This window comes from Brevibacillus soli (assembly GCF_044759095.2).
Lineage (GTDB): Bacteria > Bacillota > Bacilli > Brevibacillales > Brevibacillaceae > JBIYSM02.
Genome location: NZ_JBIYSM020000007.1, coordinates 1 through 57671, shown reverse-complemented (window position 1 = coordinate 57671; position 57671 = coordinate 1). Strand labels below are relative to the sequence as shown.

Annotated in this window: 54 protein-coding genes, 1 other RNA gene and 1 pseudogene (1 of these 56 running past the window's edge); 43 read left to right on the top strand and 13 right to left on the bottom strand. The window is 51.9% G+C overall.

The genetic code is table 11. The annotated features are described in order from the left end of the window. Positions 1-32, top strand: partial view of a DUF421 domain-containing protein gene (locus tag ACE99V_RS04550; RefSeq protein ID WP_400489850.1) — the end only. 679 nt of this gene lie to the left of the window's left edge; only the last 32 of its 711 coding nucleotides appear in the window; its start codon lies off the left edge, out of view; its stop codon occupies positions 30-32. Here ACE99V_RS04550 and spoVB read toward each other — a convergent pair whose 3' ends face one another. Beyond that, positions 33-1613 carry a stage V sporulation protein B gene (spoVB, locus tag ACE99V_RS04545; RefSeq protein ID WP_400489849.1) on the bottom strand — a complete coding sequence of 527 codons (1581 nt, stop codon included), beginning with the start codon at positions 1611-1613 and terminating at the stop codon, positions 33-35. A gap of 165 nt (positions 1614-1778) precedes the next feature. Here spoVB and ACE99V_RS04540 point away from each other — a divergent pair, with 165 nt between their 5' ends. The 8 genes from ACE99V_RS04540 (at position 1779) to dtd (ending at position 11405) form a co-directional block, all read left to right on the top strand. Then, entirely contained in the window at positions 1779-2015 is a 237-nt protein-coding gene (locus ACE99V_RS04540; RefSeq protein ID WP_400489848.1) for a post-transcriptional regulator, read from the top strand. Positions 2016-2351: 336 nt separating this feature from the next. Beyond that, positions 2352-3590 (top strand): protein translocase subunit SecD, encoded by a 1239-nt coding sequence (secD, locus tag ACE99V_RS04535; protein WP_400489847.1) that lies wholly within the window; start codon positions 2352-2354, stop codon positions 3588-3590. Further along, entirely contained in the window at positions 3580-4515 is a 936-nt protein-coding gene (gene secF / locus ACE99V_RS04530; protein WP_400489846.1) for a protein translocase subunit SecF, read from the top strand. Before secD ends, secF begins: the two co-directional genes overlap by 11 nt. Before the next feature lie 64 nt (positions 4516-4579). Further along, positions 4580-5524: a cation diffusion facilitator family transporter gene (locus ACE99V_RS04525; RefSeq protein WP_400489904.1), complete on the top strand. Its 945-nt coding sequence runs from the start codon at positions 4580-4582 to the stop codon at positions 5522-5524. A gap of 84 nt (positions 5525-5608) precedes the next feature. Continuing rightward, complete coding sequence (gene recJ, locus ACE99V_RS04520; protein WP_400489845.1) at positions 5609-7981, top strand: single-stranded-DNA-specific exonuclease RecJ; 2373 nt, start codon at positions 5609-5611, stop codon at positions 7979-7981. 13 nt (positions 7982-7994) lie between these two features. Beyond that, positions 7995-8507: an adenine phosphoribosyltransferase gene (locus ACE99V_RS04515; RefSeq protein WP_400489844.1), complete on the top strand. Its 513-nt coding sequence runs from the start codon at positions 7995-7997 to the stop codon at positions 8505-8507. 240 nt (positions 8508-8747) lie between these two features. Further along, positions 8748-10916 carry a RelA/SpoT family protein gene (locus tag ACE99V_RS04510; RefSeq protein ID WP_400489843.1) on the top strand — a complete coding sequence of 723 codons (2169 nt, stop codon included), beginning with the start codon at positions 8748-8750 and terminating at the stop codon, positions 10914-10916. 51 nt (positions 10917-10967) lie between these two features. After that, the gene (gene dtd / locus ACE99V_RS04505; RefSeq protein WP_400489842.1) at positions 10968-11405 is read left to right on the top strand and encodes a D-aminoacyl-tRNA deacylase; all 438 of its coding nucleotides are present in this window, start codon (positions 10968-10970) and stop codon (positions 11403-11405) included. Between the two features lie 28 nt (positions 11406-11433). On the opposite strand, the gene ACE99V_RS04500 is transcribed toward dtd, so the two are convergent. After that, positions 11434-12657, bottom strand: a complete 1224-nt coding sequence (locus tag ACE99V_RS04500) for an MFS transporter (RefSeq protein WP_400489841.1) — start codon at positions 12655-12657, stop codon at positions 11434-11436. A gap of 129 nt (positions 12658-12786) precedes the next feature. Further along, complete coding sequence (locus ACE99V_RS04495) at positions 12787-14580, bottom strand: N-acetylmuramoyl-L-alanine amidase family protein (protein WP_400489840.1); 1794 nt, start codon at positions 14578-14580, stop codon at positions 12787-12789. Between the two features lie 406 nt (positions 14581-14986). Here ACE99V_RS04495 and ACE99V_RS04490 point away from each other — a divergent pair, with 406 nt between their 5' ends. The 7 genes from ACE99V_RS04490 to ACE99V_RS04460 all read left to right on the top strand — a co-directional run bounded on the left by ACE99V_RS04490 (position 14987) and on the right by ACE99V_RS04460 (position 23236). Further along, a complete protein-coding gene (locus ACE99V_RS04490) occupies positions 14987-15160 on the top strand; it encodes a hypothetical protein (RefSeq protein WP_400489839.1) in 174 nt (57 codons plus the stop codon). A gap of 95 nt (positions 15161-15255) precedes the next feature. Further along, on the top strand, positions 15256-16770 hold the full coding sequence (locus ACE99V_RS04485; RefSeq protein WP_400489838.1) for a coproporphyrinogen III oxidase: 1515 nt from the start codon (positions 15256-15258) through the stop codon (positions 16768-16770). 557 nt (positions 16771-17327) lie between these two features. Then, on the top strand, positions 17328-18602 hold the full coding sequence (gene hisS, locus ACE99V_RS04480) for a histidine--tRNA ligase (RefSeq protein WP_400489837.1): 1275 nt from the start codon (positions 17328-17330) through the stop codon (positions 18600-18602). Positions 18603-18624: 22 nt separating this feature from the next. Beyond that, positions 18625-20412, top strand: coding sequence for an aspartate--tRNA ligase (aspS, locus tag ACE99V_RS04475; protein ID WP_400489836.1), 1788 nt, complete (start codon positions 18625-18627; stop codon positions 20410-20412). A 48-nt stretch (positions 20413-20460) separates the two neighbouring features. Continuing rightward, a non-coding RNA gene (gene ssrS, locus ACE99V_RS04470) (6S RNA) lies at positions 20461-20640 on the top strand. A gap of 215 nt (positions 20641-20855) precedes the next feature. Beyond that, entirely contained in the window at positions 20856-21608 is a 753-nt protein-coding gene (locus ACE99V_RS04465) for a tRNA threonylcarbamoyladenosine dehydratase (protein ID WP_400489835.1), read from the top strand. 293 nt (positions 21609-21901) lie between these two features. Further along, positions 21902-23236: a replication-associated recombination protein A gene (locus ACE99V_RS04460; RefSeq protein WP_400489834.1), complete on the top strand. Its 1335-nt coding sequence runs from the start codon at positions 21902-21904 to the stop codon at positions 23234-23236. A 45-nt stretch (positions 23237-23281) separates the two neighbouring features. On the opposite strand, the gene ACE99V_RS04455 is transcribed toward ACE99V_RS04460, so the two are convergent. Then, positions 23282-23461, bottom strand: a complete 180-nt coding sequence (locus tag ACE99V_RS04455; protein WP_400489833.1) for a hypothetical protein — start codon at positions 23459-23461, stop codon at positions 23282-23284. Between the two features lie 102 nt (positions 23462-23563). On the opposite strand from ACE99V_RS04455, the gene cymR reads away from it, so the two are divergent. From cymR to ACE99V_RS04425, 6 genes are all read left to right on the top strand, one after another. Next, entirely contained in the window at positions 23564-23983 is a 420-nt protein-coding gene (cymR, locus tag ACE99V_RS04450; protein ID WP_400489832.1) for a cysteine metabolism transcriptional regulator CymR, read from the top strand. Positions 23984-23996: 13 nt separating this feature from the next. Then, a complete protein-coding gene (locus ACE99V_RS04445; RefSeq protein WP_400489831.1) occupies positions 23997-25145 on the top strand; it encodes a cysteine desulfurase family protein in 1149 nt (382 codons plus the stop codon). A gap of 145 nt (positions 25146-25290) precedes the next feature. Next, entirely contained in the window at positions 25291-27552 is a 2262-nt protein-coding gene (gene recD2, locus ACE99V_RS04440; protein WP_400489830.1) for an SF1B family DNA helicase RecD2, read from the top strand. A 74-nt stretch (positions 27553-27626) separates the two neighbouring features. Further along, on the top strand, positions 27627-28124 hold the full coding sequence (locus ACE99V_RS04435; protein ID WP_400489829.1) for a PRC-barrel domain-containing protein: 498 nt from the start codon (positions 27627-27629) through the stop codon (positions 28122-28124). 16 nt (positions 28125-28140) lie between these two features. Beyond that, positions 28141-28347 (top strand): YrzR-like zinc ribbon domain, encoded by a 207-nt coding sequence (locus tag ACE99V_RS04430; protein ID WP_400489828.1) that lies wholly within the window; start codon positions 28141-28143, stop codon positions 28345-28347. Positions 28348-28374: 27 nt separating this feature from the next. Continuing rightward, positions 28375-28560 carry a hypothetical protein gene (locus ACE99V_RS04425; protein WP_400489827.1) on the top strand — a complete coding sequence of 62 codons (186 nt, stop codon included), beginning with the start codon at positions 28375-28377 and terminating at the stop codon, positions 28558-28560. Positions 28561-28629: 69 nt separating this feature from the next. Here ACE99V_RS04425 and ACE99V_RS04420 read toward each other — a convergent pair whose 3' ends face one another. Continuing rightward, positions 28630-29322 carry a TerC family protein gene (locus ACE99V_RS04420; protein WP_400489826.1) on the bottom strand — a complete coding sequence of 231 codons (693 nt, stop codon included), beginning with the start codon at positions 29320-29322 and terminating at the stop codon, positions 28630-28632. 320 nt (positions 29323-29642) lie between these two features. On the opposite strand from ACE99V_RS04420, the gene ACE99V_RS04415 reads away from it, so the two are divergent. The 9 genes from ACE99V_RS04415 to ACE99V_RS04375 all read left to right on the top strand — a co-directional run bounded on the left by ACE99V_RS04415 (position 29643) and on the right by ACE99V_RS04375 (position 39420). Next, positions 29643-30707, top strand: coding sequence for an AI-2E family transporter (locus ACE99V_RS04415; protein WP_400489825.1), 1065 nt, complete (start codon positions 29643-29645; stop codon positions 30705-30707). A 320-nt stretch (positions 30708-31027) separates the two neighbouring features. Further along, on the top strand, positions 31028-33676 hold the full coding sequence (alaS, locus tag ACE99V_RS04410; protein WP_400489824.1) for an alanine--tRNA ligase: 2649 nt from the start codon (positions 31028-31030) through the stop codon (positions 33674-33676). 132 nt (positions 33677-33808) lie between these two features. After that, complete coding sequence (locus tag ACE99V_RS04405) at positions 33809-34072, top strand: IreB family regulatory phosphoprotein (protein WP_400489823.1); 264 nt, start codon at positions 33809-33811, stop codon at positions 34070-34072. 15 nt (positions 34073-34087) lie between these two features. Continuing rightward, positions 34088-34504, top strand: a complete 417-nt coding sequence (ruvX, locus tag ACE99V_RS04400; protein ID WP_400489822.1) for a Holliday junction resolvase RuvX — start codon at positions 34088-34090, stop codon at positions 34502-34504. 6 nt (positions 34505-34510) lie between these two features. Continuing rightward, entirely contained in the window at positions 34511-34804 is a 294-nt protein-coding gene (locus ACE99V_RS04395) for a DUF1292 domain-containing protein (protein ID WP_400489821.1), read from the top strand. A gap of 211 nt (positions 34805-35015) precedes the next feature. Beyond that, positions 35016-36047 (top strand): endolytic transglycosylase MltG, encoded by a 1032-nt coding sequence (mltG, locus tag ACE99V_RS04390; RefSeq protein ID WP_400489903.1) that lies wholly within the window; start codon positions 35016-35018, stop codon positions 36045-36047. A 71-nt stretch (positions 36048-36118) separates the two neighbouring features. Continuing rightward, a complete protein-coding gene (locus ACE99V_RS04385; RefSeq protein WP_400489820.1) occupies positions 36119-36778 on the top strand; it encodes an O-methyltransferase in 660 nt (219 codons plus the stop codon). A 52-nt stretch (positions 36779-36830) separates the two neighbouring features. Further along, positions 36831-37472, top strand: coding sequence for a uridine kinase (gene udk, locus ACE99V_RS04380; protein ID WP_400489819.1), 642 nt, complete (start codon positions 36831-36833; stop codon positions 37470-37472). Between the two features lie 118 nt (positions 37473-37590). Then, entirely contained in the window at positions 37591-39420 is a 1830-nt protein-coding gene (locus tag ACE99V_RS04375; RefSeq protein ID WP_400489818.1) for a peptidoglycan D,D-transpeptidase FtsI family protein, read from the top strand. Here the strand turns inward: ACE99V_RS04375 and ACE99V_RS04370 are convergent. Further along, entirely contained in the window at positions 39332-39823 is a 492-nt protein-coding gene (locus tag ACE99V_RS04370; RefSeq protein WP_400489817.1) for a Mov34/MPN/PAD-1 family protein, read from the bottom strand. The two genes, ACE99V_RS04375 and ACE99V_RS04370, sit on opposite strands and share 89 nt — an antisense overlap. A 325-nt stretch (positions 39824-40148) precedes the next feature. Between ACE99V_RS04370 and ACE99V_RS04365 the strand changes: the two genes are divergently transcribed. The 4 genes from ACE99V_RS04365 (at position 40149) to ACE99V_RS04350 (ending at position 44027) form a co-directional block, all read left to right on the top strand. After that, entirely contained in the window at positions 40149-41219 is a 1071-nt protein-coding gene (locus ACE99V_RS04365; protein ID WP_400489816.1) for an HD-GYP domain-containing protein, read from the top strand. Between the two features lie 153 nt (positions 41220-41372). Then, entirely contained in the window at positions 41373-42392 is a 1020-nt protein-coding gene (locus tag ACE99V_RS04360) for a hypothetical protein (protein WP_400489815.1), read from the top strand. Continuing rightward, positions 42364-43104, top strand: a complete 741-nt coding sequence (locus ACE99V_RS04355) for a PRC-barrel domain-containing protein (protein WP_400489814.1) — start codon at positions 42364-42366, stop codon at positions 43102-43104. Before ACE99V_RS04360 ends, ACE99V_RS04355 begins: the two co-directional genes overlap by 29 nt. A 227-nt stretch (positions 43105-43331) precedes the next feature. Next, the gene (locus ACE99V_RS04350; protein WP_400489812.1) at positions 43332-44027 is read left to right on the top strand and encodes a hypothetical protein; all 696 of its coding nucleotides are present in this window, start codon (positions 43332-43334) and stop codon (positions 44025-44027) included. Between the two features lie 79 nt (positions 44028-44106). Here the strand turns inward: ACE99V_RS04350 and ACE99V_RS04345 are convergent, their stop codons facing one another. The 3 genes from ACE99V_RS04345 to ACE99V_RS04335 all read right to left on the bottom strand — a co-directional run bounded on the left by ACE99V_RS04345 (position 44107) and on the right by ACE99V_RS04335 (position 46192). Next, complete coding sequence (locus tag ACE99V_RS04345; protein ID WP_400489811.1) at positions 44107-44250, bottom strand: DUF3973 domain-containing protein; 144 nt, start codon at positions 44248-44250, stop codon at positions 44107-44109. 145 nt (positions 44251-44395) lie between these two features. After that, complete coding sequence (locus ACE99V_RS04340) at positions 44396-45751, bottom strand: DJ-1/PfpI family protein (RefSeq protein WP_400489810.1); 1356 nt, start codon at positions 45749-45751, stop codon at positions 44396-44398. An 81-nt stretch (positions 45752-45832) separates the two neighbouring features. Next, positions 45833-46192: a hypothetical protein gene (locus tag ACE99V_RS04335; protein WP_400489809.1), complete on the bottom strand. Its 360-nt coding sequence runs from the start codon at positions 46190-46192 to the stop codon at positions 45833-45835. Between the two features lie 547 nt (positions 46193-46739). Between ACE99V_RS04335 and ACE99V_RS04330 the strand changes: the two genes are divergently transcribed. The 5 genes from ACE99V_RS04330 to sigK all read left to right on the top strand — a co-directional run bounded on the left by ACE99V_RS04330 (position 46740) and on the right by sigK (position 49908). Then, entirely contained in the window at positions 46740-47207 is a 468-nt protein-coding gene (locus ACE99V_RS04330) for a hypothetical protein (RefSeq protein WP_400489808.1), read from the top strand. Positions 47208-47333: 126 nt separating this feature from the next. Beyond that, entirely contained in the window at positions 47334-47603 is a 270-nt protein-coding gene (locus ACE99V_RS04325) for a hypothetical protein (RefSeq protein WP_400489807.1), read from the top strand. 432 nt (positions 47604-48035) lie between these two features. Next, positions 48036-48809 (top strand): hypothetical protein, encoded by a 774-nt coding sequence (locus ACE99V_RS04320; RefSeq protein ID WP_400489806.1) that lies wholly within the window; start codon positions 48036-48038, stop codon positions 48807-48809. Then, on the top strand, positions 48796-49098 hold the full coding sequence (locus ACE99V_RS04315; protein ID WP_400489805.1) for a hypothetical protein: 303 nt from the start codon (positions 48796-48798) through the stop codon (positions 49096-49098). Before ACE99V_RS04320 ends, ACE99V_RS04315 begins: the two co-directional genes overlap by 14 nt. A gap of 60 nt (positions 49099-49158) precedes the next feature. Beyond that, positions 49159-49908 carry an RNA polymerase sporulation sigma factor SigK gene (sigK, locus tag ACE99V_RS04310; protein ID WP_420998190.1) on the top strand — a complete coding sequence of 250 codons (750 nt, stop codon included), beginning with the start codon at positions 49159-49161 and terminating at the stop codon, positions 49906-49908. 68 nt (positions 49909-49976) lie between these two features. On the opposite strand, the gene ACE99V_RS04305 is transcribed toward sigK, so the two are convergent. Beyond that, on the bottom strand, positions 49977-51233 hold the full coding sequence (locus tag ACE99V_RS04305) for an MFS transporter (RefSeq protein ID WP_400489799.1): 1257 nt from the start codon (positions 51231-51233) through the stop codon (positions 49977-49979). Continuing rightward, positions 51233-51715, bottom strand: coding sequence for an ArsR/SmtB family transcription factor (locus ACE99V_RS04300; protein ID WP_400489798.1), 483 nt, complete (start codon positions 51713-51715; stop codon positions 51233-51235). Before ACE99V_RS04300 ends, ACE99V_RS04305 begins: the two co-directional genes overlap by 1 nt. Before the next feature lie 195 nt (positions 51716-51910). On the opposite strand from ACE99V_RS04300, the gene ACE99V_RS04295 reads away from it, so the two are divergent. Continuing rightward, complete coding sequence (locus tag ACE99V_RS04295) at positions 51911-52627, top strand: HoxN/HupN/NixA family nickel/cobalt transporter (protein WP_400489797.1); 717 nt, start codon at positions 51911-51913, stop codon at positions 52625-52627. Between the two features lie 44 nt (positions 52628-52671). On the opposite strand, the gene ACE99V_RS04290 is transcribed toward ACE99V_RS04295, so the two are convergent. Beyond that, complete coding sequence (locus ACE99V_RS04290) at positions 52672-53946, bottom strand: helix-turn-helix domain-containing protein (RefSeq protein ID WP_400489796.1); 1275 nt, start codon at positions 53944-53946, stop codon at positions 52672-52674. A gap of 332 nt (positions 53947-54278) precedes the next feature. Between ACE99V_RS04290 and ACE99V_RS04285 the strand changes: the two genes are divergently transcribed. Both ACE99V_RS04285 and ACE99V_RS04280 read left to right on the top strand, forming a co-directional pair. After that, entirely contained in the window at positions 54279-55967 is a 1689-nt protein-coding gene (locus ACE99V_RS04285) for a lantibiotic dehydratase (RefSeq protein WP_400489795.1), read from the top strand. 89 nt (positions 55968-56056) lie between these two features. After that, complete coding sequence (locus ACE99V_RS04280; protein WP_400489794.1) at positions 56057-57079, top strand: NADH:flavin oxidoreductase/NADH oxidase; 1023 nt, start codon at positions 56057-56059, stop codon at positions 57077-57079. Between the two features lie 391 nt (positions 57080-57470). Here the strand turns inward: ACE99V_RS04280 and ACE99V_RS04275 are convergent. Beyond that, a pseudogene (locus ACE99V_RS04275) lies at positions 57471-57671 on the bottom strand (IS110 family transposase); the annotation flags it as partial.

The window sequence follows — 57671 nt, the reverse complement described above, 5'->3', positions numbered from 1 at the left end:
ATTTGGACAAAAAAGACAGCCCCCGGGACTGATCAGCGGCGGGGGAAGAAAATGGCCAGTTGTTCTCCGATCCAGGGAATGCGTTTCACGTCCTGTTTCCCCAAAATACGCATGGACACCAGAAGCAGCAAGTACAGTAGGCTGCTGGCCAGTGAGCATACGAGTATCAGCTTGCCGGCCGGAGCGTCGGAAAACCATTGGTGTGCCATGTAGGAGCCGGCATAGCCCATGGCCATCATGGCAACCCCGATTTTCCCGAATTCTACCAGATCGATTGCAAATCCGATCTTTTTCACCAGACTGGCAAAATGCAGCAGCGTGACCAGCGTGATCCCCAGATTCAAGGAGATGACGGTCCCTTGGATGCCGAAGACGGATTGGGATGTGAGCAGGAACATGGCAACGGTTTTCACCACGGCTCCGATCAACGTATTGCGCAACACCACATTGGCGTAGTCAAGGCCCTGCAGGGCAGAAGCGAGCGGGGCCTGGAAAAACAGAAAGACAGAGAACGGGGCCAGTTCCTTTAACAGCACTCCCACTTCGCGGTTGTGGTACAGGACGACGCAAAGCGGTTCCGCAAAAATATACAGCAGGACGGTACAAGGTGCTCCGATGACGAGTGTGATCCGCATCGCTTGATAGATGCGGCGATGCACAAGAGGAGCATTTTTTTGATAGGCGGCCTCAGCGACGGCAGGAACGAGCGAAATGGACAGGGAATAGGTTAGGAAGGTGGGAAACAATAACAGCGGGACGGCCATGCCTGCAAATTGTCCGTACAAGGCGGTTGCCTCCCTGGGGAGATAGCCGGCCATCACGAGCGCGAACGGCACAACCATTGGCTCCAGCACGTAGGCAATGGAGCCGATCAGCCTGCTCATGGTCACTGGGAGAGAGACGCTGATCAGTTGGCGAATGCTCTCTTTGCTATTTTTTATGGAGGCCAGAAGCGGAATCTCCAACAGGCGCGATGCCGTTTTTTGGCTGCTTTTTCGGTACTGCCAAATGATGTAGAGCAGTCCGGCTGCCTCCCCGAAGATGATGCTGGCAACCGCGCCGGCTGCGGCGTATTCTACTCCCTGCTGCATAAAGGAGAGGGTCATCACCACCACGAGGGCCATGCGAACCGCCTGCTCTACCAACTGGGAGGCAGCTGTGGGAATCATGTTGTGCTTGCCTTGAAAATACCCGCGCAGCACCGCCGATATGCTGGCAATCGGGATGACGGGAATGGTGGCGAGCAGTACAATATAGGCGCGCTCGTCGGCAAACATCCAGGCGGCAATGGTTTTGGCCGTTAGGACCAGAAGGGCGCAAATCACCAGACTGATGACGCCGCTGATGGACAGGGCGATGAAAAGAAAACGGCGTGATTTCCTCGCATCCTGCTCTGCTTCCGTTTCGGCTACCTGCTTGGCGATGGCCACGGGTAAGCCAAAGGTTGTCAGCGTGATGAGGAAATACAGCATGGGGACGACCATTTGGTACAGTCCCATTCCCTCCGCCCCAATCATGCGCGACAGCACGATTCGGTTTGCGAAACCCAAAATCTTGGTCACGGCACCCGCCAGTATCAAAATGACTGTCCCGTAAAAAAATGATTGTCTCATGGAAGGCTCCTTTTTGAAGAATCCATACAGAATGGTTTTGGGGTTTGTATTAAGATATGGACGTGCCCATGCAGGCATGACTATTTTGCCTCTGCGGGGACCAGGATGCAGTTTCGCGGGGGAAAATCGACACAGAATCGCCACGTAGATGGAGGGAGTTTGGGGATGGACGAGCGGCACAAGCAGGAGTTGTTTGAAGAGGTGCGCAGTTTGTGCGAGAGCAAGGCAGAGGAATTTGCCATGCTGGGCTACGATAATGTAAAGGCAGAAGACGTTTGGGAGTGCGTAAGTTCAGCTTATAAGCAGGTTCCCGCCATGCACCAGCTGGTGAACGATATTTTGTCGCTGAAAGTTACCAAATACATGAATTGGCTGATGATTCAGATGTACAAAAACTCGTAAAAAACGACAAGATGAAACTTTACAGCCCCTCGTTCGTAAGCAGATGAGACGTACGGGTAAGGGGTTGATTGTCATGGTTCTCATCAAGCGTTTTCCATAGAAAGAGTTTCCTCGTCAAATTGACACACTTTTTTTCGTGTAGGAAAGTTTAACTGCTTCATAGTGCGAAAGCATCCTGGATGAAACTTTCCGGAACGCATAAAAGACTTCCTCTAATGAAGAACCAGCTTCTTCGAGAGGGCTTCAATTGAAGTTTTTTTTATCCTTCGCTATAATGGGCATATTGGTTTTCGGCGCTGTGACGAAAACCCTTGAGGGAAAGGGGTACTACACTACATGATCAAATGGGGCAGATTCCTCCTGTTCCTGGTTGTCGTGGGCGCGCTTGCTGCGTTGATGTTCACCACGACCGGGCAGGTGGCCAACAAGATTACACTTGGATTGGATTTGAAGGGCGGCTTCGAAATTTTGTACGAGGTAGAGCCGTTGGAGGCAGGCAAAAAGGTAGATACAGAACTGCTGAAAGCAACCGCCCAAATGGTGGAAAAGCGGATTAACATCGGCGGCGTAGCCGAGCCGGAAGTAAACATTGAGCTTCCGAACCGCATTCGTGTGAAAATTGCATCACAGAATGCGGACCAGAGCAAGCTTCGTGAACTGATCGGCAAACCGGCTGTCCTTACTTTCCGCGATGAGCAGGGGAAAGTAATCCTGCGCGGCAGCGACCTGGCGCCCGGCGGTGCAGCAGTCGGCTTTGACGAATTGAAACAGCCGCTCGTTACCCTGAAATTTTCCGATGCAAAAAAACTGGAAGATGTGACACGTGCAAACCTGCACAAACATATGGCCATTTACCTTGATGAAAACATGCTGACCAATCCGGTGATTCAGTCCGTTATTACCGGAGGGAGCGCGCAGATCACCGGTAACTATACCGTTGAATCCGCACAGGAGTTGGCCGACATCCTGAATTCAGGCGCACTGCCAGCCAAGCTGATTGAGAAGCAGGTTACTTCCGTAGGCGCTACGCTTGGGGCAATGGCCCTGCAGAAAACCATTTACGCCGGTTACGTGGGCGGAGCGCTCATTTTCCTGTTTATGATTTTGGTATACCGGATGCCTGGAATGATTGCCAATATTACGCTGGCCGGCTTCATCTACTTCTGTTTGGTCGTTCTTGACTGGATGGATGCGACGCTTACCTTGCCGGGTATTGCCGGATTCATTCTCGCTGTAGGGATGGCGGTGGATGCGAACATTATTACCTACGAACGCATTCAGGAGGAAATCCGCTCCGGCAAAACGATTCTGTCCGCGTTCCGCGCTGGTGAACGCCGCTCCTTGGTTACCATTCTCGACGCGCACGTGACGACCCTGATTGCCACAGCGGTTCTGTTCTACTTCGGGACAAGCTCCATTCAGGGATTTGCTGTCGTGTTGGCGATGACGATCATTGTCAGCATCATCACCAACGTGTTTGGATCTCGCCTTTTGCTCGGGCTGCTGATTCGAGCCAACATGTTCAAGAAGCCGTTCTGGTTCGGGGTAAAGGAGAGTGAAATCGGTGAGCTCTAAACAACAACATGACGACATCATCAAGTTTGACATTGTGAAGAACCGGAGAAAGTTCTTTTTCCTGTCCAGCGTTATTCTTGTCCTGGGCCTGATCACGATGCTGATTATGGGCCTGAACCTGGGTGTCGACTTCAAGGCGGGTACCCGTCTGGATATGCTGATCGGCAAGCCGTTCCAAACAGCGGATGTGGAAGCGATCATAAAACAGAACGTACCGAACGTACACTTCACCAAGGTAACGGAGTATGGAAACCATCAAGCGGCCACCCGCTTTGATCAGACCATTCCGGCCGATAAACTGAATGCGATTGAGCAGGCGCTGAAGGCAAAGTACGGGCCGCAGGTAACCAAACAAGAATCCACGGTTGATCCGGCTATCGCGCGCGAACTGGCGCAAAAGGCAGGGATCGCCCTGTTGATCGCATCATTGGGTATCGTCATCTACATCGCGATTCGCTTCCAATTCCTGTTCGGAATTGCCTGCGTCATTGCGCTCATCCACGATGCCTTCATTCCGATTGCGTTGTTCTCCCTGTTCCGACTGGAAGTGGATTTGACCTTTATCGCCGCCATTTTGACGATCGTTGGGTACTCTATTAACGATACCATCGTAATTTTTGACCGAATTCGGGAAAACCTAAGAACCATGAAGGTGAAAACCGTGGAAGATCTGGAGCATATGGTAAACGTCAGTCTGTGGCAGACGATGCGCCGCTCCATCTATACGGTAGCGACTGTGTTCTTCACGGCGCTGGCGATTGCCTTGTTGGGCAGCGAAGGGATTCGCAACTTCTCGCTCGCATTGATCTTTGGTCTCGTCAGCGGGACTTACTCATCCATCTTTATCGCAGCGCAGGTATGGGTTTCCTTGAAAAAACGCGAAATGGCAAAACAACGATTCTCATCGACCCCGAACGAGGGTTGATGAAGGAAAGCCGCGGGGAGAGTTCCCGCGGTTTTTGTATCTTGCGACGGGGAGGAATCGGGTGATGGATAACCGCCTGGCCAAGGCGCAGTTTGCTGCGTGGGTGGGAATTGTGGGAAATGTGGCATTGGCTGGCGCCAAGCTGGTCATCGGATGGATGGCCAAGTCGCAGGCGCTGATTGCGGATGCCGTTCACTCTGCTTCCGATGTGGTCGGATCGGTCGCGGTATTGATCGGACTTCGGGCGGCAGAACGGCCGCCGGACGAGGATCACCCCTACGGCCACGGCAAGGCGGAGTCGGTGGCGGCCATTATTGTATCCGTCCTGCTGGCACTGGTCGGCTTTGAGATCGGATCCGCTTCCGTAGAGTCTCTGTTTACTCCTCTCGAAGCGCCGGGCATGATAGCCGTGTGGGCAGCGGTCGGCTCAATGATTTTGAAGGAATGGATGTTCCGCTACAAGTACCATTTGGGAAAACAGCTGAACAGCCAATCGCTGATTGCCAACGCATACGAGCACCGCTCCGACGTGTTTTCTTCCTTTGCTGCGCTGATTGGCATTGGCGGGGCCATTCTCGGTGGACGGTATGATATCCCGTGGCTGTTGTACCTTGATCCGATTGCAGGTATCTTCGTCTCCGGACTTGTGCTGTTAATGGCCTACAACATCATGAAGGAATCGATTCACAGCACCTTGGACCACGTGCTGCACGAGGAGGAAACGCTGGACCTGCGCCGGGCCATCGAAGCGGTGCCGGGCGTAATCCGGATCGATTCGCTGCGGGCGCGGGAACATGGACACTACCAGATTGTTGACGTCAAAGTGAGCGTGAACCCGCAGATAACAGTTGAACAGGGACATCGAATCGGCAAGCAGGTCAAACAAACGCTGCTGAAGGAGTTTCCCGCGATTCGCGACGTGTTCGTCCACATTAACCCGTACGATACTGCCTTTGTATACGACGGAGCCGAGGCTCAGGAGGAGCGTCAGCAGAACCTCATCCCTTGAGTTTGCGCAGGGCGGAAAACGTTTTCTCCTGTTGTCAGTCCCCCATCCTTTCCACTATAATGGATGAGGATTGGAGGGCGGCCTATGCTACGAGCGAAAACGCGTTGGCAATTGGCCACGTATGACGAAGCAGTATGCCAGACCATTGCAAGCGAGTGCAACCTGTCACCGCTAATTGCCAGGCTTTTGGTGATTCGCGGGATTGACACGCCGAAGCGCGCCCGCGACTTTTTACAGGTAAGTCCTGAGCTTTTTCACGACCCTTTTTTGCTGGACGGCATGGAAAAAAGCGTGCACCGCATCCGGCGGGCGATTGACCGGAAAGAGCCGATCTGCATCTACGGCGACTATGATGCAGACGGAGTCAGTTCGACTTCGCTGATGGTTCACCTGATGCGCCAACTGGGCGCTGTGTTTGACTACTACATTCCCAATCGGTTTAAAGAGGGATACGGTTTACATAAGGATGCTCTTGCCCGCTTGCAGGAGAACGGAACGAAACTGATCGTCACCGTTGATACCGGCATCAGTGCGGTGGAGCAGGTGGAGTTTGCCAACCAGTTGGGGTTGGATGTCATCGTCACGGATCACCATGAACCTCCGGCTGTTATTCCGGAGGCCTTTGCCGTGATCAACCCGAAAAAACCGGGATGTTCCTATCCGTTTGACATGCTGGCAGGGGTAGGTGTGGCCTTCAAGCTGGCTCACGCACTGCTGGATGAGCCGCCGATGCACCTGATCGACCTCGCCGCCATCGGCACCATTGCCGACCTGGTGCCGCTGGTGGACGAAAACCGGATTATCGCCAGTCTCGGCCTCAAACGCTTGAATCAGACACGCAACATCGGACTGCAGGCGCTCATTCGGGTGTGCGGTCTGGGTGACACCGAGCTGGGTGCCGGACACGTCGGATTTGCTTTGGGCCCTCGCCTGAATGCGGGCGGTCGATTGGAGACGGCGGAAGCGGCCGTAAAGCTGCTGGTCTCTACTGACGTGGATGAAGCCGAGCAGTGCGCTCAAACGCTGGATGAGCTGAACCGGGAGCGGCAAGAGCTGGTTCAGACGATGACGGAAGAAGCGGTAGAAATGGTGGAGAGCCTGTACCCCCCGGATCAAAACCGCGTGCTTGTCCTTGCCAAGGAAGGATGGAATGTGGGAGTCGTCGGGATCGTCGCCTCGCGGATCGTGGAAAAGTTTTACCGTCCGACCATCGTGCTTGGAATCGATCCGGAAAAAGGCACGGCGAAAGGCTCGGCTCGCAGCATTGCGGGATTTGACATGTACGAAGCGCTGACCGCTTGCAAGGAGCTTCTGCCCCATTACGGCGGCCATACGATGGCAGCGGGGATGACGCTGCCGATTGAAAATTTAGAACCCTTGCGCATAAAATTAAACGAAATTGCATCAAACTGGTTAGGAGAAGATGATTTTATCCCGCTTACCAAAGTGGATCTCACTTTGGACGTGGATGAGATAAGCTTGGATCTGGCTGAGCAGCTGGAGCTGTTGGCACCGTTTGGCATGGGCAACCCCACACCGCTTGTGATGCTGACCGGAGTGGAAGCGGCCGGCATGCGAACCATTGGCCGGGACAACACTCATTTGAAGTGCTCACTGACCAAGGAGGGCAAAGCGATTGAAGCGATTGGCTTTCAGTGGGCGCATATCACGCAATCGGTTACACCCAGAGCGAGGTTTGAAGTCCTGGGCGAGCTGTCCGTGAACGAATGGAACGGCAATCGCAAACCACAGCTGACCATTCGCGATCTCGCGGTTCCCCATCAGCAGATTTTTGATTGGCGGGGCAGCCGGGACAAACTGCAAAAGTGGCGTCAGCTATGTCAACAGGATGACGCGCTGACCGTGACGTTCCGGCAGGAAAACTACGACCGCTTGACCGCTGTCGCTGTGGAGACAGGTCAGCAGATGCGCGTTGTCTTTTGTCCGGAGGATCCCAGCCGTGATGACATCCTTGACTCGGCGAGTACATCCCGGACGGTCGTTCTGTTCGACTTGCCTCGAAGAAAAACGTCTCTGCATGCGGTGATGGCTCGTGTTGGGCAGGCTGAACGGATCTACTGCCTTTTCGGTGATCCGGATCTTGGCCTGGACCGTCTCTCTTTCCCTGGACGCGATCATTTCAAAGCCCTTTACCAGTTGTTTACGCAATACCCGCATGTCCGAAAGACTCAACTTGATGCGTTGGCACGGAAGATCCAGGTGAAGCGGGACGTTTTGGACGGCATGCTCGCTGTCTTCGAAGAACTTGGGTTTCTCATCGGCGATGAGGAGAGCTATCGCCTCCACAGTGAACCGGTGAAGCGTTCGCTGGAAAGTTCCCGCATCTATACAGAATGGAAAGAAGAGACGGAACTGGCGACTGAACTGCTTCTCTCTTCCCATGAAGCGCTGCTGCGCTATTTTGCTTATCAACGGGTGGAAACAGCCACTCTATAGGAGGAATCTTACCATGGATTTTAAACAGTACATCCGCGTCATCCCTGATTTCCCGCAGCCGGGCATTCGTTTTAAGGACATCACCACGCTGTTGAAAGATGGTCCTGCATACAAGGCAGCGATTGAAGAACTGGCCGCTTTTGCCCGAGAGCTTCAGATCGATGTGATCGCCGGACCGGAGGCGCGGGGGTTTGTCGTAGGGGCTCCGCTCTCCTATGCGCTGGGAGTGGGCTTTGTGCCGATTCGTAAATCTGGCAAGCTGCCGTATGAATCCATTAAGGCGGATTACAGCCTGGAGTACGGAAAAGATGCCCTGGCCGTTCACGTCGATGCGGTTCAGCCGGGGCAGCGCGTGCTGATCGCCGACGACCTGCTCGCCACCGGGGGCACGATCACCACGACGGTAAATCTGATAGAACAACTGGGCGGTAAAGTGGTCGGGGCTGCCTTCTTTATCGAATTGAGCTATCTCGAAGGCCGGAAAAAACTCGGGGATGTGCCGATCAAATCTCTTGTTCAATACTAAAAAACGGGCATTGGCCCGTTTTTTGCTAGTTTCAATCTTCTTCCATACTTTGTTCGGAGAATCACCTTTACAACACAACCGACTTACAAGATAATAGTATGAAATAGATACGCTTACTTTCCTCGTACAAGCTTGAGGCATAGTTGAAACATCTGAAGAAAACGTTGATTTTTCCACCCTTACAAGGTTTGGCTTTGGAACTTTCAGCTTTTTTTCACGAGAGGATAAGGGAAGGGAATTATGATAACGGGCATGGATGAGGTACTAAAAAAGGCGGGCAGTTACTTGTCCGAAAAAGACCTCGAGCTGATAACCCGAGCCTATCGGCTGGCGGAAAAAGCTCACGAGGGTCAGGTGCGCAAATCAGGCGTGCCCTATATCATGCATCCCATTGCCGTGGCGGGCATTCTCGCCGACCTGCACATGGATGCTGTGACGATTGCTGCCGGCTTGCTGCACGACGTCGTGGAAGATACCGAGATAACACTGGATCACCTTCGGGAAGAATTTGGGCAGGAAGTAGCCCTGCTTGTTGACGGGGTGACCAAGCTCGATAAAATCAAATACAAATCCAAGGAAGAACAGCTGGCGGAAAACCACCGCAAAATGTTGATCGCCATGGCGCAGGACATTCGCGTCATCATGATTAAACTGGCGGACCGCCTGCACAACATGCGCACCCTTCGCCACATGTCAGAGGAGAAGCAGCGCGAAATCTCCGACGAGACCCTGGAAATCTTCGCCCCACTCGCACATCGGCTGGGGATTGCGTCCGTTAAATGGGAGTTGGAAGACACGGCGCTTCGCTACCTGAATCCGCAGCAGTATTACCGCATTGTCAACCTGATGCAGAAAAAGCGTGCAGAGCGGGAAGAGTACCTGAACGAGGCGGCGCGGACCATCCAGGAAAAACTGAAGGAACTGCATGTGGAAGCCGAAATTTCCGGCCGCCCCAAGCACATTTACAGTATCTACAAAAAGATGACAACGCAGAACAAGCAGTTTAACGAGATTTACGATTTGCTTGCGCTGCGCATCATCGTCAACGATATTCGTGATTGCTATGCGGTTCTGGGGATCGTTCACACCTTGTGGAAACCGATGCCCGGCCGCTTCAAGGATTACATCGCCATGCCAAAAGCGAACATGTACCAATCCCTGCATACAACCGTGATCGGACCAAAGGGAGAGCCGCTGGAGGTACAGATCCGTACATGGGATATGCACCGGACCGCGGAGATCGGGATCGCTGCTCACTGGGCCTACAAGGAAGGCAAGAGCGTGGTGCAGGGGACGTTTGCCGAGAAGCTGGGCAATCTCCGGGAAATCATTCAGGGCGGCCAGGAAGAGGCGCCGAATGCCCAGGAGTTTATGGAGTCGCTGAAGCAGGATCTCTTCTCTGATATGGTGTTTGTCTTTACGCCCAAAGGGGATGTCGTCGAGCTGCCAAAAGGCTCCGTTCCCCTTGACTTCGCCTATCGGATTCACTCGGCCGTGGGCAACCGCACGATTGGAGCCAAAGTAAACGGAAAAATCGTGCCGCTCGATTACCCTCTGAAAACAGGGGATATCGTCGAAATCCTTACCTCCAAGCATTCGTACGGCCCTAGCCAGGACTGGTTGAAAATCGCCAAGTCTGCTCATGCCCGCAACAAAATCAAACAGTGGTTTAAAAAAGAGAAACGGGAAGAAAACGTCGCCAAAGGCCAGCATATGATCGAGATGGAGATCAAATCCCGCGGCTTTGACGTCAAGGAAGTGCTGACGGAAGAAAACATTCAGGACGCAGCGGCCAAATTTAACTTCCAGGGACAGGAAGACATGTTTGCCGCTGTCGGCTACGGCGGGCTGACGGCAGCGCAGATCGTCACCCGCCTGACGGAAAAACTGCGGCGTGAACGGGAAGAGCAGCAGCCGGTCGTGCCGGAGTTCAAGCCGACGCCCCCGTCCACTGGCCGAAGCGAATCCGGTGTCAAGGTGCGGGGCGTGGATAACTTGCTTGTGCGCATCTCCCGCTGCTGCAGGCCGGTGCCGGGCGATCAGATCATCGGATTTATCACGCGCGGCCGCGGTGTTTCCGTACACCGCCTCGATTGCCCCAACGTAATGACGGAAGAATGCAGCGAACGGCTGATCGACGTGGATTGGGAAGGCGACCTGAAGCACAACTACAATGTGGATATAGAAATCACCGGGCATGACCGGAGCGGACTGTTAAACGACGTGCTGCAGGTTGTGGGTGAGACCAAAACCAATATCTCCGCTGTCAGCGGCAAAGCAGACAAAAACCGTGTGGCCACCATCCACATGACGATTTCCATCAGCAATGTGGACCACCTGCAAAAAGTGGTGGAACGCATCAAGCGAATAAAAGATATTTATTCGGTTCGCCGAATTTTAAGCACCTGATTCACAGCAATTGGGTGCTGCTTCATTTGTACGAAGGGAGAAAGCCGGTTTATGCGTGTCATCGTTCAGCGATCGAAGGAAGCGAGCGTCACTGTAGCAGGAGAAGTAGTCGGGCAGATCGAACACGGGCTGGTGCTGTTGGTTGGCATCACGCACGAGGATACCGAAAAAGAGGTTGAATTTGTCGCGGACAAGATCGCCCACTTGCGAATCTTCGAAGACTCAGAGGGAAAAATGAACCACTCGGTACTGGAAAAGGGCGGACAGATATTGTCCATCTCCCAGTTTACGCTGTATGGCGACTGCCGCAAGGGACGGCGCCCCAACTTCATGGCGGCGGCCCGTCCTGAGCAAGCAGAGCCGTTGTACAACCTGTTCAATGAAAAACTGCGCGAGAAAGGATTGCGGGTCGAGACGGGGGTATTTGGCGCCATGATGGACGTCAGCCTGGTGAACCACGGTCCTGTTACGCTCATTGTCGAATCATAAATCGGGAGATGCTCTCCCGATTTTTTTGTCACGTTTGTTCCGCCGCTGTTGGTTTCATCTTAAACAGCGGGATCAAGACGAACATTCCCAGCAGAAACAGCAAGCCTGCTGCCTCGAAAACCGTTACGAGCGAAAGTGCTGCCTTCAGCCACCCCGCCGTACTTATGGCCAGGACCATCATGCCCATGAACAGCGGGTTGAGCACGCCGTTTACACGCCCCACATACGCTTCTTCGCTCGCTTGCAGAATCATCGTGTTCACACCGATGTGGATGCAGGGAAAGAACAGACCGCTCACAAACTCAAACGCCAAGGTCAACCACAGGTTGGTTGAAAGGCCGATCCCGCAGACGGAGACAGCGCTCGCAAGCATGCCAAGCGCCAGCAACTTCTGGGGGGACACCTTTTTCGAGATGCCCACGACCAGTCCGCCGCCGATCAGCATTGCGGCACCGTTAACCATCATCAGCCACTGCACGTACTCTTTCGGCAGCCCAAGCCGCTCCATTACGATGAACACAACCAGCGGCTGCATCAGGCCTACCGCCAGGCCGGCTATGGCAAAGACCGCGCCAAGTGAGCGAAGCATCGGTCTGGCCCATACATAGCGAAATCCGTCAATCAGTTCCTGCCAGAAGGAAGAGTCCGTTTTGTCCTTGGCTTCCTTGTCATCAGCAGGTAGAAAGGTCAGCACGCCGGCGGAGAGCAAAAAGGCTACTCCCATGACGCCAATCGCAGTATGGATGCCGAACGATTGATAGACGAATGTACCCAGAATCGGTCCGATAATCATGAAGATCGCCATCAGAGTCTGAAACATCGCCATGCCCGACTGCAGTTGTTCTTCGGGGACATGCTGCTTGAACAGCTTCATCGCCGACGGCTGGGAAAACTGCGATAGAATGGCCGATACCAGCGTGGCAAAGAAAACAGCTTTCCACGTACCCGCCAACAGGGTAAGCAGCACGACAAAGACGGACAAAGCGCTCAGCACGTCGCACCAGACCATGGTTCGCTTCGGACGCCAGCGGTCTGCGAAGGTGCCGCCAACAAAGGAAAACAGAAAAATCGGGGCGAACTCTGCCACTGAAATGAGGGAAACGGCAAACGGGTCATTATTTGTCTGTTCCATGACGAACAAGAGGATGGCAAAGTTGCGTACCCAAATGCCAATTTGAAGAAAAACACCGGAGAGCAGGATCGATCGGATGAACGTGTTGCGGAATAAACCGGCCTGAGATGGGGATGTCATTTTGTCCACTCCTTTTCACAAACATACGTTTGTATGTGGCGCCATTCATCATACTACTTTATTGTGAATTGATTGTCAATTTTTACCTTTTTCTTCCACGAAAAAAAGCACCAAATCGGTGCTTTTTTCCTACTGTGCCCCTGTTTGTGGCTTCAGAGAAGCAAAATATTGCAAAAGTCCCTTGTACAGCCCTTCTGCGGCCAGATCCTGCTGCTTGGCGGAGCGCAGGCGGATTTCATCATTGTAATTGGAGAGAAAGCCGATTTCCGCCAGGATCGATACGACGGGATTTTCCCGCAGAACAAAGTAATTGCCGAAACGGGACTGCAGATCCTTGTAGTTCGTGGCCTTGACGATCTCGTTCTGGACAAGTGAGGCCAGTTTGCTGGAGTTGCCCTTGTTGTAGTAGAAGACAATCGTGCCGTTCGTCATCGTATTTGGGTGCGTGTTGTGATGGATGCTGACGAAGACATCCGCCTTGTTCTGTATAGCGGTGTCCACCCGCTGCTGCAGCGTCAGTTTGCGGTCGTCGCTTCGGGTCATGATCACTTTCGCGCCAGCTGCCTCCAACTTGTTGCGGAGCATGAGGGCGACCTGCAGATTGATGGTTTTTTCCAAGGTGGAAAAGCTGGAGCCGGTGGCACCGTTGTCATTTCCGCCGTGCCCCGCGTCGACGACGATGATTTTCCCGACCAGCTCGTTGCCTCTTACTACGGGTGCAACACCGTCTGCTTCGACCAGCCAGCCGGCCACATAGCCTGTTTTCCCATCGGACAGGCGGATTTGGAACCAATCGTCCTCCTGTTTAACGATAGCGAAACGCTCCCCGTTTTGAACCCGAGTCACGATATCATAGGTGGTTCCGGGGCCGGAGCGGACGTTGGTATCCGGATTGAGAATCGTAAGCATGGCTTGTGCCGGCACGTCTTCGGATTGTTTGTTGACCTCGAGCAGCCAACCGGCGACCCAACCGGTGCGTCCGTCCGGCGTCTTCACCTGATACCAGTCTCCCTGGTTTTGAAGCAGCTCCAGCGTGGTTCCCTGGGACAAGCTGCCCAAAATCGTACTCGTGGTATTGGCTTCACTTCTCAGATTGAGCGAAGCGGATTTGACGGTCGCCGTCGCAGTTTGCACAGGAGGAGCGGGTGAAGCGGGAGGGGCCGTTACATCCGGCGTTGGCTCCGGCTGCGGGGGCGGATTGCTGCCCGAATCCGGCAGGCGAATCCATGCGTTTACTCCTCCATAGGGAAATTGAATCCAGCCGTTCGTCTGACTTAGTTTTTCAATCGCAGTCCCCGCCTGCAGTTGTCCGATCGCCGGGAGATTTTCGTTTGGCTCCGGATAAACATAAGGTGAGAAATCAAGTGTCAGCGTGTTGGCCACCGGGGCGCTTTGAGTGTCCTCAGCAGTTGGTGGAGACGGTTGCGAGGAACTGTGCTCGGTAACCAACCAACCGGCCACCCAGCCTTTCTGCTGAGCGGAAAGCTGAATCTGCACCCACTGCGCGCTCTTTTGCAGGACAGGATATTTGGTGTTCGGACTGATCGTTTGGACGACGGGAAACGTCAGACTGGGCCCTGAACGTACGTTGAGGTTCTCTATTTGACTTTCGATCTGAGAAGCCGCCGCGGAGCTGCCGCTCGGCTTAACCAGCCAGTTGGCCAGCCACCCTTTTCTTCCATCCGGGAGTTGAACCTGTACCCAGTTGTCTTTTTCTGCGATTACCGGCAGAACGGTCTTTGCTGGAAGTGTCGTCAGGACGGAGTCGTTGAGACTGGGGCCGCTGCGCACGTTCAGCTTGTCCACTGCCACCTGAACCGAGCTGACCGAGCCGGCAGCTTGGCTTGCGATCGGCAGGGAGACGAGGCACACAACAGTCAGGAGTGTCCGCAATAGTTGCTTGGAAGAGTACACGTTTGACATCCTTTCCGAGGTTATGATCGGCATTCGAGACAGTTACTTGGAAAAGGGTTCGGGGCCCCGCCCGGCGAAGCGCTGGCTACGCCCGGGTGGGTATTACAGCCACTAGGAAAGTGTTCGGGGCCCCAGCCGACACCAGCGTTAGCTTAAGTCGGCTGGGTTTTCTTAGTGTATAAGAATTTATAAATTTGGACATCCCATACAGCCGCTAGAAAAGTGCTCGGGGCCCCGCCCGGCGAAGCGTTAGCTAATGCCGGGTGGGTTTTTTTACATCTTTTTTCCAACATATGTACATTCGCTTCGTACAAGCATTTTCCTGCAACGATCGACAAATCTCCTCATGCAATCCGGCAAAATCGGCAATAATAGGAGACAGATACATGTTTCGTCTGAGAAGGAGCTGGAATCCATGAGGCAGTCAAACAAGGAGACATTCGCACAGGAGGCGAACCGACGTCTGTTTTCCGTTGATTTTCATGATTTTTTGGAGAAGGAATCCACGCTGAACGATGTGGAGATGTCGCAGGAGTTTCACATCAGCGTCCGCGACGTTCAGCAGCTCCGCCGCAAGGTGAGACGATAGAGGCTTCGTTGCTGATTTGAGAGCGGTGGCGCTGTTGACCGGGCTTTTCAGGTTGGGTAAGATGAAGGGTGGCATACTGAAAAGCAGGTGAACTGATGATACAAGTGAAGTGCGAAGGCCATTCCTTCGAGCGGGAGATCGGCTTGATCCTCGCCTTGTTTTACGAAGATCCCGAGATTGCCTATGTACAAGAGTGGAATAACCCAGACGATATACGCCTCGTATTGACAATCAGCGAGCAGTCAGACGGCGTGCATGCGCGAGGAGAACTGTTGTCAAACGGGCAGAAAATGACATACAGCTATGTTCGTCCGTTCGTTGGACGGGATGAAAAGGCGATGCGCAAAACAGCCAAACAGGCGGTCAGCTACACCCTGCTGATGCTGATGGAGAAGTTTACTGGCATCGAACAGGGATGGGGGATCCTGACCGGCATTCGTCCGACCAAGCTGCTTCATCAGCTTCTCTCTTCGGGTAAGAGCAGGGAAGAGGCTCACGAACTGCTGATTCGGGATTACATGGTGCGTCCCTACAAACTGGAGCTCTTGCAGCGGATTGTCGACCGGCAACTGCTGGTGGTTCCGGACCTGTATCAGATTGACCGCGAACTGTCCGTCTACATCGGGATTCCGTTTTGCCCCACAAAATGCGCCTACTGCACATTTCCCGCCTACGCAATCCGCAGCCACACAGCCTCCGTCAATCCGTTTCTGGAGGGGCTGCACTACGAGATTGAAAAAACGGGGGAGTGGTTAAAACGGCATGACATGCGCATCACCTCCATTTACTTTGGGGGAGGGACGCCAACCAGCATTACGGCGGATGATCTCGACCGGTTGTTTGTAACGCTGCACCAATCGTTTCCCAATATGGATCAAGTGCGCGAGCTGACCGTGGAGGCGGGTCGTCCCGACACGATTACGCCGGAGAAGCTGTCGGTCATGAAGCGTTGGAATGTGGACCGAATCAGCATCAACCCGCAGTCATTCACACAGGAGACGTTACATGCAATCGGCCGTCACCACACAGTGGAAGAGACGATTGAAAAATATCACCTGGCCATGGAAATGGGATTGACCAATATCAACATGGATTTGATCATCGGATTGCCCAATGAAGGACTGGCCGAGTTGGAGCACAGCCTGGAAGCAGTGGAAAAGCTGATGCCGGCTTCGCTGACGGTGCACACGCTGTCGTTCAAGCGTGCGTCCGAAATGACCCAGAACAAGGAGCGCTACAAGGTGGCGAGCCGGGAAGAGATTCGGCAGATGATGGACCTGGCCTCCCGCTGGACGGCGCAGCATGGATATCTGCCCTACTATCTCTACCGCCAGAAAAACATTCTCGGCAACCTGGAAAACGTGGGCTACGCCCTGCAAGGGCAGGAGAGCATCTACAACATCATGATCATGGAAGAGGTGCAAACCATCCTCGGACTGGGCTGCGGTGCCGTCTCCAAATTGATGGCGCCGGGATCCGGCAAGCTGACCCGCTGGCCAAACCCCAAAGACCCGAAAACCTACAACGAAACCTATAAACAGTTGGTAGAAGAAAAGCTGCGGGACCTCGATCAGATCTATTTTGGCAGCACGTTCGCTTCTAGGAGCTGACCGGCGGAAAAACTTTTACTATCGCGAGAGTTGACGCCGCTATCTCCGGTTTGCTATGATTCTCATTAAGCTTTCCAATGGACTTTGATCTGATGACGGGAACAAGTACCCAGGAACCGCATGGACAAGAGAGAAAGTGCCGCGGCTGAGAGCACTTTTCTATGACGACTTGGCGAATGACCTCCCCGAAGACCCCAGTGAACGGAATGATTATTTGAAAAGGAGGACAAACAGAACCGAGCAGTTTGAGGAGCGGAAGGAACGAGCGGCGGAACGTAGACTGACCTACGTGAGCAGCGGAGGGACGACGCGACGAAGAAATGCGACGGTAATGTTTCCCGGACTTTTCAAATTACCTCTCAGTAACTGTCAGGCGCAGGCCGGCGTTATGGCACGAAAGTGGGATTGTGCCTATTTTATCAGGGCAATCCAAGCAGGGTGGCACCACGGGAGACATCTCTCGTCCCTGACATGACGGCTTATCGTTATGTCAGGCGGCGGGAGTTTTTTATTTTCTCAAGAGAAGTTTTTATGTAAAAACGCATGGAGGTTAGAACATGGCTAAGATCCAAATCCCCCGCGGTACGCAGGACATCATGCCGGGTACCGTGGAACTGTGGCACTACGTGGAAGCAAAGGCTCGCGATCTCTGCCGCCGTTACAACTACCACGAAATTCGCACGCCGCTGTTTGAACACACCGAGCTGTTTCAGCGCGGTGTAGGAGAGACGACAGACATCGTCGAGAAGGAAATGTACAGTGTCACCAATCCGCGCTCAAGCGATGAGCTGACACTTCGTCCGGAGGGAACGGCGGGTGTGGTTCGCGCCTATGTGGAACACAAGCTGTACGGCTCTCCCAACCAGCCTGTAAAACTGTACTATCTCGGGCCGATGTTCCGGCACGAGCGTCCGCAGGCGGGGCGTTACCGTCAATTCGTCCAGTTCGGCGTGGAGGCGATCGGCTCCAGCGATCCGGCGATTGACGCGGAAGTGATTGCGGTCGCCATCCGACTCTATCAGGAACTGGGACTGACGGGCCTTAGCGTGGAGCTGAACAGTGTGGGTACAGTAGAGGATCGAGCGAATCACCGCACTCACCTGCTGGCGCACCTGAACGGCGTCCGCACACAGCTGTGCGGGGACTGCCAGTCGCGTATCGACCGCAATCCGCTGCGCGTGCTGGACTGCAAGAACGAGAAGTGCCGTTCTTTGACCAAGGATGCCCCATCCATTCTCGATTACTTGAGCGAAGAATCGGCTGCCCACTTTGAAGCCGTGCAAAAGTATCTTACTGCGTTGAACATTCCGTTTACGGTCAATCCCCGCCTGGTACGCGGCCTCGACTATTACACGCTGACTGCCTTTGAAATCAAGATGGCGGAAATTGGAGCGGTTGAGACCCTGTGCGGCGGAGGCCGATACAACGGACTGGTGGCTGAACTGGGCGGTGAGGACATGCCGGGAATCGGCTTTGCCCTCAGTATCGAACGGCTGCTGTTGGCCCTGGAAAAGCAAGGTATTCAGCTGCCGATTACAAGCGGCATTGACTGCTACCTCGTGATTCAGACGCCAGAGGCAAAAGATCAGGCGTTTATCCTGCTGGATCAACTGCGCCAGGCCGGCGTATCGGCAGAAATGGACTACCTCGACCGCAAAATGAAGGCGCAGCTGAAGGCGGCAGACCGTCTGGCTGCCCGTTATACGGCCATTATCGGGGAAACGGAACTGGCCAACGGCACGGTCGTGCTGAAAGAAATGGCGACCGGCGAACAGCGGGAACTGGCGGCAAGTGAACTGGTTAACGCGCTGGCCGCATCCGATAAAAAATAGAGAAGAGTGGAGGAAACAAACAATGGCATGGCAATACCGCGACGTATTTTGTGGTGAAGTAAGCAAGGAACACATCGGGCAAGAGATTACCCTAAACGGATGGGTGCAAAAGCGCCGCGACCTGGGCGGCGTCATCTTCATCGACCTGCGCGACAGAAGCGGAATTGTGCAGATCGTGTTCAACCCGGAGTACAACAAGGCAGCATGGGAGATCGCGGACAAAGCACGCAGCGAGTACGTCATTTCCGTCACCGGCAAAGTGGTTGCGCGCGCTCCTGAAGCAGTAAACCCGAAACTGAAGACTGGGGAAGTAGAAGTACACGTCTCTCTGATCACGATATTGAACGAAGCAAAAACACCGCCGTTTCAAATTGAAGACGACATCGATGTGGACGAGCAAATTCGCTTGAAATACCGTTACCTCGACCTGCGCCGTCCAGAGATGCAGCGGACGTTCATCCTGCGCAGCAAAGCGACCAAAGCGTTTCGCGACTTCCTCGACAGCAAAGGCTTCCTGGAAGTGGAGACACCGATGCTCACCAAAAGCACGCCGGAAGGAGCGCGTGACTATCTGGTGCCATCCCGCGTCCATCCCGGCGAGTTTTACGCCCTGCCGCAATCCCCGCAGCTGTTCAAGCAGCTGTTGATGGTATCCGGCTTTGAGCGTTACTATCAAATTGTCCGCTGCTTCCGCGACGAGGACCTGCGCGCAGACCGTCAGCCGGAGTTTACCCAGGTGGACATCGAGACCTCCTTCCTGTCGATGGAGGAACTGCTGCCGATGATGGAGCAAATGGTCGCCCACGTGTTTAAGGAGACCATTGGAGTAGAGGTTCCGACACCGTTTCCGCGGCTGACATATGCGGAAGCGATGGACCGCTACGGCTCCGACAAGCCGGACGTCCGCTTCGGAATGGAGCTGGTTGACGTCTCCGATCTGGTTGCCAACAGCGACTTTAAAGTGTTCGCCAGTGCGGTAGCGAGCGGCGGACAGGTTAAAGCGATCAACGCAAAGGGCTGCGGCCATTATTCCCGCAAGGAAGCGGACGATCTTGGCAAGTTCGTATCCCGTTACGGTGCGAAGGGGCTGGCCTGGATCGGCTTCAAGGAAGGCGAAGTCAAGGGACCGATCGCGAAATTCTTTACGGAAGAGGAACTGGGCACACTAAAACAGCGCCTGGGAGCAGAGGAGGGCGACCTGCTGCTGTTCGTTGCGGATAAGCCGAAAGTGGTCGCCGATGCACTGGGAGCGCTGCGTTCCAAGTTGGGTGCCGAGCTGGGCTTGATCGATCACAACCAGTTCGCCTTCCTCTGGGTCGTCGACTTCCCGCTGGTGGAGTGGGACGAAGAAGCGCGACGCTACGTGGCGCTGCACCATCCATTTACCCGTCCGAAAGACGAGGATCTGCACCTGTTCGATACCAACCCGGGCCAAATGCGCGCCCAAGCGTACGACATGGTGTTGAACGGTTACGAGCTGGGCGGCGGTTCGATGCGGATTTACCAGCGTGATGTCCAGGAAAAAATGTTCAAGGCGCTTGGCCTTTCGCAGGAAGAGGCGCGTGAAAAATTCGGCTTCCTGCTTGACGCTTTCGATTACGGAACACCTCCGCACGGCGGAATCGCCCTTGGGTTGGATCGCCTCGTGATGCTTCTCGCCGGACGCAACAACCTGCGCGAGGTCATTGCCTTCCCGAAAACGGCAAGCGCAAGCGACCTGATGGTGGACGCTCCGGGGCAGGTGGACATCGCGCAGCTTTTAGAGCTGCACATTGCCACGACGGCAAAGCCGGAGGACAACAAGCAGTAAACTTGCATCTCCCAACCCGGTTTTGATACGATATGGATACCGAAAAGCAAAGCCCTGCGATGTACGTGACATCCAATAGTTTTGAGCCACAAACTCTTTTAGGGAGTTTCCCGTCCGCAGCTGCGAAGACATGCCTCCATCGAGTGGACGTCTGAGGCGGCTCGGCAAAACACCCACCTGCTAGCGCAGGTTCAAAACTGAGGAGCAACACGGCATAATGGGGCTCCTTTTTACGTCTGCAATCCTACTTTTCCGATTGCCATTATCATATGGCGGGTGTTTAAAAAGGAGGACAAACAGGGCCAAGGTCGGCTAAAAACGCCAACGTCCTGTTGGCAGCGCCGACACTAGCACATCCTGTGCGGCGCAACCGAGATGCGCTGGCAATGTTTCCCGGACTTTTTACACAACCTCTTACGCTATCTTGAAAGGTTGACTTGATTATGCTTCATCAATTTTCCCGTTGTGAACTGGCCTTCGGACCGGAAGGCCTGGAAAAACTGAAAAACAGCACGGTGGCCGTCCTGGGAATCGGCGGTGTCGGCTCTTTTACAGTGGAGGCGCTGGCCCGTACCGGTGTCGGCAAACTGGTACTGGTTGACAAAGACGTGGTGGATATCACCAACATCAACCGGCAGATTCACGCTACGCTAAAAACGGTTGGTCAACCGAAATCCGAGCTGATGAAAGAACGCATCGCTGCGATCAACCCGGAGTGCGAAGTGGTGACGCTGCAGATGTTCTACAACGAAGAGACATCTGAACAGCTGTTTGCCCACAAGCTGGACTACATCGTGGACGCGATGGATACCATGTCGGCGAAGCTTCACCTGATCGTGGAGGCAAAGCGTCGGAACATCCCGATCATCTCCAGCATGGGAGCGGCCAACAAAATGGACCCGACCCACTTTGAAGTCGCAGACATTTCGCAAACCAGCTACGACCCGATTGCCAAGGTGATTCGCCGCGAGCTCCGCAAAAAGGGAATCTACAAAGGCGTAAAAGTGGTGTATTCCAAAGAAATCCCCGTAACCATCCGGGAAGACGTGTTAAACGAGATCGCCAACCCGAATTCACCGATCAGCAAGGCGCGCCGCCCTCCGGCAAGCAATGCCTTCGTCCCGTCCGTTGCGGGATTGATTCTGGCCAGTGTGGTTGTCCGCGACATTCTCGATTGGCAGCCGGTTAAAGGATAATAGGATAGAAAAAACTGCGTGTGTAGGCACGCAGGGAGACTGTCGAAAAAGGGATTCGTGTCTATCCGGGACCGATTTCTCCGCTCCGTGACGATTCGCGGGGGCATCGCCAAAGCCGCGATAGGCGGAAGAACGGTCTGCTCCACACTCTGACACTTTGTCATCGCTCTGGAACTCCTTATACGGGAGTTCTTTTTTTTTGCTAATACAATACCCCGTTCCTTGCCAAAGCATCGAAGTTTCGTTTATGCTATGATATTGAGAAACCCCATAGGAATGGAAGGAATTTTCGGATGGATCTTTTTTCACTGGCCTACGAACAACAGGAATCGGGCAAAGCGAAGCCGCTTGCCGCTCGCATGCGTCCGCAGACGATTCAGGATGTCATCGGCCAAACGCATATTCTGGCTCCGGGCAAACTGCTGCGCCGGGCCATTGAGGCGGATCAGGTTTCGTCCCTGATCTTTTTTGGCCCGCCGGGAACGGGAAAAACGACACTCGCCAAGGTCATTGCCCGTTCCACCAAATCCCATTTTGCCGAGCTAAATGCGGTTACAGCCGGAGTGGCCGACATTCGCCGCGTTGTGGACGAGGCAAAAGAGCGGTTAATCATGGAAGGACGCCGCACGACGCTGTTTGTCGACGAGATTCATCGCTTTAACAAATCACAGCAGGACGCCCTGCTGCCCTATGTAGAAGAAGGCACCATCATTCTCATCGGGGCTACAACGGAGAACCCGTTTTTCGAGGTAAACGCGGCCTTGCTCTCCCGTTCGCAGATTTTCCCGCTGGAACCGCTCTCCTCCGAGGAACTTCGCCAGATCATGATGCGGGCGTTGACGGATGAGGTAAACGGTTTGGGTGAACTGAACGTAACGGTGGAGCCAGAGGCAGCCGATCACTTGATCCAATACGCGGAAGGAGATGCGCGCCGCCTGTTGAATGCACTGGAGCTTGCGGCGACAACTACCCCGCTGGGGAAGGACGGCCGAATTGTCATCACCCTGGATGTCGCCGTGGAGTCGATCCAACGGCGTGCAGTCCGTTACGACAAAAGCGGAGACAACCACTACGACACCATCTCCGCCTTTATAAAATCCATTCGCGGATCGGACCCGGATGCGGCCCTTTACTGGCTGGCGCGAATGATTGATGCCGGTGAGGATCCCCGCTTTATCGCGCGCCGCCTGATCATCTCGGCTTCTGAAGACATTGGAAATGCGGATCCTCATGCCATTACCGTGGCCGTTTCCTGTTTTCAGGCGCTGGAGCTTGTCGGCATGCCGGAGGGGCGGATTCCGCTGGCTCAGGCCACCACGTATCTGGCCTCGGCTCCGAAAAGCAACGCCGCCTACCTGGGAATCAACCAGGCGCTGGATCGGATCAGGACGGATGGGCACAAACCCGTACCGGTTCACTTGCGGGACCATAGCTACAAGGGTGCGGCCCGGCTGGGACACGGCGAAGGTTATCTGTATCCCCACAACTACCCGAACGGGTACGTGCCCCAGAAGTATTTTCCCGAAGGAGTGGAATACTCCTTTTATCAGCCCAAAGAGATCGGGTTTGAACGGGAGATTCGCCGCCTGCAGGAAGAACGACGGAATACTCCGTCCGGCAGGGCGTAAAACGGACATGCTCCCCCGGTATCATCCGGCAGGAGCATGCTTGGATTACGTGCGAACGTCGCCTTCCGCCCCCGGCTTATTGGGCAGGTCGCCGTTTTCATTCGGCTGCTTGCTTACTTCGCTTGCGCCGTAGCGCGCCTTATGGGCAATCGTGCCCGCCGGTTGATCGTACAACGTCGCGGAAGGATGGTTTCGACCTCGTTCGGAACGCTTGTTGGTTGCCATCCAGACTCACCCCCTGATGGTAGTGTATCCTCAATCAACCGTCTCATGAGTCGTGGTGCGAAGGTGAAGCAGACAAAGAGGTATAGAGGAGAGTTGTTGACCGTGAAGATTTCGACCAAAGGGCGTTACGGCCTTACGATCATGATGGAACTGGCGAACCGCTATGGAGAAGGCCCCGTTTCGCTGAAAAGCATTGCCCAGCGGCATGATTTGTCCGAGCATTACCTGGAGCAGCTGATTGCACCGCTCCGCAACGCCGGACTGGTCAAAAGCATCCGCGGGGCATACGGCGGATACGTACTGGCCAAAGAACCGGAGGAAATTTCCGCCGGAAACATCATACGCGTGTTGGAGGGGCCGATCAGTCCCGTGGAATTTGCCGAGGAGGAGGATCCGGCCAAACGCCACCTGTGGCTGCGCATTCGCGACAGCATTTCCGCCGTTCTTGACTCCACTTCGCTGAAGGATTTGATCAGCTATCAGGATGACAGTCCTTCTGACAGCTACATGTTTTATATTTAGAGGGTGAAAAATCGTGAGTTCTTACATTTATCTGGATCATGCTGCTACCACTCCGATGCATCCCCGCGTGGTAGAGGCCATGCAGCCCTACCTGACCCAGCATTACGGAAATCCGTCCAGCCTGCACGGCTTTGGGCGCCATTCGCGCATGGCAGTGGAACAGGCGCGTGATGAAATTGCCGCGCTGCTTGATACCGATCCGAAAACGCTGATTTTTACGGGCGGCGGGACGGAAGCGGACAACATGGCGATCATCGGGGTAGCCATGGCCAACCGGGAACGGGGGAAACACGTTATCACGTCCCAGGTGGAGCACCATGCCGTTTTGCACGCCTGCGAATATTTGGAGCAAATCGGTTTTGAAGTGACGTACCTGCCGGTTGACGAGACGGGAATGGTGCGATTGGAGGATGTAAAACAGGCCGTCCGCCCGGACACTACCCTCGTCTCCATCATGTACGGCAACAATGAAGTAGGCACGATCCAGCCGATCGAAGAGATCGGGATGTTTCTCCGCGAGCGGCAGGTGTATTTTCACACCGATGCCGTACAGGCATTCGGGATCGTTCCGATCCATCTCCGGCAGCTGCCGGTCGACCTGCTCTCTGTTTCCGCCCACAAGATAAACGGTCCAAAAGGGGTAGGAGCACTCTTCATGGCGAGGAACGTCACACACCTTCCTCTGATTCACGGCGGTTCTCAGGAGCGGAAACGCCGCGCGGGAACGGAAAACGTCGCCGGTATTGTCGGCTTTGCGGAAGCAGTGAAGACAGCCATGTCGGAGATGGATGAGCGGGTAGCCAAGTACCGGAAGATGCGAGGCGCGATGCAGCAGATCTGGCAGGATGCCGGTATTGAGTATCATGTCAACGGCCATCCGGAAAAATATCTGCCGCACATTCTGAACGTCAGCTTCCCTGGCGCAGAGACGGAAACCATGCTGATGAACCTGGATCTGGCGGGAATTGCGGCGGCTAGCGGTTCGGCCTGCACATCCGGCTCGTTGGAGTTGTCTCATGTGCTTCAGGCGATGTGCCTGCAAACAGAGCGGGCCCACTCGGCTGTTCGCTTTAGCTTCGGCATTACCAATACCATCGGGGAAGTGGAAGAGGCGGCGCGCAAAATTGCCTCGATCGTCCAGCGGCTGGTTCGGAAATCATGAAGAGCTGACCGCCGTCCCCCCTATCGCAGGTGCAGTGGCGGAACGGTTGTCAGAACAGGTGAAACGATTTACAATCAAACATGATCACCTAAGTTGAATCCACTTTGTAAAAAAGTGGATTCTGTACTTTCTGGAGGCGGTTTCCGTGTCGCAGCAGACGCTCCCGTTGTTTGCCGAAACGTACATACGCGGCTATGTTGCCCAAGAAATTTTTTACAATGAAGAAACATGGTACGGTGTGATCCGTCTTACCATTGAAGAAACAACGGAACAGTGGAAGGAATCGGACGTCATCGTGGTAGGAAACTTTCCCCGCCCGCATCCGGATGAATTGTACACGTTCTACGGGGAATGGAAGACTCACCCAAAGTTTGGCCAGCAATACGCTGCCCGACGGTATGAAAGGGAGACGCCGAAAACGAAGGCCGGCGTGGAGCGATACCTGGCAAGCGGGCTGTTCAGCGGCATTGGGAAGAAGATGGCCAAGCGCATCGTCGAACATCTGGGAGTGGATGCCTTGACGATCATCGCCGACCACCCCGAACGCTTGTCGGAGGTGCCGGGGATTTCCGAGGCGCGGGCCAAGCAGATTTTTGAGTCCGTCCTGGAACATCGTTCCCTGGAGCGAACCATGGTGTTCTTGTACGAATTTGGAATCGGTGTCAACCTGGCATTGCGCATTTACCAGACGTACAAGCTGGAGACGTTGGATATCCTGACGCAGCAGCCCTACCGGCTGATTGAGGACATCCAGGGAATCGGGTTTAAGCGGGCAGACGACATCGCCCGGGCGACGGGAATTGCCGCTTCTTCCGAAGAGAGGGTAAAGGCGGCGGCGCTCCATGTTTTGCAGGAGTCCTCGTACGGGGAGGGGCATGTGTATCTGCCGGCAGAAGAACTGTGTGAAAAAACCCTTCGCCTGCTGGACGATTGCGGCGGGCATGCGTTTTTGCGGGAGGACATTACGGCTGCCGTAGAACGGCTCTTCCACGACAAGAAGGTGGTATGGGACGAGGAGCGGATCTATTTGCCGTCCCTGTTCTTTGCGGAAATCGGCTTGGCCAAGCGCTTGCGGCATTTTGCCGAGAGGAGCGACTTCGCTTCTTTTCCTGCGTCTGAGTTTTACCGTGCCTTGGGTGCCGTCGAAGAAGAACTGGGGATCAGCTACGCCTCAACGCAGCGGGAAGCAATTGAACAGGCCATGTCAACGGGCTTGATGCTGTTGACAGGCGGGCCCGGAACCGGAAAGACGACAGTGATTCGCGGGATATGCCGCGTCTTTGCCCAGCTTCATGGCATCTCCCTGGACGTAAAACAGTACGACCCGCACGAGAATCCATTTCCCATCCTGTTGGTTGCCCCGACAGGCCGAGCGGCCAAGCGAATGACAGAGACGACCGGGCTGCCGGCGATGACGATTCATCGCTTGCTTGGCTGGAAGGGAGAAGGATTTGAGCACGACAATGAGCATCCCATTCGCGGCAGGCTGCTGATCGTCGACGAGATGTCGATGGTGGATGTCTGGCTGGCCAATCAGCTTTTTCGGGCGGTGCCGGACGACATGCAGGTGATTATGGTGGGTGACCCTGATCAGCTTCCTTCGGTTGGGCCAGGAAACGTGCTGCAGGACATGATCCAATCGGGAATCTTGAAGCGCATCCAGTTAACCGAAATCTACCGCCAGGCGGAAGAGTCGTCGATTATCCGCCTGGCGCATGACATTCGGCAGGGAAAAGTCCCGTTTGATCTGTTGGCCACAACTGCTGACCGGCGATTTTTCACAAGTTCGCCACAAGATGTGATCGAAGTTGTGAAACAAATTTGCCTCGGAGCCGTAAAAAAAGGTTATACAGCAAAAGATGTACAGGTGCTCGCCCCCGTATACAAGGGGACTGCCGGCGTCAACCAGCTCAACGAAGAGCTGCAGGCCTTGTTTAATCCCAAGACTCCCCAAAAGCGCGAGGTTACCTATGGAGAAACGACTTTTCGCAGCGGAGACAAGGTGCTGCAGTTGGTTAACAACGCCGACGAGCAGGTATTTAATGGCGACATGGGTGAGATCGTCGCCATTTTTCACCCCAATGAAAATGCAGGGAACGAAGAGATGATGGTGGTCTCGTTTGACGGCCGGGAAGTGGTGTACAAGCGGTCTTCCTATCACCAGCTGACCTTGGCGTACTGCTGCTCGGTTCACAAATCACAGGGCAGCGAATTTCCCATCGTGGTGATGCCGTTTGTGCGGAATTACTACCGCATGCTGCGGCGAAAGCTCGTCTATACAGGTGTCACCCGCAGCAAGTCATTCCTGATTATGTGCGGGGAACCGGAAGCTTTTCGCACGGCAGTGGAAAACGATGACGAGGGTGTGCGCTACAGTTATTTGGAAGCGCGTCTTAAAGAAGCATGATGCTGGAACAGTTTGTTCAGGATGTGCCCCTTCGTTTCGCCAGATACTAAAAAGGCGGAAGGAGGAAGCCCAGAATGCGCAAAGCATTGGATGTAGTGGGATTGCCGATCATTTGTCTGAAGACAGGGGAAGAGATCGGCAGTGTCCGGGACATTCTCTGCGACCCAGAGTGGCGTGTCTTGGGAGTCTTGCTGAATGAACAGGGGTGGTTCCACCCTGGCTCCTATATTCCTTCCGAGAGTATTCAGGCGGTGGGGGATTCCTGTCTCACCGTATCGGGGAAAGACGCCATCACGTCCTTGCATCATCTCGCCGGCTTGCACCCGGTCCATATTGTCACCGGTAAAACGAAGCTAAAGGGAAAAGCGGTCATAACAGCTTCCGGCGAGCTCCTGGGCAGATTGGAAGATGTTTACTTCTCTGCAGATTGGGAGAAACTAGTAGGGTACGAACTGTCGAACGGTTGGCTGGCGGACGTCACAGAAGGACGCAAACGCGTGACCGCTCCGCCGTCGGTCACCATCGGGGAGGATAACCTGATTGTGCCGGACTGGGTTCGTAGCCAGGCGTGAAATGGAGGATTACGTGATGCGTGTCATATGCCCGAATTGCAGTTCAAAAGACATCGGAAAAATTGGAACCAATCAGTATTACTGTTGGAACTGCTTTATTGAAATGAGCGTTGCCGGCGATCAAATTTCTTCTGTATACCAGGTCGAAGAAGACGGTTCTCTGCATTCGCTCAACGATCTCTTTATCGAGGATCAGGCCGTTCCAACACAGTTGAACATGTAGTCAAAACAGCCCGGAGGTGTCAATCGAATGGTCGGACGCAACCTGTTAGGCCTCATTGCGACAAGCGGCATACTTGCAGCGGTGGGGTATCTGCTCATTCCGCGCCGCCGCAACCGGTTCGCGCTGAACCTCAATCGCTTGCCCTTCTCCCTCCGTGACATCAGAAGATGGGCAAACATCAGCCGCAAGCTGATCCGCGCCGTTGCCCGTTAACGGATTCAACGCAAAACGCCCGATGACAAATCGGGCGTTTTGCTTTGGCTGTTAAGGGACCCGCACGAGTTAAGACTCCGGTTGTTCCATCATCCGCTTTTGCTGCCGGTTTTTCATTCGTCCCAGCACGATTACACCGATGACGATAATCGCGACAACAATCCATTTGAATACCGGATTGGCATCAAAGAAACTGCTGATCAACTTTTCATGCGTGATCATGCTGCCTGCCGTATACGCAAGAACACCAGCCCCAAAATAAATGACCACAGGGTAGCGCTCCATGATTTTCAGGACGAGTGTGCTGCCCCATACCATAATCGGTACGCTGATCAAAAGACCGATGACGACCAGGAGAAAGCTGCCGTGTGCTGCGCCGGCTACTGCTATCACATTGTCCAGTCCCATCACCGCATCAGCGACGATGATCGTCCGAATGGCTGCCCACAAGCTTCCGCCGGCTTTGATCGATTCGTGGTCACTTTCCTCTGACAAAAGCTTAAACGCAATCCAGATCAGCATCAGGCCTCCGACGAGGAGCAGACCCGGGATTTTCAGCAGCCACACGACTGCCAGTGTAGCCAGGGCCCGTATGACAACGGCTCCAACGGTTCCCCAAAAGATTGCTTTTTTCTGCTGATGGGCAGGCAGGTTGCGTGCTGCCATCCCGATGACAATGGCGTTGTCTCCGGCCAATACAAGATCAATCACAATGATGGCGAGTAGTCCGGACCAAAATTCCGGTGTAAAAATCATTTCCATGTTTTCTCCATCCTCCTTCTTTTCTCATGATAGTTTGTCTCAAGAAAAACAAAACGACCCTTACCAAACCGGTAAAGGCCGTTCAAACAGAAAAAGACCTTTACCGGACAGGCAAAGGTCTTGCTTACAACGTAACGTTGCCAACAAAGCCGGGGATTTCTCCCGGAATGACGACTTTGCTGCGAAAAAGCTACTCCCCTTTGGAGAATATGATCTTGTATTACTATACTAAGCCAGTGAAAGAAAGGTGTCAACCCGTACATGATAAGCGTGCGGAATGCACACGCTAAAAAGTACGAAGAAAGGTAGGGGGGAGTAGCGTGGAAGACTTCCGCCGCAGTCGATTTTTTGTCGTATCCGTTTCGGTTATTCTGCTGTTGGTCATCGCGAATCTGCTCTGGTGGCTGCGCCCCGTCATCAAGACGGGGGTACAATTGCTGATGGAAGTGATGTTGCCGTTTCTCGTCGGGCTGATCATTGCCTACCTGCTCCATCCCATTGTACAGGCGCTGGAAAAACGCAGGGTGCCTCGGTTGATGGCCGTCCTTTTGATCTACATGTCGTTCGTTCTGATCATCTCCATCGGGCTGGTTAACGCTATCCCCATTTTTACTCGCCAACTGGTGGAGCTGTCCGACGATATACCCCGCCTGACTGGTTGGTATCACACATGGATGAGCGAATGGGAGGACCATAAATACTTTTTGCCTGACAGCATTTCGCTGGGAGTCGATCGGGTCATCGTCCAATCCCAGGAGCGGCTGGCGCACAGCATTACGGAATTGGTCAACAACGCCCGCAGCACGTTGGGCAAGCTGCTGGCGTACGCAGTGGTCCCCTTTATCGCTTTTTATCTGTTGAAGGACATGAAGGTGCTGCACCAGGCCGGCCTTTCCGTCGTGCCGCAGCGGTATCGGAAGCAAGTGATTGCCGTCCTGCGCGACGTGAACGAGTCGTTGGGCAACTATATACACGGACAGATGATCGTAGCCTTGATCGTCGGCGTGTGTGCGTACCTCGGTTTCTGGTGGATCGGCATGCCGTATCCGTTCGTATTGGCCTCTTTCGTCTGTCTGACCAATGTCATTCCTTACATCGGTCCGATTATTGGCGCAGCCCCGGCTGTTGTGGTGGCGTTGACCATCTCAACCAAAATGGTGATTTTGGTGCTGGTCGTCAACATCGTCATTCAAATTATAGAAGGCAACATCTTATCGCCCAATATCGTGGGCCGCTCCCTTCATTTGCATCCGCTCATGATCATCTTTGCCCTGCTGGCGGGAGAAGTGGTTGGGGGCATCATCGGCCTGATCGTGGCCGTACCTGTGCTGGCCGTACTGAAGGTCGTGATTAGCCGCATCGCCCTGATTCTCCATGAAAGTTGACAGTCCCCGGCAAAAAAATTTATAATACGATCAATTGAATGTCCTGACAGATGATCGATGAAGGAACGAGTAGGTTACAGCCCTTCTACAGAGAGGACGCTCCCAGGTTGAGAGGGTGTCCAGAAGAAGAGTGACCGAAGGCTGCTCCCAAGACCGGGCAAAAACCGGCGGCTAGACACCGTTACCCGTCAACAAAGCGACAGGCGTCCGTCCAAATGGACAGTGCGTCTGTAAGCAGGGTGGTACCGCGAGATAAAGCTCTCGTCCCTGAGGGGATGAGGGCTTTTTTATTTATCCATGAAATCAAGGAGGCAGTAGACATGAAGAAACTGACAGGCAGTCAAATTCGCCAGATGTATCTCGACTTCTTTAAAAGCAAGGGACATCACGTAGAGCCGAGCGCTCCCCTGATCCCTCATGATGACCCGTCCCTGTTGTGGATCAACTGCGGGATGGCACCGTTGAAAAAGTATTTCGACGGCCGTGTCGTGCCGGACAATCCGCGCATCGTCAACTCGCAGAAGTCGATCCGCACCAATGATATCGAAAACGTGGGCCGCACCGCGCGCCACCACACTTTCTTTGAGATGCTGGGGAACTTCTCCATCGGCGACTACTTCAAGGAAGAGTCCATCACATGGGCGTGGGAATTCCTTACGAGCCCGGAATGGATCGGCTTTGATCCGGAAAAGCTTTCCGTGACCATCCACCCGGAAGACGAAGAAGCATTTGAAATCTGGCACAAAAAAGTGGGCATTCCGAAAGAGCGCATCATACGCCTGGAAGGCAACTTCTGGGACATCGGGGAAGGCCCAAGCGGTCCCAATACCGAGATCTTCTACGACCGCGGCGAGCGCTTCGGCAACGATCCGAACGATCCGGAGCTGTACCCGGGCGGTGAGAACGAGCGCTACCTCGAGGTATGGAACCTGGTGTTTTCCCAGTTTAACCACAACCCGGACGGCTCCTACACGCCGCTCCCCAAGAAAAACATCGATACCGGCATGGGCCTGGAGCGGATGGCCTCCATCATTCAGGAGAAGGACAACAACTTTGAAACCGACCTGCTGTTCCCGCTGATTGAAGCGACCAGCAGAATTTCCGGTGTGGCCTACAAGCAAAGCCCTGAAACGGATGTGGCGTTGAAAGTAATCGCCGACCACGCACGTACCGTCGTGTTTGCCATCGGTGACGGCGCCCTGCCTTCCAACGAGGGAAGAGGCTACGTCATCCGCCGTCTGCTCCGTCGCGCCGTTCGAATGGGGAAAAAGCTGGGCATCGAGAAGCCGTTCCTCTACACCCTGACGGAAACAGTCGGCTCCATGATGGGCGACTACTACCCGGAAGTGGTGGAAAAGCGCGCCTTCATCGAAAAAGTAATCCGCGCCGAGGAAGAGCGTTTCCACGAGACCCTGAACGAAGGTCTGGCCATTCTCTCCGACATGGTCAAGGTAGCAAAAGCGGAAGGGAAGGACCGACTCACCGGTCAAGATGTGTTTAAAATGTACGATACGTACGGTTTCCCGGTTGATCTGACCGAGGACTTCGCCAGCGAACAAGGTCTCGCCATTGATCGCGATGGCTTTGATAAAGCGATGGAAGAGCAGCGTGAACGCGCCCGCGCCGCGCGTCAGGACGTGGACAGCATGCAGACGCAGGGCGGTCCTTTGAGCGATTTGACGGTTACGAGCGAATTTGTTGGATATACTGAATTGGTAGCGACTGGAAAGGTGGAGGCGATCGTCGCCGACAACCAACTGGTAAACGAGGCGGAAGAAGGTCAAACCGTTCAAGTTGTGCTGAACCGCACGCCGTTCTATGCGGAAAGCGGCGGTCAGATCAACGACGAAGGCATCCTTATCTCCGACTCCGTCAAGGCACGTGTAACCGACGTTCAAAAAGGGCCAATGGGCCAAAACGTTCATACGGTCATCGTCGAAGCAGGTACGCTTCGCGTTGGTGAGGAAGTACGTGCCGAAGTAAATCGCGAAGCGCGTCTCGACATTACGAAAAACCACACGGCTACTCACTTGCTGCACCAGGCCCTGAAAGACGTGCTTGGCACACACGTAAACCAGGCAGGTTCTTTGGTAGCCCCTGATCGTCTCCGTTTCGACTTCACGCACATCAGCGCCGTGACGCCGGAAGAACTGGAGCAGATCGAAGCCATAGTCAACCAGAAGGTGTGGGCGAATCTGGCTGTGGAAATCATGAACAAACCGATCGCAGAGGCAAAAGCAATGGGAGCGATGGCTTTGTTTGGCGAGAAGTACGGTGATATCGTCCGCGTGGTCAAGGTGGGAGATTACAGCCTGGAGCTGTGCGGCGGCTGCCACGTAAATAACACGGCGGAAATCGGTCTGTTCAAGTTGGTCAGCGAAAGCGGCATCGGCGCCGGCACTCGCCGGATCGAAGCGGTAACAGGCCGGGGAGCCTACCAATACCTGAACCAGCAGTTGTCTACCTTGAAGGAAGTGGCAAACGCACTGAAAGCTCCTCTGCTGCAGGAAGTCCCTGCTCGTGTGGAAGCCCTGCAGCAGCAGTTGAAAGACGTACAGCGCGAGAACGAATCCCTGCGTGCCAAACTGGGCAACATCGAGGCGGCTTCCCTGTCCGAACAGGTGAAGCAGGTGGAAGGCGTCACCGTTCTCGCCGCTCGCGTATCGGCTACCGACATGGACAATCTGCGCGGCATGGTGGATGAACTGAAGAACAAGCTGGGTTCCGCCATCATCGTACTCGGTTCCGCTGAAGGAGACAAGGTAAACCTCGTGGCGGGTGTAACCAAGGATTTGATGGAGCAAGGCTTCCATGCCGGCAAAATCATCAAGGAAGTGGCAACACGCTGCGGCGGCGGCGGCGGCGGTCGTCCCGACATGGCACAGGCCGGCGGCAAAGATCCGGCCAAACTGCAGGAGGCGTTGGCCCTCGTGAGTGAACTGGTGAAAAACCAGGCAGTTGCCAAGTAAAAGGCTCCTGCACAAGCCGTACGAAAAATAGCGAACAAACAAGGATTCGACTTCGTGCAAGGCGAATACACATGGTAGCAGAACCATCTCAAGAGAGGGGATTGCTCTTAATCGGAATGTGAGGTGTTGATCGTGAGTTCTTTGGACAATACCATGAAGTACACGGTACCCAAGGAAACGAGTGCGGTGGAAGTTCGGGAGACGTTGACGGAAGTGTATGAAGCCCTCCAGGAAAAGGGGTACAATCCGATCACGCAAATCGTCGGATATCTGCTCTCCGGCGATCCGGCATTTATCCCGCGGCACAACAACGCGCGTAGTCTAATTGGAAAAATTGAGCGCGACAAAATCATCGAAGAGCTGGTTAAGGTATACTTGAACGAACAGCGTTCGTAGACAACGGGAGTACAGATGAAACGAATTCTTGGTTTGGATGTCGGCGATAAAACCATCGGGGTAGCAGTGAGCGACGAGATGGGCTGGACGGCACAGGGGGTCGAGACGATCCGACGGGAGTCGAAGGAAAAGGATATCGCTCGATTGCAACAATTGATTTCCCAGTTTCAGGTGAACGAAATTGTCGTCGGTTTGCCGAAAAACATGAACGGAACGATCGGACCGCGGGGGGAAAGCTGTCAGGCCTTTGCCTCCCTGCTGGCCGAGCGAACGTCGCTTCCCGTTCATCTCTGGGATGAACGCCTGACGACAATGGCTGCCGAGCGGATGTTGATTGCCGCTGATGTCAGCCGGCAAAAGCGGAAAAAAGTAATAGATAAAATGGCGGCCGTATTAATCCTGCAGGGTTATCTGGACGCCAAATCGAGGTGACCATTCATGAGTGAAGAGATGATCGAAGAGTTTGAAGTAGGCGACGTGATATCCCTGACGGAAGAAGGCGAGGACAACCCGCGCGATTTCCGGATCATGTACATTTTTGACATCGAAGACCGTTCCTACCTGGTGCTGGTTCCGGTCGACCAGGAGGACGAAGAGGAGTACGAAGTTCACTTCCTTCGCTACGATGGCACAGACATGCTGCAGCCCATCGAGGATGACGAGGAATGGGAGCAGGTCGAGGCTACCTTTGAGACGTTGATCGCCGACTTGGAAAAGGACGACAGCATCTAACTGGATGACGGGGAAAAAGCTTTCTTCTGGAAACGGAAGAAAGCTTTTTTCTTTCCAATCGTTGTCAGAAGCTGCGCGCCATCGTGACAGCCGTATGTCCCTTCGGTATAATGGAAAGGATGCAGGGAGGGAGACTAACGTGAAACTGCTTCAAACAAAAGGAGAAACATATGCAGACCGGCCGGGCAACGGGAATGGGAGGCAAAGATGGATCCGCGTCCTTGCTGCCATCGCGTGCTTTCTGGTACTGGCGGCAGGCGGCGCTGCTTATTACGTATATCAAGGCTTACAGCCAGTGAATCCGGTTGGACAGCCTGTCATGAAAAACGTCACCATACCGAAGGGCTCGTCCGTCAAGGAAATCGGCGAGCTGCTGGAAGAACAGGGATTGATCAGGGACGCGACGCTGTTTGCCTACTATGTGAAGCTGAAAGGCATCGGCAGCCGTCTGCAGGCGGGGGATTACCAGTTCCAGACGGGACAACCTGTCGACCAGCTGCTGCAAAGCATGGTGGCTGGAGACACTGTGGTCAATACCGTTCGCTTTACGGTCCCGGAAGGGTGGAACGTGGAGCAGATTGCATCGGCCTTGGAAAAAAAAGGTCTCGTCAACAAGCAGAAGTTTTTGCAGGAAGTGAACAGCGGCTCCTTTCCGGAATTCCCGTTCGTCGCGTCTATTCCGCAAAAGAAAGGGCGTAAATACCGGTTAGAGGGATACTTGTTCCCGGAGACGTATGAGGTGGAAAAGGGAGCTACCGAGCACGAAATTATTGCCAAGATGCTCGCCCAATTCCAAAAAGAGCTTAAGCCGGATTGGACAGCGAAGCTGAAGCAGCGCAACATGAGCCTGGATGATGCCGTCAACCTCGCATCCATCGTGGAAAGGGAAGTGGTTGTCGACAAGGAGCGCCCGATTGTTGCCGGGGTCTATTTCAACCGCCTGCGTGAAGGGTGGCTGCTGCAAGCGGACGCCACGGTTCAGTTTATCTTGGGCAAACAGCGCGACCGCATCACCTATGACGATTTGAAAATCAATCATCCGTACAATACCTACGTACATCCGGGACTGCCCCCGGGACCGATCGCAAGTCCGGGGAGAGCGTCCCTTGCAGCCGTGGTTCAACCAGCCACGCATGATTATTTCTTTTACGTCACCAAAAAGGACGGCTCATCGGAGCACTACTTCTCAAAAACGTTGGAGGAACACCTGGCGAAGGATGCACTGAGCCGGAAGAAACAATAGCGTGTTCGGCCTGTCTTCTTTGCAGGATTATGCTATAATGGGACGGTTATTGGTTTTTCGGGGGTGAACAGATGATAACCAATCCTTTGATTGACGAATACATTTCCAGGTTGATTCCTGTGCGTTCTCCGCTCTTGCACCGGTTGGAGCAGGAAGCAGCAGCCGAGGGCATCCCGATTGTCCAACTGCCCACGGCGAAAGTCTTGCGAACGCTTCTGCTGCTGCATCAGCCTCGCTCCATTTTGGAGGTAGGCACAGCGATCGGTTACTCTACAATCTGGCTGGCGGAAGCAGCGCCGCAGGCGAAGATTGTCACCATGGAACTGGATGAAAGCCGAATCGTCCGAGCCCGTTCCAATTTTGCCGAAGCGGGTCTTGACGATCGTATCGAGCTGATTGCCGGTGATGCGGCGCAGGGTCTTCCTGGGACCTACCAGTTCGACTGTTTGTTTATCGATGCTGCCAAGGGGCAGTATCGTACATTTCTTGATATGTACCTGCCGCTCTTGCAGGAAAACGGTTTGTTGATCTGTGACAACGTGTTGTTCCGCGGGATGGTGGCTTCACCGGAACAGGCGAACAAACGGCAGCGTCCGCTGGTGGACAAGCTGGACCGTCTGAACGGCTGGTTGATGGAGCATCCCGAACTGGACACATCGATCATTCCGGTAGGCGACGGAATCGCGGTCAGCCTGAAACGAAAAAACAAAGCAACCTGCCCATCGCTGTAAGCGGCTTCCGTGTTTGGCAGTGAAGGGCATGATGAGGAAGGAGATATGGAGTATGGGTCACCCCGTTTTGATTGGGGTCGCCGGGGGCAGCGGATCCGGCAAATCCACTGTTGCGAGGGAACTGTTCCGTCAGTTCCAAAACGAGAGTGTCGCGATGATCGAACAGGATTCCTACTACAAGGACCAGAGCCATCTCAGCCTGGAAGAGCGGGCGCTAACCAACTACGACCACCCGTTTGCGTTTGATAACGACTTGCTGTTGTTTCATCTGCAGGAGCTCCTCCAACGCAGACCGATTCAAAAGCCGATTTACGACTTCAAGGTGCACAACCGGAAAAAGGAAACCACGCTGATAGAACCGAAGGATGTGATCATTCTCGAGGGCATGCTCATCCTCGAGGATCCGCGCATCCGCCAGTTGATGGACATCAAGGTGTTTGTGGATACCGATGCGGATGTGAGGATCGTGAGACGCATTCGGCGCGACATCGAAGAACGCGGCCGCACTCTGGAATCGGTGGTCAACCAGTACTTGACCGTCGTCCGCCCGATGCATCTGCAGTTCATCGAGCCGACGAAGCGATACGCAGACGTCATCGTTCCTGAGGGAGGATACAACCGGGTCGCCCTTGACCTGTTGTCTACCAAAATCCGCAATATCTTGCTGGAGAAACAGCAGCTCAGCAACCGTTAATCCAAAACCGTTTGACACGCCGCACGCACATGTGGCGTGTTTTTTTGTTTCCGTCCGGTGGTTTGTCCAACGTCTCTTTCCGGCAATACTGGAAGAAAAGGCCGGGAGGGATTGGTTCATGCAGCCTGCTCATCAGTTGAAACGGCGCAGCTTTTTGCTGCTGCTTCTGCTTACCCTGATCTGGGGAGGATTGCTTTTGCGCCTCTGGTGGATACAGCTTGGATCCCCCCACCATTTTTCCGAACACGGCATCGACTTGATCAAAAATGCCGTCAGGCAGCGGCAGCAGAGTATCGTTTTGCACAGCGGGCGAGGTGACATCCTGGATCGGAACGGGAAGGCGTTTACGGGCGTAGAACAGCAGGCGCTGATTCTCTTTCCGATAGCGCGCGGCGGGATGGAAGGTACCGACAATCTGCGAAAAATCGCCGGGATTCTTCGCTTGCCGGAAGAACAGATCGCCGGTCCGTTTGCTGCCCACAAGGGGCCGTTCATTCTCCGGAACGAAGAGGGGGCGATCATCGCTTTATCCAGTCGTCAGGCGGATCAGATTAACCGGCTCGGCATTCCCGGGGTCATCGCGCTTCCCGTAACGGAGCGGTATCAAAAGGACGAAGTGGCCAAGCAGGTGATCGGCTACGTCAATCAGAATCCCAGTCTGATCAAATCGCTCTATCGCCACGAGCTGGAGCAGGGAAAAATGTCACTGGACACCGCTGTCGGGGCTTCCGGACTGGAGCGCAGCTTTGATCGCTTTCTGCAGGGAGAAGAGCCGTCTACCTTGTCCTATTTCGTCGATGGAATGGGCAATCCGCTGCGCGGACTGGATATTCGCCATACGCAGCAAGAGAATCAGTTTTATCCGCTGTCACTGGTGACGACGTTGGACAAATCGATTCAGCGGCGTTTGGAACAGACAGCAGACCAGCAGAAGCTGAAAGAAGGGGCAATCGTCGTGCTGGATGTAAAGTCGGGCGACGTGCTGGCGATGGTCAGCCGGCCGCAATATGATCAGACCCAGGTGCGGATCGCCGAGGGTGGGTGGCAGAACCATGCCGTAAAACAGATGCCTCCAGGATCCGTCTTTAAGACGGTGGTCGCGGCTGCAGCACTGGGTGAAGGCCTCGTCTCTCCTACCGAGCGGTTCCATTGTGACGGGGAGTACGGGAAATACGGATTTTCCTGCTGGAAAGAGGAAGGGCACGGTTCCATCACGTTGGAAGAAGCGTTTGCTCACTCCTGCAATATCGCTTTTGCCCAGATCGCCAAACGGGTAGGAGGAGATACGATCGAAGAATACGCGCACCGACTGGGTTTAGGAGTGCGTATCAGCCACGAGACGCCCCATCTGTACAAACTGGAGAAATTCCGGCAGATTGAAGGCGAAGAGAATGGAACGATTTTTGCCGCAGGAAATTCCCGCGATGATGAAGGAGTGTTGATCCAAACCGCCATCGGCCAGCGCGACGTGAGGATTACCCCGCTGCAGGCAGCCAACATGATGGCAACCATTCTCAGGGAAGGACGCCCCGGCCAGGTACGTCTCGTCTCCGATATCACTTACCGCAACGGTTTGAACTTTCACCATTTCCCTGTGCAGTCCTTGCCTCAGGAGGGGATTGACAAGGTGACGGCAAAGAAACTCAAGCACCTGCTTGAAAAAGTGGTGGAGGAGGGTACGGGCAAGGCTCTGCAGGGAGCGGCATGGCCGGTGGCAGGCAAAAGCGGCACCGCACAAGTGAGCAAAGCGGGAGAATCCCGCAATCATCACTGGTTTGTCGGCTACGCGCCGGCCGATAACCCCCGCTACGCCATTGCAGTAGTGGCGGAAAATCAGCCGGTATGGACTAGTCATGGAGCTACGGGGCTTTTCCGCCGTGTCGTCGACGACTTGGCCGCTCTGCAAGGACAATCTGCTGCACCTCCCGAAGCGAACCGATCAGAATAAATCCACGCGCCTGTACCTGGTTTCGCTTGCCCAGACCTGCGATCAGCATGATCGGGGAAGAAGAGGTATACTTGGCGCTCGTCGCCTTTTCCCAGACGGTGTTTCGGTCCGCGCGGCTGGGGGTAAGGCGGCGGACGGTATGGCTGTGCCAATCGCCAATATATTTCCAGCGCCCCCTCCGGCTTAAGCGTTTTGCCAGATTCCGAAGGTACTGGTCATCAAAACGGACGGAGAGGGGTGCTTGGATGGCTTTGGGCCCTGGTTCACTGGCATAGGTAATCAACCAGTCGTTCTCATTGATTGCATATCCCATCAGGATTCCGCCCGTTTCCACAAAAGGGTTTTTTCGTACGGCTCGCTCTATTTGATGCCACGCCTTTGGCGTAATATACAACGTCGTCATGATCCCCGGACACCTCCGCAGCATTTGCCTCAAGCCAACTGTTAGCCTTACCATCATATGTGAACCCCTCAACAGATGACCCTGTACAAAGAGTTGCAACATATTTGTCGAAATAGTAGGATTTTTTTTGCTCTATGACGAATTACCTATAATGGAAATCATAGTATTTTTTTCTTATCGTGTAGGAAAGTTTAAGGGCTTCACCGTGTGAAAGCGTCCTGAAATAAACTTTCCGGAACGCATAAAAAGTTTCCTCTAACGAAGAACCAGCTTCTTCGAGAGGGCTTCAATCGAAGCTTTTTTTATTGGCTGAGGGGGACAAGGAATGGCACTCGCGACAACAGATATCACGCTGGTGGGACAAATGCTGGAGGAGGATGTCTTTACCCATAACGGGACATTGCTTTTAACGCAAGGGACGATGTTGACCAGCACACACATTTACACACTGCTCAGGCAAAAAGTTTTTTACGTCAGGGTTGCTGAACGAACGGAACCCGATCAGGCCAAGTCCGCTTCCATCTTCGCACAGTTGCAGGAATCAGCTCTTGACAGGGAGACTTTGGCCTGTTACATCAAAGCCATGGAAGGGACAAAGCACTTGTTTCAACAGGTGCAGGAAGATTTCGTCCCGCCTCTGGAGCAGTTTTCCAAGGCGTTTTATCCGATTGCCGATCAGGTATTGAAACAGGTGGGCATCTTTCGTTCGCTTTACGTTCTGGAGGGCTCGGAGAGTTACACGTACCGTCATTCGATCAACGTCGGCATTCTTTCTTCGCTGATCGCCAGATTGATGAAAAAGCCCGAAGAAGAGGTGTTACAAATCGGCATAGGCGGCTTTATGCATGATCTGGGAAAAATGCTTGTCCCGAAGGACATTTTGATGAAGCCTGGAAAATTATCAGCCGAAGAGTTCGAAGTGATGAAACTGCACACAGTCCATGGCTACAATCTGATTATGAAAATGGAAGAAGGCTGCCACCTTTTGGCTGAGTGTGCGCTTCTGCATCATGAAAGGTTGGACGGTTCGGGTTATCCGCAACAGCGAACAGCCTCCACAATCCCGTTGGAATGCCAGATCCTTGCTGTTGCCGACATGTTCGACGCCATTTGTTCCGACCGCATCTACAAGTCTCGAACGTCGCCGTTTGAAGCGGCCCAATATCTGTGGAAGGCGGCTTGCGACGGCGGGCTTAACATAGAGATTGTCACACTGTTCGTCCACTACATCGCGATGTTGTACGTGGGTGCTCGTGCTCGTTTAAACACAGGGGAAGAAATCGAGATCATCCTGATCCACAAGGACGAGCCGATGCGTCCTCTTGTCCGCCGTCATTCGGAGTTCGTGGATTTGCGATTCAACCGTCACCTGACGATAGAAAAGATGATTGGGTAAAGTAACCGCCTGCCTGATGATAGGCAGGCGTATTTTTTCTTGTATAGAAATTCTTGCAAGTGAAAAAAAGGGAAATTGTAGAAACGCGTCGAATAGTTTGGATCGTAACTTGGCTTACCATATCTAACCACTTTTTACGGCAAAGGTGATCGTATGTTTGCATCTGGATTGCCAGGCTACTATGTGCTTTATTCCCTTTTTACGCTGTCCTTTCTTTTTCTCATCCGCAGAAAAATGGAGTTGAACAGGCGAGATACCGGCTATGCTCTGGCATTTGTGGCTTTGTTTGGACTCATTCTGCCGATCAGCCTGCACGTCATTGGAATCTGGTGGACTTTAGGGCTCGTTGCTCTCTCGGTATCGTCGGTAATGGCTTCCGTGATCGCGGTCAGAATGAGAGAGGATAGAGAGTTGGAAGGGGAAATTTCACAAGTGTTGAAGCCAAGCGTCTCCATCTTGCCGGTTAGGGACAGTGAAAATGCACCGGAATTTCCACCGCCGCCCGAGCCGGATGATACGACAGCGATTGAGGAGGTAGATGAGAGAACAGTACGATCAGGGACAGCAGAAGACACACCCACTGAGGAAACAGCGGAAGAGCTGCCCTCATTGCCCCCGGAAGACCTTGCAGAACCGCCCGAACCACTCCGGGAAGACCTTGCAGAACCGCCCGATTCACCGGCTGAAACGGGTGAAGAGACGGCTGAACCAGTGACAGTGCATCCGTTTTCGCCGGATGATCTGCACCGTGTACAGGAGCACTACGGCATCGCTTCCGAATCCCTGAGAAAAGGGGATTATTACACAGCATACCGGGAATTGAGAAGCGCGCTTTCCTATCATCCGCCAGTTACGGCCAAAACGATGATCGTTCACGATCTTGTTCGCGTCCTGAAGGAGATGGGGTTGTACAAGGAAAGCATCCAGGAATTACAGAACCTGTTGGCCGAACTCCCTGCCAGCGCAAACAAAAAGCAGGCGGAAGTGCAGCGTCATATCCAGTACATGGAAGCTGTTGTGCGCATACTGGGTATTGAACAAAAGCCGAACTTATCCTGGTCCCTGCTCCCTGACGACATTCACAGCAGAGCCGAACGTGAAGTTCTCATGCAGACAGAAAGCATACGTCCAAAGGAGAAAATGTATGAAGCAGAGCAAAGAAATATTGGGTAAGTCGATTATCAGCATCTCGAGCGGGAAAGATATCGGAAGCGTAAAGAACTTTGTCATCAATCCCGAACTGCGCAGCATCGAATTCCTGGTCGTGCAAAACGAGCAGTGGGAATTTGGCATCAAGGCGATTCCGTTCAAGCTGGTAGAAGGATTGGGAGATTATGCGGTCACCATCGAATCGGAAACCTGCATCATCGACCTGGCCGATATTCCGGTCGCAAACGACCTCTTGTCCAAAAACATTCACATCAAAGGAACTCGCGTCATTACCCGAAAAGGGCAGTTCCTCGGTCAAATCAGTGAATTTATGTTCTCACAGGAGACCGGCAAAATCCTCGGATGCTACGTGGAACGAACGGATGGAGAAACGAAAATCCTTCCGGAAGAGCACGTCGTTACGTTCGGTAAGGAAATCACCGTAGCGGCCGAAGAAAGTGACAAATATCTGGTGACGGAAGAATCGTTCCGTGTTGCCCAAGCCAAACAGGATGGAACGGAAACGACGAGACAAGCAGAGACAGAGGTTGCGGCAGCTGTGGAAGCCAGTGAGCTGGACGAGCTGATAGGTCGAATCATCTCCGCGAACTTGTATGATGAACAGGGTGAACTGCTTCTCGCAGAAGGAGAAGAAATTACACCAGAAGTGGTAGACAAAGTGAAACGACTTGGGCGCAACAAGGCGCTTGAGCTTGCGCTAAAGGCAGTAGAATAATTCATAACCACCTCTCCTGACGACAGGAGAGGATTTTTTGTTGCATGAAAGAAGAAATATCCAACTAAAATAATAGTAAAATAGTATCGTTTTTTCAATGTTGAATTTGCATCATGAGCAAAAAGTCACAGATTACAGGGCTGAAAATTTAAAATATTCGGGAATATTTAAGGGGATTCATGTTATAATGATGTAGGTAAAAGCAGCGAAAAAGGAGAGGATTCCGTTTGAAAAGGACATTGTTGATGCTCGCTTGCACATGTTTTCTGTCGATAGGCAGCGTGTCAGCTCATGGTGTGGGTCCGAAGTTAAACATGAACGTCACGATTGCTGTTAACGGTGTTGAAGTGGTATCTCCCGCTAACCATCAAATGCCGGATGGCACAGTATACGTCTCTTTGCAGGCATTTGGCAACGTAATGAATACGCCGATTGAACTGAGCAAGGATCGCAAGCAGGCAACGGTGGCAGGCAAGACCCTATCAAACATACATATGATTGAAGGCGAGCCAACTGCTTCCGTTCGAGACCTTGCCAATGCGATCGGTGCGACCAATGTAAGCTGGGATCAGGAAAAAAAGGAAGCGTATGTGCTCGTATTACCCAAGGGCACCATTCAACTTGAGCCGCATGTCGTTCCAGCCATGGGTGAGCACTGGGCAAACCCGGCCGAACTGCCGCTTGGTCCTATATACGGAGTCTACAAAGGAAAGCTGGTTTTCCTCGAGTATATGGTTGCACAGGAAGACTTTGCGAAAGGCAAGAATTATGTCAACATAGCCGGGATGAAAGGACTTCCTTCCCCTTCCGTTGTTCAGACCGATATTGAATATCAGGCACACGGTCACCCTGGCTTTGAAATTCCGCACTTCGATATTCATGCGTACTTTATTACAGATGAGGAACAACAAGCGATAAAATAATCCAAATGCACCCCTGCCGTTTATCGGCGGGGGTGCATTTGTTGAAGAGGATTTATTTGGAAGAAATAGCGCTCTGCTTTTATTGGACAGCGTGTTCTTTTTGACATAAACCAAGGGGATACTTTATTCCGTTTGGGAATGTATGAAAACCGCTTGTAAATATCGTACTCGTCTCTTCTCGCTCATGTAGTTCCTTACATTTGATGCAATAATACTGTTCCATTACCAAGACTCCTTCAGGGAAAATGAGATTGCAAAAAACTACTATTATCTTATCAATGCAGGTAATATACAGCCAGATAATAATACATAATAAAAAATAAATTCTGAATCTACATAAATAAAAACGATATTCTATTTTGCATTGGTCATTTGAAAATGGTTTTCTTCATGATAAATCTTCTGTCAATACAGAAAGCTGCCAGTAATGCTAGCAAACCGGTTAGAAGTACATTGCTGTAAGTTTCAAGGGGAAACGGTTTGCCTTCAAGATGGATATCACTCGCACGAAATTCGAGTCGTTTCACCGCATGTTTAGCGGTGAGAAGGTCCTCTTGCTTGGCTAAATCTTCAAGTTGAACTTCAAATAAAAATCGATCTGGCGAATCACTATGAACGAACTGAAGTTTCGTTGTATTCCTCTTTTCGTTCCATTTTTTTATCTCCTCAGCAGCCAACGATTTCGCTTCTCTTCCCGGAACAATCATTTTATCTAGTTTTGGGGCATTTGATATCAAATGTCTGGAAATCAGGTTCAGACCGTGTTTTGTCACGATGGGCTGCTCCGAGCTTGAAATGGAAAGAACCTTTGTCGTTCCCGTGTCTGAATAGATATCAAATACGGAAGCCAGCGCCATTTCCTCTACACCGTTATATAGCAAGACACCCGCCTTTTTCTTGTTCCACTGAAAAGCATTATTCAATACATAGGTCGCAAAGCGCAAATCCATGTAAAATGGGTCCACCTTCGGATTTTTAACGAAATGATAAGAGGGATATTTCATTTCTTTTGCTATTTTTTCTGCCATGGGTTCCCCTACTTTTTGCGAAATCACATAGAGAACGGCATCGATTCCTGATGAAACACCAGCCGAGGATATCACGTTTCCGTCATGAACATACCGCTGATCACTCAGCCAGTTCGTCTCAGGATATTTCTTTGGAAAAACTACCATGTTTTGCCAGTGCGATGCTGCTGACTTCCCTTTCAATAAACCCGTAGCTGCAAGGTTTCCCGATCCCCCACAAATGCTTACCAAAGTGGTTTTGGAATGTTGTTGTATCCACTTCCGGATAGGATCAAACTTCTTATCGTCATACGTTTTCATAAATGGGATGGCGATAATGTCGGGACTTTTCCCTAATAATTGATCCAATTCTGTAAAAGAGTAGTGCGGTACCAGATCAAGACCACCGGTTAATGACTTCACCTGATTGTCTGAAGCAACGGCATACACATTGAATGCCTCCGTCCTAGAGAACAATTCGTATGGAATCATAAAATCTGATCCCTCGGTGGTTTCGTTCCCCAAGAGGACGGCAACAGTAGGTTTATCCGGATTATATACGGGTTTCTTCACGCCTTGCGAAGGAGGAATGGATTCTTGGCGAACCGCGCCGTAAAAGTCCTTCTGTGAGCGAATCAATCCGAACAACCCCACCCCGCCCACAAACACAACGAAAATCAATACATAAACAACCAACCGTACGAATAACCTCTTCATTTTATTTTCCTCCTCAATACGATCCATTCTTTCGAATACGATACCGCTGTAAGGTATAAAAATGTTTGAAAATACTCAAACTCACCATCCGGTTTTAACGAATGTCACAATTACATAACCGATCCCAACCAGCGATGAAATGGATGTCATCACAATCATTCCTTTGTGTTTAAACCCATCTTTAAATAATTGGTAAACCGACCATAGTACGGTTACAAGCGTAAGCACAATCATAACTCGCTGGAATGGCAGCATAGCATCAGTACTCATGCTCATTAACTCGCTAGCGGTTCCTCCCAACATGATAAAAAGGAGTCCATGCAGCCAGTGTTGGGTAGCTAAAAAAGTAATAATAATCGGTAGAAACGTTGATACCTTTTTTCCTGTTTTTATCTTTGAGATCTTTTGTTCTGTTCCCGTCTTTGTGCAGCAGTATTTCATGATTCTTTCCTCCTGTAAAATTTTTGGAGTAATTTACCCTGGGTACACAATAAACCAGCTTTGTGAACTCAATATGAACGGAACCATAGAAAAAAACGCCTAGAGGCGATAATAATCCACTGCTTGTTTACATAGACCGACTTATCCGACATCACTAAACGCACAGGAATAGGACAATTTCGCATGGTATTAAAAAAGCGCTCCATCTGGCAAAAGAAAAAGCCGTTCCAAGCTAGAACGGCTGCTTCCGTTTACAAAATGCTTATTATCGGATACTGCTCAGTTAGCGTAGGGTTTCCGTTTTTTCTTGGTACGACCCCAAATTTAGAGTAATTGTGCAAACGGGAATCGATAGTGGAATAGTGGTTGCTTCTGCAGCCGTTTTTAATTACACCGCTAAAAGGCAGCTTAGTAGAATAAAATTAGATGAACATTCCATATAGCTATTTAGTAAACTAGGGGTTCATTCCCCTTGGGGATATAGCTTCGACAACGGGGTATCCAGCCTGGTATGGATGGGAGAAAAACGGCAGAGGGTATAGAGGGGATGCTGTACATAACGAACGGTTTGGACGGGGAGCAATTTGAGGATTATATGAACTGTGCGATGTATGAATATTCGGATGAGGTAGTATACGCTGCCCTTGACTTACGAGGTGAATGGGTGAGCGACTCCAATAATCCAACATCGCTGGCAATGGAAAAAGAGGTTGCGGAACTTTTGAAATTGCCACACAGGCATTACAGCTCTACAACTGGACCTATGGCGGACCTAACGGAGGATCAAAAAAAAGCTATCGTAGCGATTTATGACGTGACACAGCGGCTTTTACATGGAAAAGGGATTTCACATGTCGTTGTATATCGCGGATTTGGTTGGTCCGAACGCCCGGAATGGGTAAACGAAGGGCTAGAAGAGGGACAGATTATTCGGATCGATGAACAACGAACTTTATCTAGCTGGAGTTTTTCACAAAAGGATTTGTCGGTAATAATAATTTTGGGTTTGTTGTAAAGGCCGTAATACCAGCTGAGCGTGTTTTTGCTATAATAGATATTACCTGGGAATCCGAAACTGTTTGCATTAGTCACGATTACTCGGAAGAGTTTGAAGTCGTATTGATAAAAGGAGGGGATCAAGATGAATAATCGTAGGGATAGACTACCGATCATCGTCCGTGCAACTCCAGAAATGGCTAACTGGATGCATCCCCAAACCGATGAACGAAAAAAGCTGATTCAGAAACGAGTAGCAGCTGCGAAAGAACGCTTTTCGCAAAGAAAAAAGCATGCTGTAAAGTCTGCCAATCCTTTTTCTCCCCGAGTTGAGATCCAAGTCGGTTCCATTCCGGTTGCCGTAATGAAGATGAAATCTCACCGAGTATTGAAGTCGGTACCATCCTGTAAATAATTGAATTTGAGAGCGGGCAAAAAATTGTGGGTTCATTTAGACCGAGTAGATGAACGTAAAACAGATAGGCAGTAAGACACTTGGCTTCAGACAGCGATGCGCAGTTCCTTCGCTGAAGGATGCGTAGTTTGCCTAACTAATCTCTAATAAGTCCACGTTATTGTTGTCGGACAACACAAACATTGTCCTGAAAAAGGCCGAATAAACTGCGGCTTTTTATTTTATGGAAGGGCTCCAATTTTCGATAAAGTCGTTAATATCACCAAATATCGTTAAACGGGTTCGATATCGTAATAACATGGTTGCTGCAGCAACCATTTTTTGTTTGCTCAACGAAAAGGCAGATTTCTTTCATAAATCATGTAAACTTTATGAAAAATAAATTGTCCTATACTATAAGAGGTTACATTGAGTTTGCATGGAGGTGTTTTGGTGGTCTTCAATCAAATTCAACTACGTTCAAAAGTAATTCCTTATGTGATGACGAAGTTGTCTGGTGCCGGGTTTTCGCTGTCTGCATTCTTCACATGTTTGCTGCTTTTATCAGGATTTGATCTGTATAAATTTGTTGAGGAAATTTCCAAATGGTCTTATTGGATCATTTTTTTCGGTTACGGAATGGTTTGTTCTGTTGGAATTGACTTGTTAACAAGTAAGTTTACAAGAAAAAAACTCACTCTTAACATTCTGTTGTATGTGATGGCAGGCTATGCGTTTTTTATCATCCAAGAACTGAATGCGATCACATTTTTTGCTGGGACCGTTGGAGCCATATGCGCTCTACTATATTATTTTGGAACGTATGCTTCTAAAAAGACCACCTTATTTCAATACGTATTTGCCATTGCTGTACCCTTATTTTTTATCATTCTCATGACTTATGATGTTACGGAAAAAATACAGTGGACTGAGGTGCGCAGTGATTCAACATATACAGCAAGTTTTGAATATTTCAACGGAAAACATGAAATTCCAATAAGAGCCACGAAAGGTCAAACGATTACAATCTCTATTGATGTAACAAATGCAAATGGAGGGGGATACGGATTTCATGTATTAAACGAAAAAGATAATTTGGTCGGGATGATGGAAGAAGGGAAGATGAAAATGAAAGCTCAAAATACCGGTGTATACAGAATTGTTTTAACTGGCGATGACCTAAAGGGAAGCATGAAAGTTGTTTGGAGCATAGATGAAACCAATTAAGCAAAGGGATTTCGGGGATTTCGTAAAAAACGGAGGGGTGAAACCATTGAATCTAATTGTTTTGTTATGGTGGATGTCAGGCATTCTCTCTTTTTGGTTTTTATTATTTGCGATATTGATACAATCTTGGGTTTTTTCGCTTATCAGTGCTGTATTGTTTCTTCCGATTGCTTATTATTTTGGCGGAGCCGAAAACGACTATCAACTCATCGCGTTGTTTCCGTTGATTCCGATTGTCTTAGCCTGTGTGTTCTTTTGGAAGAAGAACAATCGCAGGAAAGGAACATAAAATTCTTCCACGGACACCGTCCTTTTTCCCGTACATGCACGCATGGGCAGCCGCCCACATATGGATAGGAGTAAGCACCCAGACGTGGAGGTGGCAGCCGTGTCCAGCATTTTTGTGGCGCTTTCCCTGTTGGTGAAAGAATTGGTCCTGTTCGTTGGATATGTAAAGAACAACGCGTTTCCCCAGCCGCTTCCTGATACGGAAGAGGAAAAGTACCTCAGGCTTATGGCAAAAGGCGATCCGTACGCACGCAACAAGCTGATTGAGCACAATCTTCGCTTGGTCGCGCACATCGTCAAGAAATTTGAAAACACCGGTGAAGACAGCGAAGACCTGATCTCCATCGGAACGATCGGCCTGATTAAGGCGATCGAGAGCTATCAGGTTGACAAGGGCACAAAACTGGCGACGTACGCTGCACGCTGCATTGAAAACGAGATTTTAATGCACCTGCGCAGTTTGAAAAAGACGAAAAAGGATGTCTCTCTGCACGATCCGATTGGCACTGACAAGGAAGGAAACGAAATCACCCTGATCGACGTCCTCGGCACGGAAACGGACGAAGTGGTGGACGCCGTTCAGCTGAAACTGGAAAGCAACAAGATCTACCAGCACATTCACATCCTCGACGACCGGGAAAAAGAAGTGATCATCGGCCGGTTCGGACTGGACCAAGACAAGGAGAAGACGCAGCGCGAGATCGCCCGCGAGCTGGGTATCTCCCGTTCCTACGTCTCCCGAATCGAAAAGCGCGCGTTGATGAAATTATTTAATGAGTTTTACCGCTCCAAACAAACGCAGGGTAGATAGGAAAGCACAGGAGCCCGTTTTTGTTGCGGGGCTCCTGTCTTCAAATATAGGTTTACATAAATCATATTCTAGCGTTTTATCAACACCTCCTGCTGAGTATCGGTTCTGAGTTTGACCAGCGGCGTCAAATAGGAAATTACGATTCCTGAAACCAATGTGATCACCCCTCCTAGCGCAATCACTTTTTCCGACCCAAACCAAACGGCCAGCGGTCCCGAAGCCAGAATGGCAAAAGGAAGCAGAGCAAAACTAAGCGAAAGTAATGCCGAGAAGACCTGGGCTTGTTGATTCTGAGGAACGGTAGTCTGGACGATCACCATTTCCGGAACATTGATTGCAGAAATGGCTGCACCTCTAACAAAGCAGCAGGCCAAAATCAGCCAGAGTTGATCCGTGATCCCCAAGACCAGCAGCATGATCCCGTCTATGATACCAGCGTACATAAATAACGCCCCCTGGCGGCTTACTTTTACTTTCGCCAACACGATGCCCATGACCAAGGCTCCGATGGCTATGCTGGACCGGAGCATGGTTAATGTAGCTGCATCGCCTTGCAAATGTTCCGATACGAATACGGGAGAAAGAGCGTGAAACGGAGCGGCGCCTAGATTGAGGAAGATGGCAAAAAGGGTCAGACCAAACAGCAGCTTGTGTCTCAGCACGATGTCAAACCCATTCTTTACTTGCTGCAAGTAAGGCTCCCGTTCCGTTTCGGGAGCATGTTCTATATGCGTTTCCTTACCGGTGCGTACGATGAGAATCAGGATGGCGGAAAGCAGCAAGAGTACCGAGGTTACGAGTAACGTGGCTGCAGCGGAAAACAGTTGAATGACAGCTCCAACCCCTGCCAAACCAATGATGGCTACAATTTGGCTGGAGGACTGCATCAAGGCATTGGCAGGTTGCAGTTGTGATGGATTTACGATTCTCGGCAAGAGAGCGACAGAAGCAGGAGTATAAAATGCGCCTATCGTTGATTGAGTGAGGGCCGAAACAAAAAACAGCCAGATCGGCAAAGTGTCTAACCAATAACAGATGGGCACAACTACAACGGCAACAGCACGGATCACGTCGGAAGCAAACATCCATTGCTGCAGCTTTCCTTTAGCGAGAAGGGGACTTACAAAAGAACTGAAAAGCATGTGAGGCACCATCGTACAAAAAAACAAGACAGAGGTGCTTACGGCGTCGCCACCATTTCCCATCAGCAGCCAGACAAATGCAATGGAGGCAAAGCTGTCGGCCAAATCTTTCAAAACCCGCGAGGTAAAGAGCAATGAAAAATCAAAATGCCACAGTCGTTCTTTCACAAGAGAGAGACTCATCACTCTGCCTCCTTTTTTACCGCCTGCAAGTTAATCATGACCCTGATTTCATGTGGAGTTTCCTTGTCAGCACGGGGAACCCGACTTTCCCATTTCACCAACACCTCTGACAGTTCTGCCATCAATTGTTCCGTTTCTTGCTCGGTTACCAACAGATACGTGTTGATTTGGTTGCCTTGGGAGTCAGACTCGCGATTCCCCGTGACACGAAAGCTCGTATGGTTTGCTTTATAATACTTTTCGACGATGCCGCCGTTTTCCCGTGTTTCTACCAGTTCGATAAGCCCGCCTTCGTATAATCGTTGCATGTGGTAATGCACGTTTCCGGGTGTTTGGCCGAGAATATCGGCTACTTGTTTCGCCGTTTTGGACGTGCTTGAAATTGTATAAAGAATCTGAATGCGAATCGCACTGGAAAGCAGCTTGTTTTGTTCAATCGAAATCGATAACACATCTTTGGAATCGTTGTCCGCTCGCCCCATCGTGGACCTCCTGTTTGATCTGATAAATTCATTCATTCTGGAAAAATAGATCATCTTGTGAAATTAGATTAATGAATGATCCAAAATCTGTCAATATTAACCATTCCTGAGTGATCTTTTTTCATCACAGGGGTTCTTTCGATCTGCCGGAAGATGTAGAATAGGGAAGAAATGCACAACAGAGAAGGTGAAAATATGGAGCAAAGCCTGCTGACGGTCCTGTTTCTGGGTTTTCTTCTTGGAATCAAGCACGCCATCGAACCGGATCATGTCATCGCCGTGTCGACGATTGCCAGCCAAAGCAAAAAATTATGGCGGTCGACGCTAGCCGGAATCTTCTGGGGGATTGGGCACACAGCCACTTTGCTTGTCATGGGTCTGATCATGATTGTCATGAAGGGGGAAATCCCCGATGTCTGGGCCATGTCCCTGGAGTTTCTTGTGGGTGTCATGCTGGTGTATCTCGGCGTATCGAGTGTCCTTGCCTTCCGAAAGAGAAAGATGCACGCTCACGTGCACGCCCATAGAGAGACGGTACATAACCACTTTCATTCCCATGAATTTACGTCTTCCCATGAGCACGAGCATTGCGACGTCTCTTACCTGAGATCGGTTCTGATCGGTTTTATCCATGGACTCGCCGGAAGTGCCGCCATGGTGTTGCTGACGATGTCAACGGTCAGTAGCGTATGGGAAAGCTGCCTCTACATCCTTGTCTTTGGCGCCGGTACGATCATTGGCATGCTGTTGTTTACAACGGCAATCGGCATCCCGTTTGTAATGAGCGCGAGCAATCTGACCCTGAACCGTTTGTTGACGCAGGTAACCGGTTGGGTTAGTACCGCATTTGGCTTGTATTACATGTACAACCTGGGAGTAACGGAAGGGTTGTTTCAGCTCTGGTTTTCCTAAGTTGTTGAAAACCCGTCAGGATGTTCTCCTGACGGGTTTTTGGTTCAACATTCTTTACCCAGGCGATAGTAATGGGCAGCAGTCTGGTAATCCTCTTTGGCAAAATAGATATCCGCAACTTTGCCGTACGTTTCCTTCAGTTCCGCCACAAAACCATGTTCCTTCAGGTAACGAAGAGAGAGGAGATAAGATTCCAGCGCTTTCTCGTAGTTCTGTTCAAAGCAGGCGATATCGGCAATACAGCGGTGCGCGAGGATCGCATGCTTTTCCCTGACCGGTGACTGGGCGATTAACTCCCGACAAAGCTGCTTGGCTTCCTCATACCGCTGGCATTGCACAAGCGTCTTGGCAAGTTCCAGTTTTGCATTCTGCTGCCTGGTTTGTAACTGAAGCCGTTCGTAGGCAGCAATGGCCGATGACAGAAACTGAATGGACTGTTCGTACTGTTGAAGAACCCCGTAGAGCACCCCGAGGTTTGTCTTGGTGCCCGCTGCATTTTCCAGGTCGGCAGTCATTTCAAAAAAAGACAGTGCCTTCCGATAGGATGCCTCTGCATCGTGCAATTGATTGACGTTCCGGTAGCATACTCCTAATGACATCAAGATTTGCCCCTGCTTATAGAGGTAACCGGTGGCTTCATTCAGATCCTTTGCTTCTTGAAGCAACCGGATTGCGGAATAAAACTCCCCGATTTTGCCGTGAGCGATGCCGATGTTCAGGTAAACGGATATTTGCAGGATTCCGCCTATGGTTTCTTTGGCGAGCAAGCCCAAAGCTTCGTTCAAGGTGGACAGCGCATCGTAATTTTTATCCAGCTGCAAGTACGTATATCCCAACGAATCGATCGTTCGAACCAACGCCCGTGAGTGTGAGCCATCAGAAAGCAGTTCCTTGCTCTGTGAGTAGTATTTCGCTGCCGTTTCCCACGATCGCTCTTTTTCCAACAGCTTTCCCTTGATCCACAGGTACACCCCCTTTTCCGGTCCGGTTAACCATCGTTCACTCAGACTCTGGGAAACAGAGAGGATGACTTTGGAGGCCTGTTCGAATTTTCCTGATTCCACAAAAGACTCCGCCATTTTAATCTTGCGTTTTGTCTCTGACAGCTGCAAAACCTTGTTTTCCGGTTCGACAAACAGGTTCTCGACGCTGCAATTCAAGCGCTCGGCCAAAAGTTTCAGCGTCTCATAGGAGGGTTGCACCAATCCCTTCTCAATTTGACTGATATAAGCCCTCGTCACAATTCCCTCAGACAATTCCTGCTGAGTCAGATTGGCTTCCTTCCGAAGCTCTTTTAGCCTTTGCCCTAATGTCCACATCTTGATCACCTAACAATCATTAACATTTTGTTTGAATATTATGAAAAGTAGTAGTATTATATTTTTACATCATTATGCCGACGCGGATTTGCCTCGCGCAGCAGCTGAAGAAGTATGGCCGGTTAGCGAACCGCTTTTCAAGTAAAAGAAACGATCCTATTTTCGTGAGCCATCGGCATTCATGCGGATGGCTTTTTTCTATAACCAAAAGCTTACCTTACAAAAAATGGTTGGTCAAATGCAAAAAGCACAAAATATTACAATTGGTTACATTATTATGAATTGATAATAAATGTTAATCGTAATACAATGACACTACAAAGATCGCAGAGATGCGGGAATTGTGTCGTCTCCGATCGGGAACGTATGATGAAATCATCGTACAGCTTTCAAACCGTTTTGACTTGTTCCAGCAATACCTGAACGAGCAGTGGATTCGACCGATTTTCCCCTACTCGCGAAAAGAGCGCCATGCGCTGATGACCATCGCCGCCATGATGAAAACCTCCGGGAGCAAACGAGGAAGACGGATTGCCCGTGTGATTCGTCTGATTGCGTTAGGCGAGGCGAAACTGGCAGCCGGTTCTGCAGAGAATCGATTGCGACTGCAGACCTGCATACGACATGGCCTGCGCAGTATTGCCCTTCTGCTTCATCAACCAGAGCCGGATTATGTGAAGAAAGGGACCCTGGTGTACGAGGATGTTCGTACAGATCAGGCTGCAGAGCCGATCGGCAAACATGTCAAACAGGATTTGCATCGTCTGGGAGAATGGATGAGGCCGTACCTGTTTCGTTCACATAGGTACGACCTGCTGGTTGAACACTTTGTGGAACGGTATGGACCAGGTGGAACCTGTTACGATCTCGAGGAGTTTCTCTATAGTTTTGACAGGAGAAAAGACCGGCCAAGACTGATAGAGAGGGCACGTTCCAAAGACTTGGAAATGATCAGCAAGATGGACGAAGGACGGATCTTCAGTCCCATCAGCCCCAGTGCGGCCCCGCCAAATACCGCCGTGTGTTTCCAATTGGCTGCAACCAAAGGGATAGAAGGAATACGAAACGGAGAGTATACCATGGTCGTGAACCGGTTGAACACCGGGTTAGGCGGCTTGTTTGCCCGATATCTTGCCCGATTTGATAAACAGCATGGAAACTTGTTGCGAAAATTGCTCAGCTGGCTGCGTACGATGTATCCAGAGGCATCGATCGTGGATTTTCCTGCGAACGCAGATTTCAATCGCATGCAGATTGACTACGGCGTGACCAAACAAGCCCTCAGATGGACCGGGGAAAATCCCACTCTGGAACCGATGCCGGATCTGATGCTGAAGGATGTGTGCCTGATCCACACAGAAGAGAACACTCTCACCTTGATTGGCAGGGACGGAAGACCGATTTCACCGCAATATTTGGGATCGATTCCTTATGATATGCTTCAGGGAACAGTCGCATATTTCTTGATGCTGATCACTCCTTGGACAAACGCTTTTCCGGTTGGCTGGACCAACAGGATGCACCCGATGCTGCCGCCTCCCGATCAAATCGAATTCCACCCGCGAGAACAACGGGGGCGTCTGGTGTTGCGTCGAGCCTGTTGGCGGATTCCCCTGTACCGGTTCCCTCGGAAAGAACCGGGTGAGTCGGATTTTGCTTTTTTTCGCCGAATGAAAGAATGGCAACTTACACATGGTATTCCTGAGGAAGTCTTTATCAGCGGGGAATACAGGCGCGATTGCGCGAACAGGCGCCCCCCGATGTGGATCAGCTTTCGCAGTTACCACTCTTTGGACGCCGCTTTGCCTATCCTTTTTCAAGAGGATTTGCTGTACATCTCTCTGACGGAAGCGCTTCCCGATCGCAGAGAGCACTGGTTTACAGGATCGGACGGATTCACCTATGCTACGGAATACGTGGCATTGCTAAACTGGCCGAGAACAAGAAACGATATGCCATTCCGCCCATTACTTTCCTCTTGGAAACCATGTGAAAAAAACATCACTACTTTTCATATGTAATGTTTCCACATACAATCACCTGTGTGCAGGTTCTTCTTCCCGAACGTGCATGCTGCGTATAGAACACATGATACAGGAGGAGAGACAAAATGGCTCACATACATACTCCCTTTCAGCTAAAAGGATTGGCTTTGAAGAACCGGATCGTCATGGCCCCGATGTGTCAGTATTCCGTCGAGGCGAAGGATGGGAAACCGAACGACTGGCATTTTGTCCACTACGTCTCCAGAGCCGTCGGTGGTACCGGGCTGATCATCATGGAGATGACCGATGTGGAACCGGACGGCCGAATCACCGATTATGACCTTGGCTTGTGGTCTGACGAGCACATTCCGGCGTTTGCCCGGATCATCTCCGAAGTGAAAAAATACGGAGCCAAAATCGGCATTCAAATTGGCCATGCCGGCCGAAAAGCGGAGGACGCGGAAGTTCCCGTCGCCCCGTCTGCGATCGCCGTCAGCGACAAGTACAAAACGCCGCGGGCTTTGACCACGGGGGAAGCAAAGCAGCTGGTTCAAAAATACAAGGAAGCGGCAAGACGCGCCGTGGAGGCTGGAGTGGACACCATTGAAATTCACGGCGCTCACGGGTATTTGATCCATCAGTTCCATTCTCCGTCTATCAACAAGCGGGAGGATGAATACGGGCAAGACCTGGCAAAATTCGGTGTGGAAGTGATCCAGGCGATGAAGAGCGTCATGCCGGAAGAGATGCCGCTGCTCTTCCGCATTTCCGCTGTCGAGTATATCGATGGTGGCTACGGTCTTGATCACAGCATCGAACTGTGCCGCCGGTACAAGGAAGCCGGGGTTGACATGTTCCACATTTCATCCGGAGGCGAAGGACCGATTGGGAAAGAGCGCAAACCAGGCAACTATCCGGGATTCCAGGTGCCCATGGCCCGGGCCATCAAGGAAGCACTGGATGTTCCTGTCATTGCCGTCGGTATGCTGGAAGAGCCAAAGCTCGCAGAAGCAACAATTGCCAACGGCGATGCCGATTTGGTTGGAATCGCCCGGGGCATGCTGCGTGATCCGTACTGGGCGCTGCATGCCATTCAAGCGGTTACAGGTGAAGTAACTCCGCCCAAACAGTATATACGCGGTTTTTAACCGAATCGAAAGAATCAAGCCCCCGTTTTCAACCAGCAGGCTGAACGGGGGCGCATTTTTAGTGTATAAGCGTACTATGTCAATTAGTTTTTTCGCCCTTTTTGAGAATGGCAAACACACCTAACGTAATTTTTGTTAAAAATTAACAATTAGCAACTGACAAGGGAACGTTATGGTATTCATCAGCCCTTCTTGAAACTAAGATGGGTGTAACCCTCGCTTACAACCCTGCATGGATGCATTCTGGCATGAGTACGGACTGTTTTCCAACGTACAATTCGCATTTACAGGACGAGGGGGATAAGGCTTATCCCCGAGGTCTATGCCTCTAGAATGTGATTCGATCTCCCCTTGGTCCAAGAGGGACTGACAAATACGTTTGTCTATTGAATTAAGAAGCTAATAAGTCATTTGTGCTATGAAATCTTAGTTTTTTACTCATTTCGCTTAGGTAATGGTTCTGAGAGTTCTGGTACAAAAATGGCTTTTTGTCACGCAGCATAGCAAAGGCGATTTTGATGAATTTGTTGCCCATAGCGATATGAATCTTTCGGGCGTGCTTTCCTTTTTCTTTCAGGCGTTCGTAAAAGGG

What these genes read in the sequence shown, in the direction of transcription:
- ACE99V_RS04335 (WP_400489809.1), bottom strand. Translation starts at nt 46,192, where the DNA reads ATGAAATACTGCTGCACAAAGACGGGAACAGAACAAAAGATCTCAAAG.
- alaS (WP_400489824.1), top strand. Translation starts at nt 31,028, where the DNA reads ATGAAGAAACTGACAGGCAGTCAAATTCGCCAGATGTATCTCGACTTC.
- ACE99V_RS04540 (WP_400489848.1), top strand. Translation starts at nt 1,779, where the DNA reads ATGGACGAGCGGCACAAGCAGGAGTTGTTTGAAGAGGTGCGCAGTTTG.
- ACE99V_RS04455 (WP_400489833.1), bottom strand. Translation starts at nt 23,461, where the DNA reads ATGGCAACCAACAAGCGTTCCGAACGAGGTCGAAACCATCCTTCCGCG.
- ACE99V_RS04360 (WP_400489815.1), top strand. Translation starts at nt 41,373, where the DNA reads ATGTTTGCATCTGGATTGCCAGGCTACTATGTGCTTTATTCCCTTTTT.
- ACE99V_RS04370 (WP_400489817.1), bottom strand. Translation starts at nt 39,823, where the DNA reads ATGACGACGTTGTATATTACGCCAAAGGCGTGGCATCAAATAGAGCGA.
- ACE99V_RS04325 (WP_400489807.1), top strand. Translation starts at nt 47,334, where the DNA reads ATGAATAATCGTAGGGATAGACTACCGATCATCGTCCGTGCAACTCCA.
- ACE99V_RS04435 (WP_400489829.1), top strand. Translation starts at nt 27,627, where the DNA reads ATGCGCAAAGCATTGGATGTAGTGGGATTGCCGATCATTTGTCTGAAG.
- ACE99V_RS04420 (WP_400489826.1), bottom strand. Translation starts at nt 29,322, where the DNA reads ATGGAAATGATTTTTACACCGGAATTTTGGTCCGGACTACTCGCCATC.
- ACE99V_RS04490 (WP_400489839.1), top strand. Translation starts at nt 14,987, where the DNA reads ATGAGGCAGTCAAACAAGGAGACATTCGCACAGGAGGCGAACCGACGT.
- ACE99V_RS04315 (WP_400489805.1), top strand. Translation starts at nt 48,796, where the DNA reads ATGAAACCAATTAAGCAAAGGGATTTCGGGGATTTCGTAAAAAACGGA.
- hisS (WP_400489837.1), top strand. Translation starts at nt 17,328, where the DNA reads ATGGCTAAGATCCAAATCCCCCGCGGTACGCAGGACATCATGCCGGGT.
- aspS (WP_400489836.1), top strand. Translation starts at nt 18,625, where the DNA reads ATGGCATGGCAATACCGCGACGTATTTTGTGGTGAAGTAAGCAAGGAA.
- ACE99V_RS04305 (WP_400489799.1), bottom strand. Translation starts at nt 51,233, where the DNA reads ATGAGTCTCTCTCTTGTGAAAGAACGACTGTGGCATTTTGATTTTTCA.
- ACE99V_RS04485 (WP_400489838.1), top strand. Translation starts at nt 15,256, where the DNA reads ATGATACAAGTGAAGTGCGAAGGCCATTCCTTCGAGCGGGAGATCGGC.
- ACE99V_RS04285 (WP_400489795.1), top strand. Translation starts at nt 54,279, where the DNA reads ATGCGGGAATTGTGTCGTCTCCGATCGGGAACGTATGATGAAATCATC.
- ACE99V_RS04525 (WP_400489904.1), top strand. Translation starts at nt 4,580, where the DNA reads ATGGATAACCGCCTGGCCAAGGCGCAGTTTGCTGCGTGGGTGGGAATT.
- ACE99V_RS04510 (WP_400489843.1), top strand. Translation starts at nt 8,748, where the DNA reads ATGATAACGGGCATGGATGAGGTACTAAAAAAGGCGGGCAGTTACTTG.
- recJ (WP_400489845.1), top strand. Translation starts at nt 5,609, where the DNA reads ATGCTACGAGCGAAAACGCGTTGGCAATTGGCCACGTATGACGAAGCA.
- sigK (WP_420998190.1), top strand. Translation starts at nt 49,159, where the DNA reads ATGGATAGGAGTAAGCACCCAGACGTGGAGGTGGCAGCCGTGTCCAGC.
- ACE99V_RS04515 (WP_400489844.1), top strand. Translation starts at nt 7,995, where the DNA reads ATGGATTTTAAACAGTACATCCGCGTCATCCCTGATTTCCCGCAGCCG.
- ruvX (WP_400489822.1), top strand. Translation starts at nt 34,088, where the DNA reads ATGAAACGAATTCTTGGTTTGGATGTCGGCGATAAAACCATCGGGGTA.
- ACE99V_RS04425 (WP_400489827.1), top strand. Translation starts at nt 28,375, where the DNA reads ATGGTCGGACGCAACCTGTTAGGCCTCATTGCGACAAGCGGCATACTT.
- ACE99V_RS04385 (WP_400489820.1), top strand. Translation starts at nt 36,119, where the DNA reads ATGATAACCAATCCTTTGATTGACGAATACATTTCCAGGTTGATTCCT.
- ACE99V_RS04355 (WP_400489814.1), top strand. Translation starts at nt 42,364, where the DNA reads ATGAAGCAGAGCAAAGAAATATTGGGTAAGTCGATTATCAGCATCTCG.
- ACE99V_RS04395 (WP_400489821.1), top strand. Translation starts at nt 34,511, where the DNA reads ATGAGTGAAGAGATGATCGAAGAGTTTGAAGTAGGCGACGTGATATCC.
- ACE99V_RS04495 (WP_400489840.1), bottom strand. Translation starts at nt 14,580, where the DNA reads ATGTCAAACGTGTACTCTTCCAAGCAACTATTGCGGACACTCCTGACT.
- ACE99V_RS04280 (WP_400489794.1), top strand. Translation starts at nt 56,057, where the DNA reads ATGGCTCACATACATACTCCCTTTCAGCTAAAAGGATTGGCTTTGAAG.
- ACE99V_RS04330 (WP_400489808.1), top strand. Translation starts at nt 46,740, where the DNA reads ATGCTGTACATAACGAACGGTTTGGACGGGGAGCAATTTGAGGATTAT.
- ACE99V_RS04290 (WP_400489796.1), bottom strand. Translation starts at nt 53,946, where the DNA reads ATGTGGACATTAGGGCAAAGGCTAAAAGAGCTTCGGAAGGAAGCCAAT.
- dtd (WP_400489842.1), top strand. Translation starts at nt 10,968, where the DNA reads ATGCGTGTCATCGTTCAGCGATCGAAGGAAGCGAGCGTCACTGTAGCA.
- ACE99V_RS04465 (WP_400489835.1), top strand. Translation starts at nt 20,856, where the DNA reads ATGCTTCATCAATTTTCCCGTTGTGAACTGGCCTTCGGACCGGAAGGC.
- ACE99V_RS04340 (WP_400489810.1), bottom strand. Translation starts at nt 45,751, where the DNA reads ATGAAGAGGTTATTCGTACGGTTGGTTGTTTATGTATTGATTTTCGTT.
- ACE99V_RS04430 (WP_400489828.1), top strand. Translation starts at nt 28,141, where the DNA reads ATGCGTGTCATATGCCCGAATTGCAGTTCAAAAGACATCGGAAAAATT.
- ACE99V_RS04345 (WP_400489811.1), bottom strand. Translation starts at nt 44,250, where the DNA reads ATGGAACAGTATTATTGCATCAAATGTAAGGAACTACATGAGCGAGAA.
- secD (WP_400489847.1), top strand. Translation starts at nt 2,352, where the DNA reads ATGATCAAATGGGGCAGATTCCTCCTGTTCCTGGTTGTCGTGGGCGCG.
- ACE99V_RS04460 (WP_400489834.1), top strand. Translation starts at nt 21,902, where the DNA reads ATGGATCTTTTTTCACTGGCCTACGAACAACAGGAATCGGGCAAAGCG.
- ACE99V_RS04365 (WP_400489816.1), top strand. Translation starts at nt 40,149, where the DNA reads ATGGCACTCGCGACAACAGATATCACGCTGGTGGGACAAATGCTGGAG.
- ACE99V_RS04375 (WP_400489818.1), top strand. Translation starts at nt 37,591, where the DNA reads ATGCAGCCTGCTCATCAGTTGAAACGGCGCAGCTTTTTGCTGCTGCTT.
- spoVB (WP_400489849.1), bottom strand. Translation starts at nt 1,613, where the DNA reads ATGAGACAATCATTTTTTTACGGGACAGTCATTTTGATACTGGCGGGT.
- ACE99V_RS04300 (WP_400489798.1), bottom strand. Translation starts at nt 51,715, where the DNA reads ATGGGGCGAGCGGACAACGATTCCAAAGATGTGTTATCGATTTCGATT.
- ACE99V_RS04295 (WP_400489797.1), top strand. Translation starts at nt 51,911, where the DNA reads ATGGAGCAAAGCCTGCTGACGGTCCTGTTTCTGGGTTTTCTTCTTGGA.
- udk (WP_400489819.1), top strand. Translation starts at nt 36,831, where the DNA reads ATGGGTCACCCCGTTTTGATTGGGGTCGCCGGGGGCAGCGGATCCGGC.
- ACE99V_RS04500 (WP_400489841.1), bottom strand. Translation starts at nt 12,657, where the DNA reads ATGACATCCCCATCTCAGGCCGGTTTATTCCGCAACACGTTCATCCGA.